This window comes from Pandoraea terrae, assembly GCF_902459695.1.
In the GTDB taxonomy this organism is placed as follows: domain Bacteria; phylum Pseudomonadota; class Gammaproteobacteria; order Burkholderiales; family Burkholderiaceae; genus Pandoraea; species Pandoraea terrae.
Map to the genome: position 1 here is coordinate 230,687 of NZ_CABPRZ010000004.1, position 57,671 is coordinate 288,357.

Genomic DNA, 57,671 nt, shown 5'->3' on the forward strand with positions numbered 1-57,671 from the left:
GCGGCCGAACGCTGCGCCTGATACCAGCGGCTGACCTGCATCAACACGAAGATCGCGACGAGCGCCGCCAGCGAGAACCACGCCACGCTGCCCCGGCCGTGCGGCACGATGATCAACGCCGCGAGCAACGGCCCGAGCGACGAGCCGACATTGCCGCCCACCTGGAAGAACGACTGCGCCATGCCGTGACGGCCGCCCGAAGCCATGCGGGCAACACGTGAGGACTCCGGATGGAATACCGACGAGCCCATGCCGACGAGCGCGGCGGCCACGAGCAGTACGCCGAAGTTTGGCGCCGTGGCGAGCAGCAGGAGACCGGCCAGCGTGAATCCCATGCCGACGGGAAGCGAATAAGGCTTCGGATGACGATCCGTATAGCGCCCGACCACCGGCTGCAGCAGGGATGCGGTGACCTGATACGTCAGCGTGATCAGACCGACCTGGGCAAAGCTCAGGCTGAACGACGCCTTGAGCAGCGGATAGATCGCGAGGATCAACGACTGGATCATGTCGTTGAGCAAATGTGAAAAACTGATGGCGCCCAGCACGCGGAACGCGGTGCCTTGCGACGCCGGCGTGGCAGGTGCCATGGGGGTGGCGGATTGACTCGGCATGAGAAATTAAGGAAATGCTTCTAAAGGAAAAATAATGCTATGCAAAATCGTTGGGATTCCGGCCAAATATCGGCAGAAATTGAATAATTGAAGTTTAGAGCATCCGCAAATCGCCGTTGCGCCAAGTTTTGTCGCAAACACGCCATCCCGGCCTCCTGCGCCGATCGCTTCCTGCTACGGCATCAGGGTTTCATCGTGCGGGTTTATCGGGCGTTGGTGCCTACTCGCGTTTCGTGTAGAGTCGATTGGCGGGTTGTGTTCGGACAATTACCGTACGCCCCATTTCCGTTGCAGCGATAATGATTCAACATTCAAGAGTCGTGCAGTGGCTGGTGACCGGGCTGGTGGTGGCGATCACGCTGGTCGCCGTCCTGGTCGTCGGCTGGATGCGCGTTTATCACCTGTCGCAGTTCGTGCTGCAGGATGCCGCACAGCGTCAGCGCGCGGCGCTCGAGCGCATTGTCGACCAGGCCCAGCAAACGCTGCAGGGCGCCACCGGCTGGGTTGGCCGTCCTTGTGGTGAAGTCAGCCCGTCCTTGCAGGCCATCGGCACGCTTGCCCCCTATTTCCGCAGCATCTACCTCGTCTCGCGCGGCCAATTGTATTGTTCGTCGGTCGTGCGCGAGCCACAGCAGATCGACACGGTGTTGCCGGCCGATATTGTGCCGATGCTCACCGGCGTGCGCACGCTGCTCGTGCCCGGCACGCCGATGGCGCACGACCAGGCGGCACTGGCGCTCTATGTCCCGACGTCGGCTACCGGCGGCGTGCTCGGTTTCGTCGACGGCATCTATCTGACGGAAACGCTGCGCGGCATCAAGAGCCGCGATCTGGCGTGGACTGCCATCACCGTCGGCAATCTCGCCCTGACGTCGGAGGCGCCGCAACTGCAGTCGGCCGCGAGCGCCACGCGCGGCGCGCAGATCGTGCTGTCGTCCGAGCGTTTTTCCGCCTCGCTCGCACCAAGCACCACCCTGCTGCGCCGCATCGCCTGGACTCAGGCGCCGGTCTTCCTGACCTTCGGCGCACTGATCGCGTCCCTGCTTGGATTACTCGTCTACCGTCATCTGGGGCCGGAACAATACACGCGCCGGCAGATTGCCGACGGCATCAGACGCGATGAGTTCAAGGTGTATTACCAGCCGGTGATGTCGCTCGCGGACGGTCGCTGCACCGGCGCCGAAGCGCTCGTGCGCTGGCACCATCCGGAACATGGCCTGATCCGTCCCGACGCCTTCATTCCCGTCGCGGAAAGCAACGGCCTGATCATCGACCTGACGCGCGCGCTGCTGCACCAGATTCGCAACGATGTCGCAACCGGCTCGCTGCCGCCGGGTTTTCGCCTGGGCATCAACCTGGCCGAGCGGCATCTGCGCGACACGACGATCGTCCAGGACATCCTGCGCATTTATGGGCCGTTGCGCGATACCTATCCGCTCGTGGCGGAAATTACCGAACGCTATGTGATTCGGGACACGAGCACCGCACGGCATGTGCTGAGCGAACTGCGCAGGCACGGCATCGACACGGCGCTGGACGACTTCGGCACGGAGAACAACTCGATCGGGTATCTGAAGCATTACGACTTCGACTACCTCAAGATCGACAAGGAATTCCTGCCGGTGACGGAGGACGACGCGCTCACGCGCAACATTCTCGACTCCATCATCGATCTCGGGATGCGGCTGGGGCTCATGATCGTGGCCGAGGGCGTGGAGAATGCGATGCAGGCAGAGTATCTGCGCTCACGCGGGGTACAGTACGCGCAGGGCTATCTGTTCTGCCGCCCCGTCGCCTTCGACGAGCTCGTGCATTTTGCGATCCAGCACGCCAACGCGGCGCTCGTCGCCGTGAAGACGGACGTCAAGCCGAAGCGCCGTGCGAGTTGATGTCCATGCGGCCGACGGCCGCACGCAACGAAGGACAGCCCCGTCAAAAAACGAGTTGTGGCGCGTTCGCGCGTGACGCCGGCCGGGACGCTTCCCTGGTGGAATCGCGAAGTTCCGCGCGCAGCAGCCAGAGCCGCCGCGCGACGAAAGCCCGAAATCGCATTTCCCCGGCCGAGAAGGAAATCTGCAACTGATACCGCTTGCCGTTGGGCAAAATGCGGACCAGCCGGTAATAGAGGGCCCCGTCGACCATTTCCTTGATATTCCTGACCCGCATCGTTTCACCCCGTGTTTGTATTGTTAGGTGAGTCGCCATTTCATATGGCCGCACCCCGGCTTGGCGACCATGTAGCGGCGAAAACGCCGTACAGCAGGCGGCCGGTGTTCGGGGAGCATGCGGCGCAAGTTCAATGTAGATGAGCAACGTCCCCCATTCGTCCCCCATGAACCTGAACGTGGGTGCAGCGCAACATCAGAGGCATTGCATCCTTCGCAGATTTGCCGCACGCTTGCCCACTCGCGCGGTTGTCCAACCCGCCAGCCGCGCCATGATTGACTTCCAGACCGCTGCGCCTCTGCCATGCCCACCGACTCTTGCGATTCACCCAAAGCATCCCCCTCGCCAGCGCTACAGCTGACCGGCGCATTACTGCTGCACAGCGGCGGCACACCCCTTGGCGGACACGCCCGCATTGCGCTGCTCGAACAGATAGAGGCCCATGGTTCGATCACAGCTGCCGCAAAAGCCGTCGGCATGAGCTACAAGGCGGCTTGGGACGCCATCGACGCCATGAACAATCTCGCGGGCGAGCCGCTGGTCGCGCGCAGCACCGGCGGACGGGGCGGCGGCGGAACCCGCCTCACCCCGCGCGGCGCGCGGCTGGTTCGCGCGTTTCGTGCCGTAGAGAGCGCGCAGCAGCAATTTCTCGCGCGGCTGGGAGAGGACATCGAGCAGTTCGACACGCAATGGCGACTCATCGGCCGCCTCGGCATGCAGACGAGCGCGCGCAATCAGCTTTACGGCACCGTCTCGGCCATTCGGGCAGGCGGCGTCAACGACGAGGTGACCCTCTCGCTCGCAGGCGGGCAGTCGATCGTGGCGACGCTCACCCATGAAAGCTGCGTCACGCTGGGCCTGTCGGTGGGCGCCGAGGCGTTTGCACTCATCAAGGCGTCCTGGGTCATGCTGGCGACCGAAGACGACGCAGCACACCTGTCAACGCGCAACCGGTTGGCGGGCACGATCGAGACGGTCACGCACGGCGAGGTCGACAGCGAAGTCACGCTGGCGCTGCCGGGCGGCGCGCGCCTCGCGTCGGTCGTGACGGAAGACAGCACCCGCCGGCTCGGCCTCGCACCAGGGCGTCCCGTCACGGCCTGTTTCAAGGCATCGAGTGTGATCGTTGGGGTGCTGGCCTGATGCCCGGCGTGGGTCGCGATTTTCGCTTGGAGAAGGTCCGGCTGCCCGGAATGCGTGATACGTTAGGGCAAATTCCGAAAAATCGTTTCCCTATTGATGAAACCGACGCCGCTTCAGCTCAATTTCGATACTCGCCGGGCGCTGATGTTCGCGCTGACCGCCGAGCGCCTGTCCGCCTACTACGAACACGGCCAATGGATGACCGACAAGCAGGGGGCGACGCTGGCGCAGCTGTGGCTGTCGCGCTCGAAGTTGCAACTCGGCCTCTCCGAGCGTCGCCAATTGTCGGAACTGAGCGACGAATTCGCGCGTACGCTGGCCGGCTCACTGTCGCGCGAGGCCGGCCTGTACACTGCCCATGAAATGACGGAATCGCTCGATCCCAACTATGCTTCCGCGCTCGCGCACGATCTGCTTGAGGAATGCACCCGCCGGCTGCACGAGGCGGGCGTGACAGAATAACCGTCACTCGCACTGCTGCTGCGCGAGGATTTCCGCGTCCCGTGCCCGTGCCCGCACAACGGCGGGGTGCGCGTTCACGCGTTCGATGTAGGCCTTGATGACCGGCAGCAGCGGCACCAGTTGAAAGCCGGTCGTCCAGTAGAGCGCGATGCCCCACAGAATATCAGCGGCGGTCATGCGCTCGCCCAGCAGATACGGACCTTTCTCCAACTGATCGGTCAGCGTTCTCAGCATGGTGTCGAAATCGCCGTAGGGCGACATCCCCGGCGGCGCAGGCGGATTCTGCTGCGCGCGATCGACGATGCCGGGTTCGAAGCACGACCCGTAGAACGCGATCCAGCGCAGATACGCGCCGCGCTGCGGATCGTCGAGCGCCGGTGTCAGGCCGGCTTCCGGATAGAGGTCTGCCAGATAGATGAAAACCGCGACCTGCTCCGTCACGAGCGTGCCGTTGTGGAGTACCGCCGGCACCTTGCCCATCGGATTGATGGCCAGATAGGGCGCCTGGCGTTGCTCGCCGCGTTTCATGTCGAGCACGTGCAGATCATAATCGGCATCGAGCGCTTCGAGCAGCGCGAGAGTGCCGACGGCGCGGGTTCGCGGCGAATAGCAGAGTGTGACGTGACGGCTGGCGGGCATGGCGGTTGTCTCCTGGAAGTCAGGCTGCGGTGGGCGGTTTCCGGCTAATTGCCGGTATGGGCCGAGCGTTCCTGCACGAGCACCCAGGGCGAGACCACCACGGCCCACAGTTCAGGGTTGCGCGCGACGAAATCGGCGGCGTGTTCGGCTTGCATGCGCTGCAGATGCCCGGCGGACAGCCAGGCGGTGACCTGCACCTTGTCGTCGTTCGCAACGGCTTCCGCGACGGAGACGAGATCGATACCGGGCGCTACGAAAAGCAGCACGCCGCGCGCGAAGAACGTTTCGAGTTCCTTCCACTCGATGCGGGCGGTTTCGCCAAGCAGACGTGCGTAGACGTCGCTGGGCTGGTCGGGGTTCGATGAATCCAAGGCAGCTCCTGAACGGCCGGGCGAATCTGGGGCTGGTTCGCCCAAGTGGCCCGAAACCGATGTCAAAACGAAAACTCCAATTGTAATGCGCCCGCCGGTCCGGACGGTGGTAGCATCGAACCCCGCCTGCCGTGGCAGGCCCGAAGCGGCCCGCGGCGGCCTGCGACAACGAATACCGTAATACCGAGGAACGACGTATGGTCCAGAAAAAAACCGATCCCCGACTTGAACAGTCCCTGACGCGCGGCGACCTCGCCATCCGCCAGGCCAATTCGGCCCGCGCCACCGCGCTGTTGCGCGCGCTCGGCCGCATGATCGTGGAGACCTCGGCGACGATCGGCGTCGAGGCGGCCGTCCTGATCCCTGACGGCGATCGTGTCTATGACCCGGAAAACGGTCTGTGGCCGCAACGCCTGTTACTGTCGTTCGACGGCCCGGTCGAGACGGCCGACCCCGACGAACTTCGCACGATCCAGCTGCTGTCCGACGTGGCGCGTGAGACGTTCCGCGTGCAATGGCAGCGTGCCGACGGCAAGATCGGCCGCCACGACGGACGTCCGCTCGAGATGGTCGCGTTCGTGACCGACGTCGAAATCCCGTGGCTCGACGACGACGCTTGATCCCGGGCTGAGAGGCGACCTCACCGGGGGCGGAATTACGGCTGCCGTCCGAATGGGTGCTGGCGGCGCGGCGTTGGGCCACGCGCGCCAGACCGGTTCAGGCTTGCTCAAGCCGGTGCTGCATCAATAACGAGCCGCTTCCCGCAAGCCGCAAGATAGCGCTGGATTGTCGCAATTGAAGGGGAATGCTTGCCGGAAGCCAACCCCCGTTCGATACGTGTGACGGCCGGCGCATGCGTACCCATTCTGGCCGCAACTTCGGCCTGGGATAGCCCCGCCTCGCGACGCGCACGCAGCAGCACGTCCAGCACCGCGAACTCCTCGCGCTCGAGCCGATCCAATTCCCGCTTTACGCCTGGGCGCTTGAGCGCCTTGGCGATCAATTCGTCATGAGTTAGCATTTTTTAACGTTCCTCATTCTTATCTCCGCCAGCCGCCGATGCCGAACAGGCGTCGTCTGAGTCTTCTTCACGGAGCCATGCAGCATCACAATGCGCCGACCGACCAGCGTGCAGTAAAACACTCTTGCAATGCCGTTGGTCGCCTTCAGCCGCAATTCAAAGAGTCCATCGCCAAACGCCTTGGTATGCGGTTCGGCCAGATTCGGACCGTCGATGGTCATACGGCGTGTGAGGCCTGCATAACGTGCCAACAGTGGTGCCGGCAAGGCGAGAATGTCGCGTTGAACGGCCTCGTTGTAGTACTCGATGGAAAACACGGCAACGCCCAATAATAACAAATTTGTTATTATTTTGCCGATGTTGGGGCAACGCGTGTTTGCGCAAAATCCGAAAAAATTGATGGAAAGCAAAGCGCATGCATATCTGCGCCCGTTCCGTCGTTCGCTGACCGGACGGAGGGCGGCCACTGACGGAGGCCACCCCTGCGAATCATTATTTCATTTCGCGCAATTGATGATTGAAAAACTTCGCGTTTATCTCCAGTGACCGCGTGAATACACTGAACCTGTCGACGATGAAAACACATCGCCAACATCCAAAAATCGACAGGAGAAATACCATGAAGCGCAATCTTATCGCCGCAGCCCTTGTTTCCGTTGCCTTTGCCGCCTCGGCCGGTAGTGCCTTCGCCAGCGATGCCTACCCCGAAGGTTCGCAATTCGCCTGGGTGCCGCAAACCAGCGCCGTGAGCCGCGCTGAAGTGCGAGCCGACCTCGCGAAGGCCGAACAAGCCGGCCTGCTGGCCCAAACCGACGCCGTCTATCCGAAGTCGGTCGAAGCGCCGGCCGCCACACCGGTTGCCGTACGTCTCGCCGCTGCGACTGCCGCCGGCGCAACCTACTTTGGCAGCTAATTGAGCGCCGCACGCGCTGCCGGGTCTTGACCCGACAGCGCCGTTTTTCTGCTTTCCCGAATTCGAATCACCGCTGCGAGCGGCTCCCCCGCTCCTGTCGCTGTGCGTCACAGCGACGCACGGGACCTTCCCGCCCCCACTTGAGGGCGGGCTTTTTCATCATGTCAAACGTCTCGTGATCGACGAGAAACGCACTGTGGATAAGTCTGTGCAGAACCGGGGGATAGGCGGTGGACAGGCCAGTGGATATCCACCGGGAAACCCGGTGGACAACCCTGTGAATTTCCGGTGGAAATCCTGTGATAAGCCAGTGGATGACCCGGTGGATATCCCGTGCATAGCCGGTGGACAGGCGGTGGATGACGGGTGGACAAGTCCCTCCGTTCAACGCAATTTGGCCACGTCCGCGGCCGTGAGCGGGTCGGTGTAATGATTGCCGAAGTGCGACCGTACGTAGTTGACCGCTTCCGCCACTTGTTCGTCCGACAGCCGTTCGGCGAACCCCGGCATGCCGTTACGGCCATGCAGCACCGTGTAGGCGGGGTACGCCGCACTCGCCAGCCGCGGGTTCGCCGCCAGCGCCGGATACATACCCGCGCCCTTGGCGCCCTGGCCCTGCGGCATGTGGCAGCCTTGGCAGATCGCGCCGTAGAGCGCCGCGCCATCCTTTTCGACAAAATGGCCGCCCTCCGACAACGGCGGAGGTGTGGTGTCGCTGGCTGCCGCCGGCAGTGCAAACTGTGCCGCAATCGTCGCCACGGCAAACTTGAACACAACCAAAGCCGGCGCACGTACGGCAAGCAACCGGATGCGGTTCATCAGTCGTTTCATGGCTTGTCCTCCGGGCTCAGGCGCGTGACGTGATGCGCGCGTGCATGCGCTGGATGGCGTCGAGCGACGACAGCACCGCACCCTCCTGCCACGCCGGAATGAACGACGCATGCTCGCCTGCCAGCGCGATGCGCCCATCGATCCGGCACAGGTTCTGGTAGTGGTCGCGGCGCGCCTGTTCGGTCCACAGTCCGAAGCAGCCGTTCGTGAACGGCACCCGATGCCAGCCGACCGACACGCCGGTCTCGAACGTCTCAAGATACTGCGGATGAATCGTCGCGCCTTGCCGTACCGCTTCCTGCACACGCGCCTGCGGCGTCATCGCCGTGAACTCGTAGGCGTTCGGCCCCCAGATATAGGCGCCGAGCAGCACCCCCTTGCCCGGATGGCCATAGCCGGTCGACGGATAGCTGATCTTCGCGATCGGCAGATCCGTGTACGTGATGCCGCCGTAGATCTGCTCATCCTGCTCCCAGAATCTGCGCTTGAATTGCAGCCCGACCTTGACCGACGCCTCATACGGCACGGCGTGGATCGCATCGAGCATCGGCTGGCTGACGGTCACGTCGATCTCGCTCAGAATCGACAACGGAATCGTGCACAGGCACCAATCAGCCTTCACAGTGTGCGGCACGCCGGTGGCGTCGTTGGCATCCACGTAGGTGACGGTCACGCCGCTGTTGTTCTGGTCGATCTTCGTCACCTTGGCATGGAACTGGACGAGATCCTTGACCTGCCGGTAAATGGCCTGTGCGATCTGGTCCATGCCGCCCACCGGCTGAAAAATGGCGGACTGGTACTCATACTCACTGCCATCGGCAAGATATTTCCAGAGCCCCGAGCGGAGCAGTTCGTCGCCCTTCAGGGGTTGCGACGGCACTGCCGCCGGCATCAGGCCGCCGCCGGGATCCACGTCATAACCGCGCCGATCGCTTGTCGCGCTCGATGCCGCGTAGCGGTACTCCTTGTCGAGCGCGCCCCATGCACGCAGCGATTCGAGCAGCTTGTCCTGATCCTCTTTCGTGACAGACGCGTCAAGCTGATGCGAATTGACGGCCTTGCCGAGCAATTCCGCGACATGGCCCTGATAATCGGACTGCACGTGCCGGTAGCGTTGCGGCTTGCCACCGTAGGCATGCTTGCTGTGCAGATAGGCGTTGTAATTGACCTGGACGAACGGTTCGAGCGGCACGTTGAACCGCCGCGCGTAATCGAGAATGCCGTAATGATGGTACGGAATGCGCCACGGCCCGGGATTGATATACAACCCTTTGTCGAATTCGCAGCGCTGTTTGAATCCGCCCAGTTCCGTGTACTCGTCACCGCCGCGGATCGTCCACGCCCGGCCGCCGGCGCGCTTGTTGTACTCGAGCACCTTGACGCGATATCCGGCGCGGCGCAGCTCGTAGGCTGCGACCAGGCCGGCCACGCCGGCACCGAGAACCAGGACCGTGGTGCCCTTGGGCGCACCTTGCAGTTGAATCGGTCCGGCGTACGTCGATTCGGCCGCAAAGCCGAGCGTCGACATGGCGTGATACATGGCCGCGCCACCGGCGGCCTTGCCCACCATCGACAGCAAGTCGCGGCGAGTCATTGAATCTTTCGGGGGGCCTTCTCTGCCACGCATTATCCGCACTCCAAACGAACTGGAACCACGATTTCGCAAGTTGCGTGCCAACGTTACCGAAATGGCGGACACGAGCCAATTCTGATTTTCATTTTTAATTCAATGACTTGCAATGCAAAAATTAGCGTGCGGTTTAGTACGCTAAATTAAGTGAAGGGCGGGGAGTCCCCATCGGCTTGCGTTTTTAATCCACCAACTCGTAAGCTGAGCTACGCCCGCCGCCATCCGATTTGCGGAGCACGCCCCGCCCGATCAAATCGACGATGTCACGCAACGCCGTATCGGGTGAGCATTTCGCGATGGCGGCCCATTTTTTGGACGTGAGCTTGCCGTCGAAACCATCGAGCAGGCGATTCATGACCTTGATCTGGCGTTCATTCATCGGCACCGTCGACCAACGTTGCCAGAAGCGTGTCTTCATCAAGACGGCATCGAGTGTGGCTTGCGCATCGGTCACCGCATTTGCCAGCGCCGCCAGGAACCACGTAAGCCATGCAGTCACGTCAAGCGTGCCTTTCTGCGTGCGCTCGAGAATGTCGTAATACGCCTTGCGTTCGCGCTGGATCTGCGCCGAAAGACTGTAAAAGCGCTGACGGGTCCCGTCTGCGCGCGCGAGCAACAGATCGCCGATCGCGCGCGCGATGCGTCCGTTGCCGTCGTCGAAGGGATGCACAGTCACGAACCACAGATGGGCCAATCCGGCTTTCACTAGCGGAAGATCGCCGGTGTCTTCGTTCAGCCATGCGACGAACCGCGTCATCTCATCATCGAGCCGCGCGGCGGGCGGTGCTTCGAAGTGGACGCGCTGACGTGTCAACGGGCCGGAGACAACCTGCGTTGCGCCCTTTGCGTCGTCGCGCCATTGCGCGACACGGATGCGCGCCATGCCGGAGTAGCCGTCCGGAAACAGCGCATTATGCCAAACGAAGAGGCGATCTCGCGTGACGGCCGAGTCGGCATTTACCGTGGCATCGAGCACCATGTCCACGACGCCCTCGACATGCCGGTCAACCGGCGCCAGCGCCCCGATATCGACACCCAGGCGCCGCGCAACAGACGAGCGAACCGATTGCGCGTTGAGATGCTCGCCTTCGATCTCGCTGGTTTTGATGACATCGTCGGTGATCGCGACGAGACTCGCCTTGTCGCGCAAAGCCATGCCAACATCGGCCAAGCGGCCGAGTAGCATGCCTTGTGCAAGGGAGACCGCCGCCAATGGCCCCGCTAGCGACGCCAAGTCATAGCGCCAATTCGGCCAGTCCGGCGACTCCCAGATATAAAGCCAATCTCCGCGTTCCATGCGGTGATTATGGGCTCTATTCTCCGCAAAGGCAATATTCTCCGCAGATTATACGGAGAATAAGGGGCTTAATCTCCGCATGACGGACAATCTCTCAAAGCCATCTGCGGAACGGCTCGATATCCGCGCCTGCCTCCACATACCAGGCCTTTCTCGCGCCGTCGTACTTGGCGCCCAGTGCTTTGACCTCCTGACGATCCTCGTACTTCGACTTCAAATACCGCCGTTCAAGCGAAAGCGCCCGCGGCAGATGCTGGTTGCGCTCAAGCGCGACATTGGCGCGCGGGGCGGTTCCCTCAATATCCAGTTTCCCGATAAACACGCTCTGTGCGCCGGACTCCGCCGGCGCGAGCAAAGTCAGTGAGGATTTCGCACGCGTCGCACCGACATAGAATAGATTTTCCTCTTCCCGCAACGGGCTCAGCACGTTCGGAAATTCATCCTTCTCCATGAACGGGATGATGACGTGCCCGTACTCCTTGCCCTTCGCATCCGCAACCGTATCGAGCAACAGCTTGCCGAATTGCCGGCCGCGCTTGGAGAATTGCTCGGCGTCCGTCAAACCGTCCCAGAATGCCTGAAGCGACGCGCCGCTCGCACGCGCAATGCCGATGATGCCCTGAATCGTCTTCTCGACCAGGCTCGCATCATAAGGATGCACATAGATCTGACGCGCCGTCACCGACAGATTGATTTGCCGGTCAATCTCTATCAACGCGTCTTCGGCCCGCAAATCCGGCAATCGCCTCTTCAGCGCCGCAATCAGCATGCCCAACCGCGTGCGCGGTGCGTCGGGGGCGCTGGCGCAAATATTGATCGCGTAAAAGTCCTTGTACAGGTGCGGATGCCTGGCCAACTCCTTGACCATTTCCGTCACATGCTCGCGCTCGCCGGCAATGCCGCCATACACGCACAGCGCGTCGACCACGCCTGCGCGTTCCGCTTCGGATGGAATCGCTTCGAAGGTGTCAAGGACAAACGCCAGGACGCCACGAATGAAGCGGATCTCGTCGCGCTGCAAATAGCCCTTGTCCGGCGGCGTCTGATATGAAATTCCCGCCAGCCGCAACGCATTTTCGATGGGAATCGATTGGTGCCAATCGCGCATGAGAATCGCGCAATCTTCACTCTGACGGTCCGACGTTTGCCATTCCCGGACTTCCTCGACAAGCTTCGCCGCGCAGTCCGACGGCGTTCCGTCATAGTGAACGATGTGGACGCCCGAATGCCGGGCAACCAACGACTCGATATCCTTCGCCTTGAACTGCGCCACCGCATAGGCAAGGTGCGGGCCGTGTCGAAACGTCGTCGTCAACGGATAGGTCTTGACGTCGGAGAACGCCGACGCGAAGCGCCGCCCGAGAAATTCCTCACTCGCGCCAAGCGTCGCGTGGATCACCTGATCTTTGTCCCCCACACCGACAAACTTGCAGCCCGGGCGCGAGATCAGATGGCGCACGATCTGGAAGGCGGCTTCATTGAAGTCGTGCAGTTCGTCGCAGCCCACAAAGCGGTACTTGTCGAACAATCGGGTGTCGATGTCGCCGTCGCGCAGGCCCCGCGCCAGATCGTAGGTGGCATCGAACGGTCCGCGAAACTCCGGGTCGTCGCGTTGCCCCAGACGAATGTGCTCGTAGGCCAACGCCGTCAGATACTGTTCCGCCGTAACGCGGTATTGCTCGTAGACACCCTCGAGAAATTCGGTGTCAATATCGTCATTCAGGCGCAATCGGGCTTTCAAATCCTGCAATGCGTCGAGCGTCTGTGCGATCGCGATGTGATGATCGTCATACCGCGCATCCGGATACAGGCGCCACCAGTGCGTGAGCGCGTATTCCATGGCATGTACGACGTATGGCTTCAGGTCGCGTGCATGCATGTATCGCGGGACTGGCGCGTCCTGTAGCGCTGATAGCGTCTTGTGAGCGAACGATTCGAACGTCTCGATCTGAATTTGATCTACCGCACTGCGGCGAATCCCGACGAACTCGAGACGCCTGCGCAGCACGTCACGTGCCGCCTCTGTGAACGAAAGGAGCAGGATTTCATCCGGCGGCACGTGATTGGCAATGGCCTCGCCGACGCGAATGGCCAGCGTCGTCGTCTTCCCGGACCCGGCGTTTGCCTCCACCAATACCGCGCGCTCGGTCGAGGTCTGAATATCGAGTTGTTCCTTGCTGCGCGCAATTCCTCGCGGAAGGAATCGGGATAATCCGGTGTCGTCCATCATGTGCCCTTGCAGTGTTCGCGACCGACAGGATACGGGAAAGCGCCACCGGATACTGCACCATTCGGGCGGCGATCGCGGTCGCGCACCCCCGCGAACGCCGCCGGCGCGTGCCCGTATTTTTCCGCTGGCTCGCCTAGAATACAGAACGTATACCGACGGCGAAACGCCGGAGTTCCGGGGGAGGGAGTGCAAACATGTCCATTACCAACGCGCTGTCGGGCACCAATATTGCAGAAATTGCCGACGGCATTTATCGCATCAACACCCCTGTCACGATCCCAGGCGCACCCGGCGGATTTTCGTTCAATCAGTACCTGATAGACGGCGACGAACCCCTGCTGTTCCATACGGGACCGCGCAAAATGTTCGCGCTGGTGCGCGAGGCGGTGGCGTGCGTGACCGCCCCGGAGCGGCTCAGGCATATCGCTTTTTCCCACGTCGAAGCCGACGAATGCGGATCGCTCAACGAATGGCTGGCGGCGGCGCCGCACGCAACCCCGTTATGCGGCAAGGTTGCAGCAATGGTGTCGATCGACGACCTTGCCGATCGTCCGCCGCACGCGCTCGCGGATGGGCAGGCAGTTTGGCTGGGCAAGCATACGGTCCGGTGGTTCGACGCCCCGCACCTGCCGCACGCCTGGGAATGCGGCTTCCTCATGGAAGAGCAAACACGCACCTTGCTTTGCGGCGACCTGTTTTCGCAGGAAGGCGCGAATCATCCGCCGCTTGTCACCTCAGACATCCTGGGCCCGAGCGAGGCATTCAGGCACCGCATGGATTATTTCTCGCACACCCCGAAAGCCGGCGCCATGCTGGAGCGGCTGGCCGCACTGCAGCCGACGACGCTGGCATGCATGCACGGCAGCGCCTGGAGCGGCGACGGCGCAGGGATGCTGCGGGCGCTCGGCCAGGCTTTGCAGCAATGAGGTTCGGGATTCAGCGATAACGCCGCACCGGCCCGGCTGCGCCGGACGGCATTGAGGAGAATCGGCCGCCGGCAGGATTCGCCGGCGGCCTGTACAGCCTAATCGCGACCTAATCGCGACCTAATCGCGACCTAAGCGCGACCTAAGCGCGACTTAACCGCGTTGTTGCGCCTTCAGCTTCAGACGGAACTTGTGCAGCAACGGCTCGGTGTAGCCGGACGGTTGCGTCAGGCCATCGAACACCAGCGCGCTGGCCGCCTGGAATGCGAGCGACCCGTCGAGGTTCGGCGCCATCGGGCGGTATTCCTTGTCGCCGGCATTCTGCTTGTCCACCACCGCAGCCATGCGCTCGAGCGTTTCGCGCACTTGCTGCTCGGTGATGACACCGTGACGCAGCCAGTTGGCCAGATGCTGGCTGGAGATGCGCAGCGTGGCGCGGTCTTCCATCAGGCCGATGTCGTTGATGTCGGGCACCTTCGAGCAGCCGACGCCTTGGTCGATCCAGCGCACCACGTAACCGAGAATCCCTTGCGCGTTGTTCTCGATTTCCTTGCGGATCTCCTCGGCGGACCACTCGGCCTTGGCCACGACCGGCACCGTCAACAGGTGGGTCAGCAGCGCGTCGCGTTCCTTTGCGTAATCGATCTTCTCGAGTTCCTGCTGCACGGCCTGCACATCCACCATGTGGTAATGCAGCGCATGCAGCGTGGCGGCGGTCGGCGACGGCACCCAGGCCGTGTTCGCACCCGCCTTCGGATGGGCGATCTTCTGCTCGAGCATCGCGTGCATCAGATCCGGCATTGCCCACATGCCCTTGCCGATCTGCGCGCGGCCACGCAGACCAGCGGCCAGGCCAACGAGCACATTGCTCTTCTCGTAGGCAGTAATCCAGGCCGACGACTTCATGTCGCCCTTGCGCATCATCGGGCCGGCTTCCATCGCGGTGTGCATTTCGTCGCCGGTACGGTCGAGGAAGCCCGTGTTGATGAACGCCACGCGCGCGCCGGCGGCGGCGATACAGGCGGAGAGGTTCACGCTGGTGCGGCGCTCCTCATCCATGATGCCCATCTTGATCGTGTGCTTCGACAGGTTGTACAGCGCTTCGACGCGTGCGAACAACTCATCGGCGAACGCCACTTCGACGGGGCCGTGCATCTTCGGCTTGACGATGTAGATCGAGCCCGTGCGCGAATTGAGCTTGTGCTTGAAGTCGTGCAGCGAACACAGGACGGTTACGACGCCGTCGAGAATGCCTTCCGGAATCTCGAAGCCGTCGCGGTCGGTGATGGCCGGGTTCGTCATCAGATGGCCGACGTTACGCACGAACAGGAGCGAGCGGCCATGCAGCGTGATCGTCTTGCCATTGGCGCCGGTGTAGTCGCGATCGGCGTTCAGACGGCGCGTGAAGGCCTTGCCGCCCTTCGACACTTCTTCCGTCAGCGTGCCTTGCATCAGGCCCAGCCAGTTGCGGTAGAGCTCGACCTTGTCATCGGCATCCACGGCGGCCACGGAATCTTCGCAATCGATGATCGTGGTCACGGCAGCTTCGACAACGACGTCCTTGATATGCGCCGCGTCGGTCTTGCCGATCGGGTGGTGGGCGTCGATCTGGATTTCGAAGTGCAGGCCGTTGTGCTTGAACAGCAGCGCGAGCGGCGCGGACGCTTCGCCCTGGAAGCCGATGAATTGCTCCGGCTTGGCGAGGGTGGTCTTGCCGCCCGGTGTCGCGACGACGACGTGGCCGTTCTCGACGGTGTAGCCGGTGGCGTCGGCGTGCGAGCCGGCGGCCAGCGGGGCGGCCTGGTCGAGGAACGCACGGGCGCGGGCGACCACGAGTGCGCCGCGGCGGGCGTTGTAGCCGGCGGTCTTCTCGGCGCCGTCCGTTTCGGGGATGGCGTCGGTGCCGTACAGCGCGTCGTACAGGCTGCCCCAGCGCGCATTGGCGGCATTCAGGGCGTAGCGCGCGTTCGACAGCGGCACCACGAGCTGCGGGCCGGCCTGTTCCGTGATTTCCGTGTCGACGTTGCTCGTCGTGGCCTTGACATGCGCGGGCACCGGCACGAGATAGCCGATTTTTTCGAGGAAGGCGCGAAACGCGGCCGGATCGGCGATCGGGCCCGGGTGGGCACGATGCCACGTGTCGAGTTCGGTCTGGAGGCGATTGCGCTCGGCCAACAGGGCGCGATTCTTCGGGGCGAGATCGTGGACGATCGCATCGAACCCTTTCCAGAACTGTTCAACGTCGACGCCGGTGCCGGGCAGGGCTTCTTTTTCGATGAAATCGATGAGGTTGGTCGCGACCGTCAGGCCATGACGCTTGGAGGTAGAGGTCATCACGCAGTACTCACAAAAGAAAACGGGGGATTCGCCGCTTTCCGTCGCCTGATTTGTAGGGGGCAGGTCGAACGGGTGGGGGCAGTCTTATATAAGACCTCAAGTGTAATCCTTCTCCGGCCACAAAAACACCCGGGATTCCGCGAGACCGGCCGATCCTGCAACTATAGGCGGGATAAGGAGTTTTTACTTTTTCGACATTGACGGACAAACGCCGGCGTGCATTGCGCGCCGACACCCATTCCATTGCCCGAAGTGCCGTTTCACCCTGTGAGAATGCGATGGGCGCGAAAGCGTGCGCGCGCCTGCCGACGATGCAGAACGGCACGCTGTACTATCATGGCTGGACGAGTTCTCTAGGCCGGTCGGCAGGTGACTGTGCCAAGGAGCAAACGCATGAACGGCGCGTGGGCGTGCGTCGTCTGCCGGTCATGCCGGCGGCGCGTACTGAGGGCGGCAATGGCGACGGTCGTCGGTGCGACGCTGGCTGCGTGCGCCGTGGGCCCGGATTACCATACGCCCGCGCCGCCTGCGGGGGAGCGCTTCACGCCCGAACCGTTGCCCGACCAGACCGTATCGACACCCGGCATGCCGGGCACCGCCGGCGCGTCACAGCAGTTTGTCGTGGCCCGCGACATTCCCGGCGAGTGGTGGTCGCTGTTTCACTGCGCGCCGCTCGACGCGCTGATCCGCGAAGCCCTGGCCAACAGCCCCAATCTCGCTGCCGCGCAGGCCGCCTTGCGGCAAGCCCGCGAAAACCTCAATGCCGAAGTCGGCTCGGCCCTCTATCCGGCGATCAACGCGCAAGTCGGCGCCACCCGCGAAAAAATCTCAGGGCTGGCGTTCGGCGCGACGAGCGGTAGCACGGAATTCAATCTCTACAACGCCTCGGTCAACGTCTCGTACTCGCTCGACCTGTTCGGCGGCGCCCGGCGTGAGCTGGAGGCCCTGCGCGCGCAAATCGACTATCAACAGTATCAGTGGCAGGCGGCCTATCTCGCGCTGACCGCCAATCTCGTCACTGCCAGCGTCAGGGAAGCCTCGCTGCGCGCGCAGATCGCTGCCACCGAGCAGATTGCCGCCGATCAGGCGCAGCAGCTGGAGCTGCTCACGCGTCAATTCGATTTGGGCGGTGTGAGCCAGACCGCGGTGCTGGCCCAGCGCACCACCTTGGCCCAGACTCGTGCCACCTTGCCGCCGCTACAACAGGCGCTCGACCAGACCCGCCATCAAATCGCCGTGCTGGCCGGCAAACCGCCCAGCGATACGTCATTGCCGCAGTTCCAGTTGTCCGATTTCTCGCTGCCCCAGACGCTGCCGGTCAGCCTGCCGAGCGCACTGGTGCGGCAACGCCCTGACATCCTGGCGGCCGACGCCTTGCTGCATCAGGCCAGCGCCAAAATCGGCGTAGCCGCGGCGGCAATGTATCCGCAACTGAACCTGACGGCCAGCTACGGCGCCCAGGCGCTGACGCCGGCGGGGCTGTTCCGTTCGGGCAGCACGGTCTGGAGTCTGGGCGCCGCGTTGCTGCAACCGATCTTTCGAGGCGGCCAGCTGAGCGCGCAGAAACGCGCGGCAGTGGCGGCTTACGATCAGGCGGGGGCGCAGTACCAGCAAACCGTGCTGCTGGCCTTCCAGAACGTGGCTGACAGCCTGCGCGCCCTCGATAACGACGCGCGCGCGCTGGCCGCGCAGGCCGAGGCCGCCGACGCGGCGCGCAATTCGCTGGCCTTGAGCGAGCAACAATACCGACTCGGTGGCGTGAGCTATCTGGCGCTGCTCGATGCCCAGCGCCAGTACCAGCAGACTGTCGTCGCCCTCGTACAGGCGCAGGCGGCCCGCTACGCCGATACGGCCGCGTTGTTCCAGGCCACCGGCGGTGGCTGGTGGAATGCGCCGCAACCGCCCGACGTCAAGCCCGCCTTCAAGACCCAGGCCAAGTCCGCAGCGCCTGCCGGGAGCGAACAATGAAGAAACGCATGACGATCATGCTGATCTGCGTCTGCGTACTGCTCGGCGCGCTGATCGGCATCAATCTGTTCAAGGCGGCGATGATCAAGAAGTTCATGACGGGCAATGCCGCGCCGCCGGCGACGGTGAGCGCGATTCAAATCGCCTTCCAGACCTGGCAGCCGCAGCTCGCGGCAGTCGGCAGCTTGCGTGCGGTGCGCGGCGTGGATGTCACCACCGAAATCGCCGGGCTGGTACGCGACGTTCGGTTCACCTCCGGCGGCACCGCGCGCGCCAATCAAGTGCTGGTGCAGCTCAACGCCGACGCGGATCTTGCCCAATTGCGCGTGCTGCAGGCGGCGGCCGAGCAGGCGCAGACCGTCTATACGCGCGACAAGGCCCAATACGAGATCAAGGTGATCGCCAAGGCGACGCTCGACGCCGATGCCGCCGACCTCAAGAGCAAGAACGCGCAGGTGGCGCAACAGGCCGCCATCCTCGACAAGAAGACCATTCGCGCGCCGTTCGCGGGAAAGCTCGGCATCACCACCGTCAATCCCGGCCAATACGTGAATCCGGGCGACGCGATCGTGACCTTGCAAACCATCGACCCGATCTACGCCGATTTCTATCTGCCCCAGCAGAACATCGGGCAGCTCGCCGTCGGGCAGGCGGTGACGGCCGAAAGCAACGCCTATCGCGGCCAGTCTTTCACCGGCAAGATCACGTCGATCAATCCCAAGGTGGATACCGCCACGCGCAACGTGCAGATCGAGGCCCTCATCGACAATCATGACGGCAAACTACTGCCGGGCATGTATGCCACGGTGAAGATCGACGTTGATGCGCCCCAGCGCCACCTGACGCTGCCGCAGACCGCCATCACCTACAACCCCTACGGCGCGACCGTCTTCGTGGTCAAGCCGGCGCCGGCGGCAGCCCCGGGTGCCGCCTCGGGCGCGCGCGCAAAGGCGATGCCGGTCGCCCAGCAAGTGTTCATCACGGTGGGCCAGACGCGCGGCGACCAGGTGTCGATCGAGAAAGGGCTGACGGCGGGCGATCAAGTGGTGACGAGCGGCCAGCTCAAGCTCAAGAACGGCACACCGGTGGTGATCAACAATCAGATTCAACCGGCGGATCTGCCAAATCCGTCTCCGCAGGAACAATGAGCGGCCCGCGATGAACTTCACGGACATCTTCATCAAGCGGCCGGTGCTGGCCACGGTGGTCAGCCTGCTGATCCTCGTGCTCGGCCTGCGTTCGCTGACCAGCCTGACGGTCCGTCAGTTTCCGCACACCGAGAACGCGGTGGTGACGATTGCCACCGCTTACTACGGCGCCGATGCCGCGACAATCGCAGGGTTCATTACCCAGCCGCTGGAAGCCGCGATTGCCCAGGCACAAGGCATCGACTATCTCTCATCGAGCAGCACCAGCGGCGTGTCGACCATCACCGCGACACTGCTGCTGAACTACGATGCCAACCGGGCGCTCACCGAAATCACCACGCAGATCAATTCGGTGCGCAACCAGCTGCCGCCGCAGGCACAGCAGCCGGTCATCAAGGTTCAGGTGGGCGAGACCACCGACACCATGTACATGGGCTTTTACAGCGATGTGCTGCCCGGCAACAGCGTGACGGATTACCTGTTGCGCGTGGTCAAACCCAAACTCGATTCCGTCGAAGGGGTACAGACCGCCGAAATCCTCGGCGGGCGCCAATTCGCGTTGCGCGCGTGGCTCGATCCGCAACGGCTGGCCGCGCACGGCGTGACCGCCGCCGACGTCTATAACGCCCTCGGCAACAACAACTACCTCGCGGCCCTTGGCACGACCAAGGGACAGGCGGTGAGTGTCGACATTACCGCCAACACCGACCTGCACAGCGTCGACGAATTCAAGCAACTGGTGGTCAAGTCGAAGGGGGGCTCGCTGGTGCGCCTGCAAGATGTCGCCAACGTGGTGCTGGGTGCCGATACCTACGATTTCACGGTGGCGTTCAGCGGCAATCGCTCGGTCTTCATCGGCATCAAGTCGGCGCCGAATGCCAACGTGCTCGACGTGGCCAAGCGCGTGCGCGACGTATTCCCCTCGGTGCAGTCGCAATTGCCGACCGGGCTGACCGGCATGATCGTGTACGACGCCACCGCGTTCGTGAACACGTCGATCAAAGAGGTGATCAAGACGTTGGTCGAGGCGTTGTTGATCGTGACGGTGGTGATCTTCCTGTTTCTCGGCAGCGCACGCGCGGTGATCATCCCCGTGATCGCCATGCCGCTGTCGCTGATCGGCACGTTCTTCGTGATGCTGTTGCTCGGCTATTCGATCAATCTGCTGACCTTGCTGGCGCTGGTGCTCGCGATCGGGCTGGTGGTCGACGACGCCATCATCGTCGTGGAGAACGTCGACCGGCATATGAAGGAAGAGGGAAAGCCTCCGCTCGAAGCGTCGTTGATGGCCGCACGCGAGCTGGGCGGCCCGATTCTGGCGATGACGGTCGTGCTGGTCGCGGTGTACGTGCCCATCGGTTTTCAGGGCGGGCTGACGGGCGCATTGTTCACCGAGTTCGCATTTACGCTGGCCGGCGCGGTGGCAGTCTCCGGCGTGGTTGCGCTGACGTTATCGCCGATGATGTGCTCGCAATTCTTCCGCGCGGAACAGGAGTCGGGGCGCTTCGTGCAGTTCATCGACCGTCAGTTCGACCGCGTGCACCACGGCTACCAGCGCTTGCTCCATAGCCTGCTCGACACGTGGATGGTGCTGGTGGTGATGGGCGCGCTTCTGCTGGCCGGCACGGTGTATCTGTTCATGACGTCGAAATCCGAACTGGCGCCGCAGGAGGATCAGGGCATTGTGCTGGCGCACCTGCAAGGGCCGCCGAACGCGACGATCCAGCAGATGCAGACGTATGCGGAGCAGGTGTTCGCGCTGTCGAAGGGTTTGCCGGAATATGAGCAGATGTTTCAGTTGACCGGCGTGCCGACGATCAATCAGGGTATCGGCGGCGTATTGCTCAAGCAGTGGGATCAACGCAGCCGTAGCGCGCTGCAACTGCAGCAGGTGCTGCAGCAGCGATGGAACACCATCGCCGGGGCCCAGGTGGCCGCGTTCCAGTTTCCGTCGCTGCCCGGTTCGCAAGGGCTGCCGGTGCAGTTCGTGATCAATACCACGGAGCCGTTTCAGAACCTGAACGAGGTGTCGCAAGCGATCTTGGCCAAGGCGCGCGACAGCGGCATGTTCTTCTTTGTGGACTCCGACCTCAAGCTGGACAAGCCGCAGAGCACGTTGATCGTCGATCGTGACAAGGTGGCTTCGCTCGGCCTGAACCAGTCGAACGTGGGCAGCACGCTCAGCGCCGCGCTCGGGGGCGGCTATGTCAACTACTTCTCGATCGCCGGGCGATCTTACAAAGTGATTCCGCAGGTGTTGCAGGTCGACCGTTTGAATCCATCGCAAATTCTCGACTACTACTTGAACACGCCGGATGGCCGTGTGATCCCGGCGTCGACGGTGGCGCATCTCGAATCCAGTGTGGTGCCGGAATCGATCAACCACTTCCAGCAACTCAATTCCGCCACGATTTCGGGCGTGCCGGTGCCTGGAGCATCTGCTGGCGAGGTGTTGAGCGCATTGCGCGAAATGACCCATCAAATCGCGCCGACGGGATATTCAATCGATTACTCGGGGCAGTCACGGCAGTTCGCGAAAGAGTCTGGCGGGTTCGTCATCACGTTGATGTTTGCGACCATCATTGTGTTTCTGGTATTGGCGGCGCAGTTCGAGAGCTTTCGCGATCCGGTGGTGATTCTGGTGTCGGTGCCGATGGCGCTGTTCGGCGCGCTGATATTTATCAACCTCGGACTTTCCACGCTCAACATTTATACCCAGGTCGGTCTGGTGACGCTGATGGGGCTGGTCAGCAAGCACGGGATTCTCATCGTGCAGTTTGCCAATCAACTGCAGCTTGCCGGGCAGAACAAGCGCGAGGCGCTGGAACATGCGGCTGCCGTGCGGTTGCGGCCGATCCTGATGACCACGGCGGCGATGGTGCTCGGCGTCGCGCCGCTGGTGTTCGCCTCCGGCGCCGGCGCTGCGGGGCGGCACGCGATGGGATTGGTCATCTTCACCGGGCTCTCGATCGGTACGCTGTTCACGTTGTTCGTGGTGCCCGCGATGTATATGTTCCTGGCAGCGGATCATCATCGGGATGCAACGCGGTAAATCTATGTGGCGCAATGCAAACGCCACATGCCTCGCCGCTATTTCACAAGCACCGGCTTCAACGCCATGCCCGTGTGACTGGCTGGCATGGTGATCAGCGTCTCAGGCGATGTTGCCGCGACAATCGTGCCCCCGCCCTTGCCGCCTTCCGGCCCAAGATCGACGACCCAATCCGCTTCGGCGATCACGTCGAGGTTGTGCTCGATCACGATGACCGTGTGCCCGCCGTCCACCAAACGATGCAACACGCGAATCAGCTTGGCGACGTCCGCCATGTGCAGACCGACCGTCGGCTCGTCGAGCACATAGAGCGTATGCGGCACCTTCTGGCCACGGCGCGTAATGTCGTCGCGCACCTTGGTCAGCTCCGTCACCAGCTTGATACGCTGTGCCTCGCCACCGGACAGCGTCGGTGACGGTTGGCCCAGCGTCAGATAGCCCAGTCCGACGTCCTTCATCAGTTGCAGCGGATGCGCGATGCTCGGCATCGTCCCGAAGAACTCGACCGCTTCGTCGACTTCCATCGTCAGCACGTCGCCAATGCTCTTGCCGCGCCATGTCACCGCCAATGTCTCGGCGTTGAAGCGCTGGCCATGGCAGACGTCGCACAACACTTTGACGTCCGCCAGGAAGCTCATGCCGATGGTGCGTACGCCTTGGCCCTCGCACGCGGGGCAGCGGCCTTCGCCGGTATTGAACGAGAAGCGCGATGCCGAGTAGCCGCGTGCACGGGCTTCGAGCGTGTCCGCGAACAACCGGCGGATTGTGTCCCAGAAACCGATATACGTCGCCGGGCACGAACGCGGCGTCTTGCCGATCGGCGTTTGATCAACTTCAAGCACGCGATCGATGACTTCCCAGCCGGAGACAGATTCGCAGCCTTGCCACGCATGTATGACGGGATTGCGTGGCGCCTGCTCGGTGGCGCTGCTGCCGCGCGGCTTGCCGTCGGCTTTGACGACATGGCGCACGGTGCCCTTGCGCGCGCGACGCTCTGCCGGAGACGACAGCGTGGAGCGGCCGACCGCGTCGAGCAAATTCGTCATCAGCACGTCGCGGGCCAGCGTCGACTTGCCGGAGCCACTGACGCCAGTGATGGCCGTCAGCCGCGACAGCGGCATCGAGGCGGTCACGCGCTGCAGGTTATGTAGCGTCGCGCCGTGCACCGTCAGCCATTCGGCCGGCATGGCTTGCGCAGATGCACCGTTCGCACCGTCCGTAGCTTTCGCGCGCTTCGCACCGCTCGACGCTTTCTTGGCACCAGTGCCGTTGACCTCATGACCGTCCGGCGCGACAACTTCACGCCTTGGCTGGAGCGGATGTTGAAGCGGGTTCGCCAGGAACTGGCCGGTCAGCGATTCGGGGTGTGCGGCCAGATCGCCCACTACGCCTTGCGCCACCAGCGTACCCCCTCGCTTGCCGGCCCCGGGGCCGATATCGATGATGTGATCGGCGCGACGGATCGTATCCTCGTCGTGCTCGACCACCACCAGCGTATTGCCTTGATCGCCAAGCTTGCGCAACGCACCGAGCAAAATCCCGTTGTCGCGCGGATGCAGACCGATCGTCGGCTCATCGAGCACGTAGCACACGCCCTGCAAGTTGCTGCCGAGTTGCGCGGCCAAACGGATGCGCTGTGCTTCACCACCGGACAAGCTCGGCGCGGAACGCTCGAGCGTGAGATAACCGAGCCCCACTTCCTCCAGGAATTCCAGGCGGCCACGGATTTCGCTGATCAGGTCGCGCGCAATCTCGGCATCGCGGCCGGTGAGTTGCAAACCTTCGATCCATTGGCGGACATCGCCAACGGTCCATCGCGCGACGCCGGCGATGGAATTGTCATCGAACGTGACAGCGCGCGCGACGGGATTAAGCCGTGCGCCATCGCAATCGGGACACGGTTGGTCGCCGACGCCCTCCGGTTCCTGCTCATCGGATGGAATCGTATGTTCTCGGCCACGGTTGTCTTGCGTGAGCACCGTGTCGTCGTAGGCTTCACGCTGCTCTCTCGTCAACGCCAAGCCTGTGCCAACGCACGTCGTGCACCAGCCGTGTTTGCTGTTGAATGAGAACATGCGCGGATCGAGATCGGGGTAGCTCGTGCCGCACACCGGGCACGCGCGCTTGACCGAAAACACCTCGATCTTGCCCACGCCGTGACCCGGTTGCTCGTTATCCATCGCTTCGCCGAGACCGTCGAGCGGTGCAAGCAAGTGCATCACGCCCTTGCCGTGTTCGAGTGCGGCGGCGAGCAATGCACGCAGTTCGGCTTCATTATCTGGCGAGACGACGATATCGCCCACCGGTAATTCGATCGTGTGCTCGCGGAAGCGGTCGAGCTTCGGCCATGGATCGACCGGCAGGAATACGCCATCGACGCGCAGATGCGTATGACCGCGCGCTTTTGCCCACTTGGCGAGATCGGTGTAAATCCCCTTACGGCCCACGACCAGCGGCGCCAGCAAACCGACGTGCTGTCCCTTGTGGTCCCGCAGCAATTGCGCGGCGATCGAGTCCGCGCTTTGCGACGTCACCGGTGCGCCGTCGTGAATGCAGTGCTGAATACCGAGCTTCACATACAGCAATCGCAGGAAATGCCAAATCTCGGTGGTGGTCGCGACTGTACTTTTACGGCCGCCGCGCGAGAGTCGTTGTTCGATAGCCACTGTCGGCGGAATACCGTACACGGCATCCACTTCCGGGCGCCCCGCCGGCTGCACGATCGAGCGCGCATAGGCGTTGAGCGATTCCAGATAGCGACGCTGACCTTCGTTAAACAGAATGTCGAACGCGAGCGTCGATTTGCCGGACCCGGAGACACCGGTAATCACGCTGAACTTGCCGCGCGGAATATCGACATCGAGCGACTTGAGATTGTGCTCGCGTGCATTGACGATACGAATCGAGTTGTCGCCTTGCTGCGCGCGCCGTGCGCGGGCAGCCTGCAACGCCTTTTGCAACGGCACGCCGTGATCCGCTTCCCTGACCTGCGTGATCGGCCCACCAAACGTGCCCTCATACTCGGCCAACGCTTGTCCGGTAAACGATCCCGGGCAGGCGATCACTTGCTCGATGGTGCCTGCGCACAGCACTTCACCGCCACCCTCGCCGCCTTCCGGGCCGAGATCGATCAGCCAATCCGCCGCACGGATGACATCCAGATTGTGTTCGATGACGAGCAACGAATTCCCGCGGTCCAGCAGCTTGCCGAACGCACGCATCAGCTTCGCGATGTCGTCGAAGTGCAAGCCGGTCGTCGGCTCATCGAAGATGAACAAGCGGCCGCGTTGCGCCACCGGCTGCTTGCTGGCGGACGCACTCTGCGCCGTCTCCGCAAGATGTCCGGCCAGTTTCAAACGCTGCGCCTCGCCGCCGGACAATGTCGGCACCGGCTGACCCAGCTTCACATACTCAAGCCCGACATCGACAATCGGCTGCAGCGTACGCACCACTTCGCGATCCTTCGCGAACAACGCGACCGCTTCGGTCACGGTCAGCTCCAGCACATCCGCCACGCTCAATTCGCGCAGCGGTTCGCCGGGCATGGCGCGACTGATCTTCACATCGAGGATTTCGGCGCGGTACCGGCGGCCGTCGCAATCCGGGCAACGCAGATAGACGTCGCTCAGGAACTGCATCTCGACATGCTCGAAACCGGAGCCGCCGCAAGTCGGGCAGCGCCCATTGCCGGCGTTGAAGCTGAACATGCTCGCGTTGTAGTCGCGTTGCTGTGCGAGTGGCGCCTGCGCGAACAGCTTGCGGATCTCGTCGAACGCGCCAACGTAACTTGACGGGTTCGAGCGCGCCGTCTTGCCGATTGGCGACTGGTCGACGAACACGACGGCGCTCAATTGCTCTGCGCCGCTCAGGCTGTCATGCGCGCCGGGCGCTTCGGTCGGATTCCCGAAATGACGCGCGAGCGCCGGATGCAAGACATCCTGCACCAGCGTTGATTTACCGGAGCCCGATACACCCGTCACGCTGACCAGACGTTGCAGCGGGAATTCAACGGTAACGTTCTGCAGATTATGCTCGCGCACGCCTTCCAGCACGAGGCGCGGCGTCTGCGCATCAACCGGACGGCGCCGCCAGGTCGCGATACCCGCGACATGCTTGCGGCCGCCGAGGTAGCTGCCGGTCAACGTATCGGCGCTGCGTACTTCGTCGGGGGTACCGTCGAACACAATCTGCCCGCCGCGTTCCCCGGGGCCTGGGCCCATGTCGATCAGTCGATCGGCGGCGAGCATGACTGCGGGATCGTGCTCCACGACCACCAGCGTATTGCCGGCGTCGCGCAGCCTGTGCATCGCCGCAACGATGCGGTTCATGTCGCGCGGATGCAGGCCGATGCTCGGCTCGTCGAGCACGAACAGGGTGTTCACGAGCGAAGTGCCCAGCGCGGTCGTCAGGTTGATCCGCTGCACTTCGCCGCCGGACAGCGTGCGGCTTTGGCGATCGAGCGTGAGGTAACCGAGTCCTACATCGCACAGATACTTGAGCCGCGTGCGTACTTCGTCCTGCAACAGCTTGAGCGCATCGTCGAGCAGGCTGCTTGGGAACGTCAGCTCATCGAAGAAGCGGCGGATGCGCGTGATCGGCATCAGCATCAGGTCGTGCACGGTAAGACCGGGCAACGCCTCCAATTGCTCGCGCGTCCAATCGACACCGCGCGGCATGAAGCGCTGTTCCGGCGGCAGCACCGCATCGGCGCCTTCCTTCGTGCCGAGACGCCACAGCAGGCCTTCCGTCTTGAGACGAGCGCCGCCGCAGGCGTCGCACGGCGTATAGCTGCGGTATTTCGACAGCAGCACGCGGATGTGCATCTTGTACGCCTTCGTCTCCAGGTAGCCGAAGAACCGGCGGATGCCGTACCACTGCTTGGTCCATTCGCCGCCCCAATCGGGCGTGCCTTCGATGACCCATTCGCGCTGCGCCGGCGTCAACTTCGACCACGGCGTATCGCGCGGGATGCCGGCCTTGCCCGCGTATTCGAGCAGGTCATCCTGAATCTCTTTCCATGCGGGCGTCTGGATCGTCTTGATCGCGCCGCCGCGCAGCGTCTTGCGTTCGTCCGGGATCACCAGACCGAGATCGACGCCGATCACGCGGCCGAAACCGCGGCACGTTTCACACGCGCCATACGCCGAGTTGAACGAGAACAGCGCCGGCTGCGGCTCGGCGTAATGCAGATCGCTGTCGGGGCAATGCAGGTCCTGCGAGAAGCGCCAGATGTCCGGCTCGCCTTCTTCCGCCAGGACGTAAACGTTCACGCGCCCGCGCCCGCGCTTGAGCGACGACTCGATCGCCTCCATCGCACGCGCCTTTTCGGTGCCTTGCAGACGGAACCGGTCGGCAACGACATCGAGCACCTTGCGCGTGCCGGTTTCCGAAGGGAGTTCGCGTTCGGCTTGTACGCGTGTGTAACCGCTGGCGGACAGCCATTGCTGCACTTCGTCCGGCGTGACGGTGCCGGGAAGCTCTACCGGGAAGGTGACGACGAGCCGCGGATCTCCGGCGGCGGCGGACCGGTCCATCAGTTCCGCATAGATCGTCTCCGGCGTGTCGTGACGCACCGGAAGCGCGGTCTTGCGGTCGAACAACGCGGCGGCGCGCGCGTACAGCAGCTTCAGATGGTCGTTCAGTTCCGTCATCGTGCCGACGGTCGAACGCGAGCTGCGCACCGGGTTGGTCTGATCAATGGCAATCGCCGGGGGCACACCCTCGACATGATCGACCTGCGGACGGTCCATGCGGTCGAGGAACTGCCGGGCGTAGGCGCTGAATGTCTCGACATAACGCCGCTGGCCCTCCGCGAACAGCGTATCGAACACCAGGCTGGATTTTCCTGAGCCGGACGGGCCGGTCACGACCGTCATTTCACCGGTTTGCAGGTCGAGGTCGAGATTCTTGAGATTGTGCTGACGCGCGCCGCGAATGCGGATGGCGTTGTTGGGATGGGACGAGTTATCCAATTGTTTAACCAATCAGGTTGCTCTTGCAGCGGTAGGTAGGGAGTCGAGCAGCCTTGGTGCGATTTGGCGCTCAGGCAATCAAATACTGTATCAGACCAGTCCGACGGTGGTCCGTCAGATGCGTTGATACGCGCATTGTACTGTATATTCGTACAGTACACTTGGAGTCTGACAATGCGCAAAGCGGGCATTGGCGCAAGACAATTGCCCTCGGAAATCCGCTCGCGAAACCGCCCATTCAACCCTACATCGATCCACACACGAAATTCGATGAAGCTATACTGTGCAATGGTTTACCGCAGATTTTCCCCAACCAGATAACCCTACATCGTTCCAACCAGATACCCCTACAGGGACGGGTGGATGAGAGTCTTTTGGAGATGGGCCTTCACACTGGGCATATCCGATGACTGACGTCACATCCATCCAACCCCTCTTTCCTGAAGATCGTGTGCTCGACGGCCCGCTCGAGAAAGCGACCGAACTGACAGGAAAGGCGCGAAAGTTGCTCACCGAAAGCAAGGGGCCGGTGGCCACCGCCCTAGTCCCGTTGCTACGAAGCATGAACTCGTACTACACCAACAAGATTGAGGGTCAAAATACGACTCCGGCCAAAATCGAACAGGCGTTGAAGCGAGAGTACTCGGCAGACACAGAAGAATATAAGAAACAATTGATGGCAACCGCCCACATCCTGGCCGAAGAGCGGTTGGAGACGGAGTGGCGAGACGTCACGACCAGCGAGATGTTCGACCCGGCGAAGGTGCGAACCATCCACAGACTATTCTTTGAAGCGCTGCCGGACGCGTTTCGACTTACGACCGACGATGAACTCATTCGTCCAGGCGAATTCAGGGAGAAGGACCTCAGCGTTGGCAGACACATGGCCCCGCCGGTCGACCTGATACCGCCCGTCCTGGAAGAATGGAGTAAACGCTACAAGCGCATCAAAGGCTTTGAGCATCAATTGATTGCGACGGCTTGCTCGCACCATCGGCTGGCTTGGCTCCACCCCTTCATCGACGGCAACGGTCGCGTCTGTCGCCTGCACTCGCACCTGACCCTTCATGCTTCTGGACTAACAGACGGTCTTTGGTCACCGCTCAGAGGATTTGCCCGCACGCACGAAGAGTATTACGTTCGCCTGTCGGCGGCCGACCAAAGGCGGCGCAACGACCTGGACGGCAGAGGCAACCTGTCTCAAGACGAACTCGTCAAGTTCATCCACTATTTCCTGGACTGCTGTCTGGATCAGGTGAACTTCATGCTGAAGATGATGGCATTTGGCGACTTTCGTACTCGCCTTCGCGACCTGCTCAGTTACCTCGACGCGCATCCATGGCACATCGGGTCTGAAAAATCGGTTATCAAACCAGAAAAGTCGGCGCTAGCGTTGGAGTTCATCGCCCAGACGCGACCGCTATCCCGAGCCGAGTTCGGTCAGATTCTCGGGGAAAGCGACGCCACAACGCGGCGCATCACGCGAAGCCTGCTGGACTTCGGGATTCTCCACTCCGACTCGCATCGGGACGACCTTTCCTTCGAACTCCCTTTAAAAAGCTTGAGATTTCTATTCCCGAAACTGTGGCCAGAAGTGGACTCCGAGCAATGAGGCAGCCATGCGAAGCGTCGGCGCTTTACGCGTGTTCAGCGATTCACGGATGGGGGAATCCCGCAACTAAACTCTGCGGGTTTGCATCGCTCCGACGCAATTGCTCGATGGAGCGCACCAACCGGAATGCGTTTGCCGGGGAACGAAGCAGGTAAAGGGTTTCCTTTAGGCTATCGTAATGCGCTTGCGACATAATGACGGCATTGGGCGCACCAGGGCGAGTGATCAGCGTAACGTCCGCGTCATCGACTGTTTGATCAATGACTGCCTTGAGATTTTTCTGAGCATCAGCGAGACGAATGGTGCGCACGATTGAGGTCCAGTTACCCTTTAACCTCGACCAGTATCGCAGGTATTTTCAGACACGCTCTGTTAATCAAGCGTCACGGCGACGGGCCCGATGCCGTCAATCGTTGCTGTCGCCATTCCCATTCCACCGGGGAAATACATGCCCGTGTACGAACCCGTCGTAACAGGCATTTCCGGCGTAAGCGCGATTCGGTGAAACTGCGTGCAATGGTTCACGATCCACGTCAGGAGCGTGCGCGGATCGCCGGCGGGGTGCGTCGGTGCGGCTTCGAGTACATCCTTTCCATCGAATTCCAGACGCATGATCGGCGTAACGAACGGGAAATCCTCGCGATACGGAACGTAATCACCCACCACGAGCGCGCCATGGTTGTACAAATCCGCAAGCTGCGCACGCCGATCGATGTCAGGCCATTGCGCAAACCGGCTCGCGACAATCTCAATCGTCGGCGCCATTTCGGCAATGCTCGAAAGCACCTCATCATCCGTATACGCCGCATCGCGCGGCTCGAACGCCCGGCCGAAGCGAAACGCGATTTCAAGCTCCAACCCCAACGGCGGGAAGTGATTGGCACGCAACTGTACGCCCGACGGATGAATGCCTTCGCTCGGCAGAACCCCGCCTTGCACGTCCTCCGTATTCCCTACACGCCCGACCTTCCAACCGCCGATCGCGACATTGGAGAACCGGCAGATTTCTCGCTGCACGACGTATGCCGCCATATCGTTGACCGGGACCAGGCCATCGGCAAGCGTATCGATGCGCGTAATTGCGCTGCGCGCGTGCGCGAGTTTTCTGCTGAGCATGTCGGTTTCGCTCACGTTCATTCAAACCACCATTCGGGAAATGTGCAGACAAGGCCGTCGCGTTGATGCTGCGACGGCCTTCGGATGTCGCTCAGTCGAGGAGCTTGCCGAGCGCGGGCGGCAGACCGGCGTACGGCTTGCGCGGCGGACGTTGGCAACTTCCGGCGCGTGCGCTGCCAGGCTGCAATGCAATCAGCGATTCACAATGACGGACCGCGCTGGATACGCCATCCACCACCGGCACCGGGATCCGGTCACGCAAACTGCGCGCCAACCCCGCCAACGGAGCGCCGGCGACGATGATCACGTCAGCGCCATCCTGCTCCACCGCCAGCTGACTCAGTTCAATCAGACGATCAGCATGGTCTTCCTGCACCGTGCCGATATCGCGCAACGGCGACGTCAAGCAACGAATGCTCGCGAGCCGCGACGACAAACCGTTCGCATCGATGCACTCGCGATACCACGTGGTGATCCGGTGCGAGATCGCGATGACCGAGAATCGTGCGCCCAGCAGACATGCGCTGGCGAGCGCCGCCTCCGTCATCCCGACGACCGGGACGTCAAACAATTCCTTCAGCCCACCGAGCCCGGGGTCACCAAACGCGGCGACAACCAGTCCGTCGAAATTGCCTTGATGTTCAGCTGCGGCGCACGCCGTCGCATAGCCGCCCATCAACGCTTCGAAGCGCGTTTCAATATACGCCACGCCAAACTGCGCAGTCGCGAACGTAAGTTCCGTTGACGGCGACGCCGCACGTCGCGCTTCAGCCTCGATCAACGCCGTGACGCTGGTCGAAATATTGGGATTGACGACGAGAAGTCGCATAAAAATCTCCTTATCCGATCGTCAAACCAATGACGGCGCGCCGGCAGGCAGGAAGCGTCCGCGGCCCGGTTCCGGGTCGAGGTAGCGCCCATGCGACACCAGCAACTCGCCGCGCGAGAGGCAATGCACCGGCCAGCCCGTCACTTCGATACCTTCATACGGCGTGTAATCGACCGCGTGGTGAAGCGCGTCGTTGTTGATCTTCACGCGCGCCTCGGGATTCCACAGCACGATATCCGCGTCCGCACCAATGGCGATCGTGCCCTTGCGCGGATACAGACCGTACAGCTGCGCCGGACGATACGACGTCAACTCGACGAACTGATGCAACGACAGCTTGCCGCGACGCACACCGTCGAACAGCAACGGCATACGCGTCTCAATACCCGGAATCCCGTTCGGAATATGGTCAAACGACTGCGCCTTGCCGCCAAGCTTCTTGCCTTCCGGGTCGTCGTAATTGAACGGGGCATGATCCGACGAGAAGACGGAGAACACGCCCTGCTTCAGCGCGCGCCACACGGCATCCTGGTTATCCGCATCACGCGGCGGCGGGCTGCACACGCATTTCGCGCCCTCGTAGCCGTCGTCGCCCGGACGGCCGAGATCGTCAGCCGTCAGATACAGATACTGCGGACACGTTTCCGCAAGGATCGGCAAACCGCGACCCTGCGCCCAACGAATCTGGCTGATCGCTTCCTTGCCCGAGACGTGCACGATCAGGATCGGCACATCGACCAGCTCGGAAAACGTAATCGCGCGGTGCGTGGCTTCGCGCTCGACCGCCGCCGGGCGTGCCAACCCGTGAAACTTCGGCGCAATGCGGCCCTGCCCCACCAACTTGTCCGTCAGCCAGGCGATGCAGTCGGAATTCTCCGCGTGCACCATCACCAGCGCCTGATGCTCACGCGCAACCGACAACACTTCAAGAATCTCGCGATCGGACAGCTTGAGATCGTCGTACGTCATGTAGATCTTGAAGGACGTATAGCCTTCGCTGATCAGCTGCGGCAACTCTTCCGCGAGCACTTTCGGCGTCGGGTCCGCCACGATCAAATGGAACCCGTAATCCACAACCGCCTTGCCCTCGGCCCGACGGTGATAATCCGACACCGCATCGCGCAACGAGCCGCCCTTGACCTGTGCCGCGAACGGGATCACGGTCGTCGTGCCACCGCAAACCGCCGCACGCGTACCCGTGTAGAAGTCGTCGGCCATGCGCATGCCGTCCGGCATCGGCTGGTCGAGGTGAACATGCCCGTCGACCCCGCCCGGCAACGCCAGCAAGCCGGTCGCATCAATCTCACGCGGCGCGGCAGGCAGGTTGCGGCCGAGCGCGACGATCACGCCGTCTTTCACGCCGATATCGCTGTGGAATCGGTCCGACGCGGTCGCCACGTCGGCGTTGCGGATCACCAGATCGAACGGTGCTTCACGAGAGTCAAGGGCGCTCATCGCATTACTCCACTTCGGTAAACAAACGACCCCAGCCGGTCAACTCGCGGGTGTCGACCCCAGCCAGGCGCAACGAACTCCACAGCACCGTCGAGATCGTGTCGTACACGGGAATGCCGGTCTCGGCTTCCAACGCGGCCACCAGCGGCGCGGCGTGGAGGTTGGTACAGAACGTGGTGATCGCCTGCGGACGGCTCTCCGCCACCTCATGCACCAGACGGCGCAACGTGTCGGCATTCACTTCCGAGAAATCGAAGTTCACCTTCAGGTCGAGATGGCGCTCTGCCGTGCAACGCACACCGTTACGTGCGTAGTTGGCGATGATGCGTTGTTGAACGTCGTCCAGATACGGCGTCACCAGCCCGAGTTCGCTCACGCCCGTGCGCTTGAGAATATCGTTCAGCGCGAGCACCGACGTCGTTGCCGGAATACCCGTCGCTTCGGTGATTTGCTTGCACAGCGCTTCGTCGCTTTCGAAGCCAAGCCAGCCGGCGGACGTGCCGTTCCAGGCGATGACATCGACGTTCGCATCGGCGAGCAGACGTGCCGCGTTGAGGATGTTTTCCAGATCGAACTGACCGAGCGCGCCGGCGCCCAGCGAGATTTCCGTCACGCGAAAGCGCGAGAAGTGAGCGCTAACGCCGGGCAGGCTGCTGACCATCGCGCTGGTAATCGGTTCGAGCGCGGTATTCGAGGACGGCGTCAGCATGCCGAGCAGAATGCGGGATTTGTTTGTCATGATCCAAGCAATAGCAAAGGCCGGCGGCAGTGCATGCCCGCCGGCCGGAGAGAATACGAACTCAGACAGGCAGCTTCTTTTCGTAGTCGATCATCGTCGAGCAGACGAACAGACCCACGCCAGCCGCTGCGAAGAACATCAGCGCGAGGAAGTACGAACCGGTCGTCTGGACGATGAAGCCGACGATAAGCGGAACGCTGATGCCGCCGATATTGCCGCCCAGATTCATCACGCCGCCGAGGAAACCGATCTTGTTGCGGGTGCCCAGGATCGACGGAATGCACCAGTACAGACCGCACCAACGCAGGAAGAACAGCGTCGACGAGAGCAAGGCGACCACAGCAACGTCATTCGCAACATAAGCCACCGAGAAAATCGACACCGTGGCGATCACTGCCGCGATACCGAACAGGGTGCGCATGACCGTGTTGGGCGAACCGCCGGCGGCTTTCCACTTGTCGCCGATCCAGCCGCCGATCAATTCACCGATGAAGCCGCAGAAGAAGATGATGAAGCTCGCGCCGCCCATTTGCTTGATGTCGAAGCCGTGCACCTTGTTCAGGTAGTTGGGCATCCACGTCAGCAGGCCGTAGAACACGGTGTTGAAGCACATCCAGCCGAGCGCCATGCACCAGACCGAGCGGTACTTGAAGAAATCGAGCGAGCGGCCCGACAGATTGGCCGGTTCGGCGCGGTGTTCGCTGGCTTGCGCAGCTTCGATGTAGGCCGCTTCTTCCTCATTCACGCCTGCATGTTCACGCGGCGAATTGCGGACGTAACGCCAGGCGACGTAACCCGCGATGACGGTGCCGACACCGGCCACGACGAAGGCGAGGCGCCACGAACCGAGGGCGGTAATCAGCCAGGTGATGATGATGGCCCCGAGTGCTGCGCCCAGCGGCGCGCCGCCGTCGAGCAGCGTGGCGCCACGGCCGCGTTCGTTCTGGGTCATCCAGATCGCGTTCAGCTTGCCGCCGGCCGGATAGATCGGGGCTTCTGCAGCGCCGAGACCGAAGCGGGTGAGCAGCAACATCGTGGAGGTCGTGCAGAGCGCCGCCGCTGCCTGGAAGAAGCCCCAGAACACGGTGGCCAGCGCGATCACGATACGCGGCTTGTACTTGTCTGCGAGCATGCCGCCAGGAATCTGCATCATGGCGTATGTCCAGAAGAAGCCACTCAGGATCAAGCCCTGCATGGCCGGCGAGAGATCGAATTCCTTTGAGATCAGCGGCATGGCCACCGACAGTGATGCCCGATCGATATAGTTAATCGCGATCAGGAACAACATCATCATAAAAATCTTCCACCGTACCGTGCTCTTCGCAACGGTCGCCGTAGCGGCACTACTGCCTGTCGACTGCATGGCGTATCTCCTAATAAGTGTCTTATGTACCGATGTCGCGCAACTTGGAATGGAGTATAGGATACGTAATCTGTAATTACAATACCGGTAAATTGTTGATTTTATTAGAATCGTGCTAGGGATTTCCCTATGTGGTAGGATATTTATGCCCCTGATAATGAAGCGAGACACCGTGGCTCAGACACTGCCGAACTCCCTCCGGCTCCGTACCCTAGGCATGTCTGCCGAGATCGCCGCACGCCTGCGCGTGATGATCGAGGAAGGCGAGCTGGCCCCCGGCGACCGCATCGACGAGAAGTCGCTGTGCGAGTTGTTCGATGTTTCCAAGACGCCGCTGAGGGAGGCGCTCAAGACGCTGGTGTCTGAAGGCATTGTGCTCCACCGGCAGTACATCGGGTATCGGGTTGCGCCGCTTGACCTGGAAGAGCTAAGGGCGACGTTTGAGACCCTGCATGGGTTGGAACGGCTCGCCGGGGAGTTGGCGGCTTCGCGGTTGTCAGCGGGGGTGTTGGCTGCGTTGGAGAGGAAGCATGTTCAGATGCTTGAGGCGCATGCGCATGGGAAGCGCACGGAGTATTTCCGTACGAATCAGGAAATTCACCAGATGATTATTGACGGTGCCGGGAATCCGGTGCTGTCTGCCGTTTATGCGACGTTGATGAGTAAGGTGCATCGGGCTCGCGGTGCGGCAAATGCGGATTCGACGCGCTGGGAGGAGTCGCATCGGGAACATGACGAGATCATGGATGCGCTGCGCGAGGAAGGACGCCCGCGGCTTGCGGAGGTGCTTAAGCTGCACTCGGAGAATACGGCGTCGGAAGTGCTGTCGGTGGTCGCTGCGGCGATTCGCCAGGGCGAACGGCGCGGGGTGCGTGCCTGAGGGTCGGGGGGCCAGGTTGGGGGGCCAAAAAGCCCGGATGCCGTCATTACACCCGGTAAAGGGCCACTACTGTTAGTGGATGCTACGCGGCGACGTGCCGCGGGCCGTAGAAAACGTTCTTCCGCTGGTCGAAGATTTGCGCCGAAAGCTCATGCGCATGGGTCGCGAGTTCTTCGAGTTGCTCGAAGAAGGCGTGAACGTATTCATCGTCCAGCGAATCGATTCCACCCTGGCCACCGGCCATCGCCAACGCGGCGATCTTGCCTGTCACTTTGCGCAGTTCAACTGCGCGCTCATCTTGCTCCCTGTGGCACTGGGCAATGGCTTCGTCGATCGTGGGAATTGGACGTTCAACTTCCGACATAGGTACCTCCTAGACAACAAAGTGGGTTTGCGCCCGCTCAGCGCTGTCGTGGGAGTTACCGTTCCATTGACGAACGGGTGGGCGGGCACCAAGCCGGGGTGAGATACCGTGCACCTATACCGGATGAAGCGGCTGACCCGAAGGTCACCCGACTGGCGCCCGCCCATTGAAGCGACGTGACATATCGTTGCACTACGGACCGCGCGCAATGCGCGGCCGTGTGCCCGGTACAGATGCAATCGAGATCTCACTCCCGAATCGCGATTGGGTCGCGATGGAAAAAGCTTACGCCTCGCAAACGCCCTGTACAAGCCGATTTGCTCGCAATTCTAGCGTTTTGAGCCACTTTCGGAATCGTCCGAGAAAATCTTTGGGACGACACGCTGATTTCTGCGAAGGGCTACTCGAGATTCACTGTTCTCCGCCCCGATGCGCCCACTAGAATGGAGCGCCCCTTCCCCGCTGGAATGCCCCGCCGTCTCACTAGGCCAGCAGCACGAGTGAGACAAGCGCAACGATGACCAAAATCACCGCTATCTGGCCCTAGGTGAAATGTCGAGCCTCTTGCGGTACTGGGGCTGGCACCGGCCCCCGACTTCACCGATTCAGGCGAGGGCGGCACCGCGCGAAGCTGGCTCGGCCGCCTCGCGCGCGCGCCGGTACCCCTAGGCTCCCGATTCCCCCGCTGATGATGCCGCGCCCATCCTCGGTACTGATTTTGGGCTAGCCTCAAACTCCTGCCTTACCATTGTCGCTGCGACGTAACCGCAGGGGGATTTGGCGGACGCTTAATGAGGTTTTGAAATTTCGGAGCTCCAAAACGTTCCAATCTGTTCGAAACGTGCCAATCTGTCGTCGTCGCCAGCCATTTACCGGGTTCGGCTAACGCTCGAGTGATTGACTGACGGCAACCACACCAGGCTAAACTAACTTCAGCGCGACGCGTAACGTGTGCAAAGAGAGAGACCGGGCACCCAGACACATTCACGCAAATATTGTGTCGTACTGTGTCGAATAAGTTTTTAAGAGGACTCAAAGGTTCATGAATACGTTAGAAGTAGTGCCGGACCCCGTTTCTTTGATGGAATCGATGCGGGCTGTGGGCTACTCCGCTGATTCCGCAATTGCTGATCTGGTAGACAACAGTATTTCCGCGGGCGCAGAACGGATCGATATCGAATACGATGCTTCCGACGATCCATTCGTCGCCATTCTGGACGACGGCGTGGGGATGATGCCAGACGAGCTGACCGATGCCATGCGTCATGGCAGCCGGAATCCGACGGACGAACGCGATCCGAGTGATTTGGGCAGATTCGGCCTAGGGCTTAAAACAGCTTCTCTCTCGCAATGCCGAAGCCTCACCGTCATCAGCAAGGTGCACAAAACCATAAGCGCCAGACGCTGGGACTTGGACATTGTTCAACATTACGGCCGGTGGCTCGTGGTCGTTCCAGAAGACGCAGAGCTTAAGAAGCTGCCAATGTTTCGCTGTCTGATGGAGCTGGATTCAGGAACGCTGGTCATCTGGCAGTCACTGGACAAGTTAACTGCCGGTGCGCTCGATCCGCAGCAGGAAATGACGATCAAGCTGTCGTTGCTGCGTGAACACCTGGCTCTGGTCTTTCACCGCTTCACTCAAAACGAAGCCGGATTCAATCCCATCCGGATTTCAGTGAATGGCTTGCGTCTACCGCCTCGCGACCCGTTCCTCAAGAGCAACATGTTCCGTCAGCCTCTCGAAGGACAGACAATCAGACATGAACGGGGAGACGTTCACGTCACGCCCTACATTCTTCCACCCGTCAGAAATCTGACCGCAGACGAGATCGAATTGTCCGGTGGCAACGAAGGTCTTCGCGGCACGCAGGGGTTTTATGTCTACCGCAATCGGCGGCTTGTGATCTGGGGAACCTGGTTCAAGCTTGTCCCCAAGGAAGAGTTCTTCAAGTTGACCCGCGTGCAGGTCGATATCCCCAATTCCTTCGATGATCTTTGGGCGCTTGATATCAAGAAATCGGTCGCTTACCCGCCTGACATCATCAGAACGCGTCTCAGGGAGCTCATCCCTCACTTTGCGAACACGAGCAAGAGAACGCTGACCTATCCCGGTCGTAAGCGCGACACAAAGGACTTTGTCCCTCTCTGGACGAGAGTTGAACCGTGCCACGGCGCTTTCCGCTACGGAGTCAACGTAGACCATCCGGCCATAGAGGCGCTTTCGTCGAAGCTCGATATGGATGACCAGAAGTCTTTGTTCGCCTTGCTCGGTCTTTTCGGCGACGCCTTGCCAATGGAAGCAATTTACGCGGACATGTGCGCCGATCATCGCAAAAGCGACAGTGCGCAGCTGATTGCGACGCTGATCGACCACGCGACCAATCTGCTCGACATTACCGGGCTGGACGTCGAGCAGATTTTGACGATTGACCCGCTCGTCCGTTACCCGCAATACCACGAAAAACTTCGAGAGGAGCTCAAGAAATGAACAGCGATCCGTACTTGATCGCAGTAGGCATCATTGGCAAGAGGGAACTCACCGACGCGCTGCTTAATGACGTGATAAGCATGCTCCCGAAAATCATTCCCGACATCGAAGCAGAGGTGCTGGACAAGATCCGCAAGCAACTGGAAGCGACGATCGGCGTCAGCATGGTGACGGGCCAAGGGATAATCGACGAGAAGCAAGAACCATGGCTCGAGGACGCCAAGTCGTCCATCCAGTGGACCTACTGGAATGCTTACACGAATGAGCTGAAGTCGACCGGCTTCAGCCAGAATGTCGTCCGGGTTCTCGACGAGGATACCGACAACATCCTTGACGCTTGCGGTAATGCGAACACCTCATCTGCGTGGCGAATGCAAGGTCTCGTGATGGGCGACGTCCAGTCCGGCAAGACCGCGAGCTACTGCGGCCTGATCAACAAGGCCGCCGACGTTGGCTACAAGTTCATCGTGCTTCTTACCGGGATGATCGAGGACCTTCGTTCCCAGTCTCAGGAGCGCATGGACTCTGGGTTCGTCGGCCGCGACAGCCGAAAAATTCTCTCGAACGACCGCGAGAAGAAGGCAATCGGTTCTGGACGATTTCGGACCGTCTTTCCTAATGTGCTCACTTCGGTCGATTCCGACTTCCTGACTGCAAACGAAAAGTTCATGCGGGGTATCCCGCTCGAGAACATCAACGCGCCGGTCTTGCTTGTCATGAAGAAGAACAAGTCGCCGCTAGAAAACCTGATTGGATTTCTCGAATCTCAGATAAAGGGCCGCGGACCACTTAACCTGCCCCTGCTCCTCATCGACGACGAAGCAGACAACGCGTCCGTGAATTCGAAAAAGGATGAGGACCCCACCACCATCAACAAGCTCATACGGGAGGTTCTCAAGCGCTTTACCAAGTCCACGTATGTGGCGTACACGGCAACGCCGTTCGCCAATGTATTCATCAACCCGGATGGCGGAGATCTCTTCCCGTCAGATTTCGTCTATTCCCTGAACACGCCGAGCAACTACATCGGTGCGGGCAGCATCTTCTCTGACGCGGGCAATCACCAGTATCAGAAGCAGGATATTCTGGATGCCGTCCCTGCCTTCCCGTACGCGCACAAGAAGGAGTGGCAGGTACCGGCATTGCCGCCGAGCCTCGAGGAGGCGCTGCAAACATTCCTCATCTCATGTGCGATTCGCGACCTACGAGGCGAGCCACTCAGGCATCGATCGATGTTGATCAACGTGACGCGGTTCACGGACGTTCAGGATCGGATCGCGATCCTTGTCAAGGACTACATTTATGTCCTCACCGAGGAAATCAAGCAATATCTGGCAGCAGACACGGCGTGGCACAAACACGCGCGCCTGATGCAGTTGCACGAAACTTGGGAAGCGCAGTACGCCGATTGTGACCACTCATGGGACGAGATCAGGAAGTCGCTTTACGACTCGGTAGCATCGCTCAAGGTTCTCACCGTCAATCAGAAGAGCGAAGCCGGTGATCGGCTGAACTTCGGCGCATACAAAAATGCTGAAAAGGGCCGACGCGTCATCGCGATTGGTGGCCTTACCCTGTCCCGCGGTCTGACGCTGGAGGGATTGTGCGTCAGCTATTTCTACCGCAATTCGAAAGCCTACGACACGCTTCTTCAAATGGGTCGATGGTTCGGATACCGGCCGGGTTATGACGATCTCTGCAGAGTCTGGATGGACCCGAACGTGCAGGACTGGTTTGGCCACGTTGCCGACGTCATTTCCGAACTGAAGCTCGACATCCGACGTATGCACGCCAACCGATACAAGCCGATTGACTTCGGCATACGGGTAAGGTCACATCCCGATTCGCTCATCGTGACCGCGCTGAACAAGATGCGAAACACGAAGAATGTCGAAGTCGACGTCTCGTACAGTACAGCCGGCGCGGAGACCGCGTTTCTTCCAGGAGACGAGCAAGTCAACCGGAAGAACCTGAAGCATGCAATCGAGTTCGTAGGCGGCCTCGGTCACGCCGAGCGGATCGGCAGCAGGTGCGTCTGGAAAAGGAAAACAGCCGCGGAAGTGGCAAATTTTCTCAACGGTCTCAACATATCGCTGATGAACATGCCGTTCACGACCGATATTACAGGGCGCGACCGGCCGATTATCTCGTTTATCAGAAACAATCAGATCGCTGCACTGAAGGAATGGGACGTCTGCCTGTCTCAAGGTTCGGGCGAAGAGATACCGGAATTCTCAGTAGTGGACTCCGATGGCAACCACCGGTGCGTTCGGCCACGCAAGCGGCAGTTTGAAAAGGTTCCTGTTGGCTCGGACTATCTAAAGCTGAACAAGCAGCGCGTGGGCGACATCACTGATGAGATGGTTGACCTTAGCAAGCCGAAGATTGAAATCGCGAAGCAGGAATGGGCGGAAGAGGTTGAGCGTGATCCGGGGAAGGGCAAAACCGTACCCGGTTTCATGTACCGGCGATACCGGGATCGGCCGCTATTGACCATACACATCATCGAGCCGAGCGATCCTGAGGAACCGAGCGAAGCCGCCAATGCGGCGCAAGTCCGTGAATCGGACGAAGCCGTCGATTCGGGCAAAGCTGCTGATGCAAAGAAGAGCCGCGCGGCGAAGAAGGACCGCGTCATGAAGAGCAGCGACATCAAGCCGAGGCTGCTCGTCGCTGTCGGCCTCTCCTTCCCGAAGTACGAAGATCGTGACGAGGCTTCGCGTGTTCCCTATCGATTGAACAAGGTCGCCTTGCGCAACATGGGACTGATTGACGCCGAGGACGGGGACGATGATGGCGACGATTGAAGATTTGTGGCGGACGGCGATCGTTGAAGTCAGTCGCAAGCCCATCGAGCCAAACGGATTCCGCCTCACGCGCATCCATCCGGAATCACGTTTTGACATCTATGTTGGCGTCGATGAGTCGGCGTTCGTCTTGCTCGCAATCGGGATTCACGCGACGCCGCCTAGCATCGCCACTGATTCGGCGTCGCTCGACTACTTCCGGCAGCAGCGTCTAGACGGTTCCTGGCTCATGGTGTTGCGGCTCCGCAAGAGGGGGCTGGAAGCGGTGTTCGGTAGATTGTGTCAGGACCTTCTGGACGCAGCCGAGAGTGTTCCCGACGAGAACACACTGGTCTCGCTGTTCAAAGAGCGTCTCAACCTGTGGAAGAAGCTGTTTCAGGATGGCGGAGACGGGTTCCTTCGACCGCACGAGATCAAGGGCTTGATCGCAGAACTGCTCGTGCTTGAGACACTGGTCCACGGCGGAATGAGGGACGTGAACGAAACGGTCACAGGCTGGACAGGGCCGTTGGCGACCGACCAGGACTTCATGTTTTCGGACTGCGCACTCGAAGTCAAGGCGATCGGGCCCGGCGCGGAGAATGTATCGATCTCGTCGCTCGAACAGCTGGATTGCCGAGTGCCGATGCATCTTATCGTCGTTACTCTTCGGCAGGCAGCCTCGTCCGAACCGGCTGCCATAGGACTGAACAATATGGTCGCGCGAATCGAAGGCTCGATCGCAGGAAACGCGGATGCCTTGAAAACCTTCAGGGAGCGCTTGCTCGAAGCGAGTTACTTCGAGCACGAGTATTATGATTCGATTCTGTTTGAACCGTTATCGATGCTGCGTTACCGGATCGCCGATGCGTTTCCGAAGCTTACCCGCGAGATGGTCCCGCTTGGGGTCTCAAGCGCGACCTATGCCATCAGCATTTGCTCAATCTCTGATTTCGAAGACGGTTCGCCAGCATGAGAGACATCAAGGAATTCCTCGGGGAGCTCAAACAGATCGTTGTCCGCAGAGCCAAGGCAACAAGTTCGGTCGATACGATCGCTTTCGTTTCCGAAATCGCAGAGCGACTAGAAGAAGATCCGGTATTTGGGGAATTCGTTCCTGTTGAATATCTCGGAACGGGCAGCCGTGCCCGACAGCTCAAGGTACACGGCTTTACCGAACTCGATGAAGTCGATGGCACCATTGGTCTAGTCGTAGGCAAGTGGCTGGACGACGATGAGCCTGTCACGCTCACGACTGCCGAGGTCAACAGATTGTCGAGCTGGCTGGAAAATTTCCTGCGCGAAGCTATCGAGCTTCGGCTGAACGAGCGCATCGCTGAAGCCAACGCGGCCTATGAATTGGCTTGCCAGCTCATAGACTATCAGAGCAAGATAAGTCGGATTCGCCTGCACATATTCTCCAACCAGACGCTTAGCACATCGTTCAAGGACGAAAAATTTGGGGAAATCGCGGGCATTCCCCTTGAAAGGCATATCTGGGATCTGCGCCGGCTCAAGGCGATTTATGAGTCTTCCCGCGAACGGGAGGCCGTGGAAATCGAGTTGACCAGCTTTGGCTCAGAAGGAATTCCCTGCATTGAAGCGGCGCGCACGGAAGAGCTGAGGTCGTTTCTTTGCGTCTTGGATGGGACGTTGCTCGCAAACCTGTTCGAGCGATACGGCAGCCGTCTTCTGGAAGGCAACGTTCGCTCGTTTCTCGGGATGAAGGGCGGCGTGAATAAGGGCATTCGGGCGACTATTCAAGATTCACCGGCCCTGTTCTTTGCATACAACAACGGAATCGCTGCAACCGCGACAGATGTGACGATCCAGCAGGTCGACGGCAGACCGGTCCTCACGCATCTGGTCGACTTTCAGATCGTCAACGGCGGCCAGACCACAGCGAGCATTTTGAGCGCAAGGAAGAAGGATCGACTGTCACTGAGCGGCGTGACCGTCCAAATGAAGCTGACCGAGGTCAACCGCGAAGGCGCTCATGAATTGATTCCGAGGATTGCCCAGTTCGCCAATACCCAGAACAAGGTTGCAGTAGCGGACTTCTTCGCCAATCATCCATTCCATCGGAAGATCGAGGAAATCTCCCGCAGACTTCAGGTCCCGGCGAAAGCGGGCGCTCGGATTCAAAGCAAGTGGTTCTATGAGCGATCGAGAGGCCAGTTTCAGAATGAACGGTTGTATTTGACGAAAGCGAAGAAGGACGCGTTCGATCTCGAGTATCCGCCCGAGCAGGTGATCAACAAGACGGACCTTGCCAAGTACGACAGCACATGGGGGGAAAAGCCGCAATGGGTCAGCCTCGGGGCGCAGAAGAATTTCACGAAGTTCGCGGACCAGTTTTCGAGCAAGACCGCCAACGCCAGCGAGAGCGAGCATTGGGGCTCCATCAGCCCGAGCTATGGAGATGCGTACTACAAGCGGATAGTAGCCATTGCCATCCTGTGGAAACAGGCGGAGCTCGTCGTCTCCTCCGGGCGCGGAGACTGGTACAAAGGGGACTACCGGCCTCAAATCGTTGCATACTCGCTGTCGCTGTTGTTCCATTTGCTTCGACAAAAGGGGAACGAGTTCGACCTCGGAAGCGTATGGACAAAACAAGGCGTCGACTCGACAATAGAGAATTGCATTCGCGCACTGGCCATCGTCGTTCAGGATATCCTGCTCAATCCTCCTTCAGGCATAACCAATGTCGGCGAATGGTCAAAGAAAGAAGCCTGCTGGGAAACGGTGAAGCAATCCGCCGCATGGAATGTTGAGTCCATCGGTCGCTGGTCCATCGACAAGGACGACTTCAGGCAGGAGAAAGCCGCTGCGAGATCCCAAGGCGCGCAAGACGACGGAATCGCCGTTCAGAAAGCGGTTTTCGACTTGACGATAACGGGATACTGGAAAGCGCTACTCGCTTGGCCGAAATGCGCACAACTGCTCGATCTCCCTGACCGCCAGCTACTGACCAAAGCCAGCACTGTCCAAGGCTTCACGCGAATCAATATTGAAAAGAACTGGCGGAAGCTTCTCGAGATTAAACAGTTATGTACCGACGAGGGCTTTAGGAACGTATGAGCTATCTGTCGACTCGGCGAGCCCCACAAGATGGATTTGCCGGTCGCTTACCGGTGCCCACCCTATTTCCCGCTTTTCACCATCGCGGCCGGTCTCCCCTCTGAGCGAGGCAAATTGTAAGTGCCTCTAGCTTCGGACACAGGGGCTCCGCCCCCGTTGGGGTCATAGAATTTTTCGCACAAGCTCAGCGATCCTGTGAGCAAAAAGTGGAGGAACGGCATTTCCAACTTGGTGATACTGTTGAGTACGATTGCCTTGGAAAAAATAGTTGTCGGGGAACGTCTGAAGACGTGCGGCTTCGCGAACGGTCAAGCTTCTACATTGCGTCGGGTCCGGATGAATGAAGTAGTGACCATCCTTCGATATGTGACTGGTAATTGTCGTAGACGACGTCGTCGCGAGCTGAACACGAAATCTGTCCGAAAACTTGCCAGTCTCCCAGTTTGCATGATCTGGTCTGAGCTTTTCCAACAGGTCGAACTCTTCGTGCCCCTTCGGGGAGCGCTCGTTCACCGCCGCAAATGTGGACGCGTACGCATAGCGCATCAAATCAGATTTCATGTGTCCGCGCGCTTCGTGGTTCAACCAAACATGTAGGCGACGGTCCTCAAGCCACTCACGCAAAGGCAGTTTGACGTCACTGGCTTCGCGGGTCTTTGGCACCCGTACATCTCCAAACCCCAATGCGCTCGACACTACTTGCGAGTGACGTTGCAACGCATCGGCAATACTCGTCATATTCCGCGCCTTGGCTGCAGTTGCTAGCTCCTTGAATTGGGATCTAACGATTTGCGCCCATTCCGAGGCCTCGTCAGATTGCTTACTGAGCCGACTTCTAAGTGGAGGCAGCGCGCCAATGGCGTCGACAACAGTGGGTGCAGGCTCAAAGTCTGGTCGCAAGAAGCGCACCTTTCGTTGATCCAAGTCCTCGCGAACTCCGAGCAAAATTACACGATGCCGCGCTTGGGGGATGCCGTAGTCCTCTGCCCGGACGATGAACTTTCGGGCATCGATAGCGGACGGGTCGGTGTGTCGATCGAACGCAACGTCATGTGACAGCGAGTAGATTCTGTAGCCACTGCTAGAGGCGCGCTTCCCGAGAATTGCGGCATCGGGATCCGCTAGATCTCGCAAAATGGAATGGAATACTCGCTCGCCACCCACGGAAGACGAGAGTATTCCTTTGACATTCTCCATAACGAAGACCGAGGGGCGATATTTCTGAATGATCCGCAAGTACTCCTTGTACAGAAAATGGCGGTGGTCATCCTCGGGCTTGTAATCGACTTTCCCTTTGTTGCGAGCTCTTCCAACGAGTGAGTAGGCTTGGCACGGAGGTCCGCCAATCAGTATCCAAGCGGAGTCAGGGCCGATGCCGTGCCCCCGAATTGCCGCGTCAAGTTTGGCATTGTCGGTGGGGTTCCCCAAGGTTAACTGAAGCGCCTCCTCATCGGCCGCCTTCCAAGCGGCCGCGGTCTTCGCATTTTCCTCGATAGGGGCGCCGTAATTGCAATAGTCGTAATATGGCTGGAGCGCCTTCGCTCCCGAACGCTTCAATTCCCGGTAAAACGCTCGCAAGCGCAGCGTCTGATGTGCGAAGGGATCCATCTCCGCTGACACGATGATCCGAAAGGGATCGTTCTTGAGCGACGAGAATCCCTCGCCGAGCCCACCCGGACCGGCAAACAAGTCAACAATCGGTATGGAGTTTTTTTGGTTCATGCTAATCGAACTAAGCCGGCAATACGGCCATGTTTTGTCCGGCAACGTCAGGTCGCCAGGATACCAGGAATAATGGATATCGTCGACGCAAACACCCGATCGCAAATGATGTCGGGAATTCGGGCCAAGGATACGAAGCCGGAGATGATTGTCCGGCGGTTCCTGCATTCCAACGGGTTTCGCTATCGACTGCACGACCGAAAGTTACCCGGAACCCCGGACTTGGTCCTGCCAAAATATCGAGCAGTGATCTTCGTCCACGGATGCTTCTGGCACCATCACCCGGACTGCGACAAGGCCTATATTCCCGCGTCAGATACTGAAAAGTGGATGCACAAGTTTCAGACGAACAGAACTAGGGATGAGAGAAACGTCACCCTGCTCACACAAATGGGCTGGCACGTAATTGTAGTCTGGGAATGCGAGTTGAGCGCGCGTCGAGCCGCGTCGCAGTTGAATGGACTGAAGGACTCCCTGCATCACCTGCAGGTGACGGATCGCTAGCAACTTATGCGGGAAACGACTTCGAGAGCTTTCGGCGCCGGGGTTGCCCCTGACCCTACACCCGAATTGATCATGCCGGCCCATAGAGACTATAACTTAGGACAGGCTGGCATCGCTTGGCAACCGTTTCGTCAGGTGAACGGATTTTTTGTCGACCCAAAAGCAAATAGCAATGGGCGGCACTCAGTGGCAACTCGCTAGTCGGGCAAACTTGCTAACCGGGCCGAACAAGGCCATAGTCGAGACCTCTCGCAGGTCTCTAATTCAGGAAAATGGTAATTTTATCAATAAGTTATGTGTCAGCTGCTGTTCCCGTTGCCAGAATCGCAAATTGACGATGATGATTGTCTCGAAGTCACCTCCGGGGAGCGCTCAATAGCAGTCGTTTTCCGTCGTGCAACCGCCGGGGCGGAGGTGGCCGTCGGCCGGTTGCGATCGGCACAGACCGTCCATTTACTGCGTATTTCGGCGAACGTGACCGCCGATTTCGGGAACGTGACCGATTCGGCGGGTTTGGCGTTGCGCGGTATCGATTGTAGGGTTTCGATTCAGTTTTGGTCGAGTTCGGTCTCCAGGATGTTGGGTTTGGGAGACGCCTTTCTGAGCGATTCGCCGGTGAGCGTGATCCGGTGATTGCGCTGCATGAGACGGTCAAGCATTGCATCGGCGATGGTCTCGTCGCCAATCCAGCCATGCCAGTGCTCGATCGGCAACTGGCTGGTCACGATCGTGGCCTTGCCCGCGGAGCGGTCGTCAATCATCTCGAGCAGATCGTTGCGAACCATCGCATCTAGGGGAGCCATTCCCCAATCGTCCAGTAGCAGGACGTCGACGCGAGCGATCTGCAGCAACCATTTGGTGAAGCCGCCGTTGCCGTGCAGCACGCGCAACTCCTCGCCGAGTCGCGGCACGCGCAAGTACAACGCGGAGTGCCCGCGCCGGCAGGCGTACTGCGCCAGGGCGCAGGCGAGCCATGATTTGCCCGCGCCGGTTGGGCCGCTGATGAGCAAGCTGTAGCCAGCTTCGACCCAGTCACCGAGAGCCAGGCTCGTGAGCGAGCGCGGGTCCACGCCTCGACCAGAGCGGGTGTCGAGGTCCTCGATGGCGGCCTGCGGATACTTGAGGCGCGCCTGCTTGAGCAGTCGGGTCCGGCGCCGATCATCACGCCAGTTGGCTTCCCTGTCGACCAGCAGGGACAGGCGTTCCTCGAAGCTCAGGCCGGCCGCGCCGGGCTACGTCAATTGTTCTTCCAGGCCGTCAGCGAAGCCTTCCAGCTTCAGCGCGCGCAGCTGCGTCAGTGTTTGTTGCATCATCATGGCGGGTCTTCTTTATTGGTAGTAGCTGGGGCCGCGTACATGCGCGTGGCTCGGACTGATCCAGTCGGCAGGCGTTGCCGCCGCAGCACGGTCACGGTTGTTGATCAGGATGTCGCGCACATGGCGGTAACGGTGCACGCCCAGTTCCAGCGCCAGCGCACAGGCCGCTTCGAGACGTTCGCGACCATAGCGACGGGAGAGCGAGAGCAATCCGAGGCACGCCCGATAGCCGTGTTCCGGGTGGCGTTGCTCCTGCAGCAGTCGTGTGACGAGCGCGCGGGTTGCCGCGCCGATCTGCTGCCCCCAGTGAATCAGCCGCTGTGGCGTCCATTCGAGATGGGCGCGGTATGCCGCGGGCATGTGCTCGACGACCGTGGCGTAGCCGCCCGCGCGGTCATTGCGGGCATGGCTGGCAACGCGGCGGCCCCGATGCAACAGTTCGACAGCGCCCGCCGTGATGCGCGCATCGAGCTTAAGGCCGACCAGCGCGTGCGGCACGCTGTAACGGTGTTTGTTGATCTCGACGTGATAGTCGATGTGAGCCGTCACCGTCTTGAAGCGCGCGAGTTCATAGGGTTGAATGGGCAGCGGCTGCAGTGCCGGCGCGTCCAGCTGGGCGAATGCGCTGGCGCGGCATCCCGGCAACTTCTGGAACGGGCGCTCGTTCAGGTTCTTCAGCAGCGGCCGGATCGCGTCATCGACCGACTGCACCGACGCAAACCGGTGATGGCGCAGCCGCGCCATGATCCAGCGCTCGACCACCTGGACCGCAACTTCTACCTTCGGTTTGTCCTGTGGGCGATACACCCGTGCAGGCAGGAATGAGGTGCCGTAATGACGCGCGAAGTCCAGCACGGTGTCGCCTGCGCGAGGTTCGTAACGGTCGGGATCGGCGATCATCGCGCGCGGGTTGTCCGGCACGATCAGCTGCGGTACGCCGCCATAGAAGGTCAGCGCGCGTGCAATGCCGCCCAGCCAGTCCTCCATCGTTTCGGCCGGCGTCGCGCACGCGAACGTATAGCTCGATGCGCCCATGGCGGCCACGAAGATGTGCGCGCGGCGTCCGGTGGTCAGCGGCAACGTGGGGCCGGCAAAGCCGACAAACAGCTTCTCGCCGGCGCGGTGGATCTGACGCATCGAGCGCTTCAGACGTTTCGTGAACGCCTTGTAGTGCTCGCAGAACTGCGTATAGCGGTAGGTCTGCCGGTCCGCAAACTCGGCCTGGTATTCCTCCCACAGCAACGTGAGCGTCACGCCCTTGCGGCGCAGCTCCTGATGGATGCGCCCGTAGTCGGGCTGGGCGTACGCTGCTGGCCCCGTGGGCTTGCCGAGTAGCCGTCGCTCGAGCTCGCCTTCGTCCACGTCGCAGGCGCTCGCCCAGTCCAGCCCGGCGGCGCCGGCCAGTCCGACGTACTTCGTGACCACGCCCTTGGAAATGCCCAGCGACGCGGCGATCCGATCGTGCGAGAAACCGCCGTCGAATTTAAGTTGTAAAACGTCCTTGATCATCCGCATGTTCATCCGGTGCGCGGGCATGCTGTCTCCGGCAAAAGCCGGCAAGCATAGCCCGCGTGGTTGATGAACATGCGCAACGCCAATCCTGCCTTCCGGTCCGCTCGGTCACGTTGCCGAATTGACCGGTCACGTTGCCGAAATCGTCGGTCACCATCCCGAAACGGCCGGTCACGTTCGTCCGAAATACGCAGCCTCGTCGTAATGCGAGCCATATTCTTGGGCGAATGCCGGCAGAAAGTTGGGCTGTGTGGACGGGAACACCCTTGCGATAAGCTGCCTGACATGGTATAAAGGCAGCGATTCCGCATCAGCCAGGCTATTTCTGTGCTAATCCGGAAGGATCGCCAACTGGCGCGGCGCGGCTTAGCGGTTCCTCCACGGTGGCCCTAACATCCTCGTCGCTTCCACTTGTTTACAAGTCTTCGGACTTGTTATACAGGCTAGTTGTTCGCGTGCGTGATACTTTCTCCGAAAAGAGGGCGCCTTTGTGTGCCCTTTTTTCATTTCAATTTGGCTCATGGCTAACCCTTGGCTGGAAATATTACAAGAAGCGCTCGCTAGCGAAATCGAGAGGACGAAGACCGCCGTTCCGGGCGCCAAGCTTCGAGCCGCCGTCGCCAAGATCGCTTCGTCCCGCGGACTCGAGTTTCCGCCGCCCGGCGTAAAGCGGTTTTCAGCGTTCGTTGAATCGTTCCCCTCCCAAGTCCTGCTCCACAGGCAGCCGGGAAGCGACATTCTTGTGGCGCCGGTCGATCGCCCCGACCTCATCACGGTTTCCAGCTCGCACGCGCCGGCGCCGAATTCCCGCATACGCGAAGACTTGTTCAAGGCGCTGACGAAGCTCCCCATGGCAGAAACGGGGAAGCCGCATTACGTTCCGAGCAACAACTCTGTGCTCTGGGTTAAGGCCGGCGAGCCAGTGCCCGCTGAAGCAATTGCGCTGCCAGAGTCATCGCTTGAAAACGAACTGGCTGTGAGAAAGCGATTCGCCGAAGAGGTCGATGCGGCAGAGACGGCAAAAGAAGCCCTGCTCGGGGCCCTCGCCCAAAACTCGCCCCTCCAAGGTTTCAGCCAAGCGATTCACAATTTCGGTCTGATCAAGCATTGGCACACGTTCCGACTAGGCGCGCTAAATTCGTCGCTGCGGACCTGGGCCACTGACAAAGCCATCCCCTGGCAACCCGACTGGGTTCAACTCTCGGAGCCGCGCTCGCTCCCATTGACCGTTCCGTCTGCCCCGGTTAGCGTTGAAGGCAAGTCGGGCTTGGCCGAGATTGCCGCACAGCTCACGCAGGAAGATCTGGCGAGAATTCACATCCCTCTCGACATTGTTCTTCGACTGTTGGCCAAAGGCTAGGAGGGCCGCCAATGGGCGTGTTCATTCTGGCTGGGTACCAGCAAAGCCTGTCTGCGCACATCAAAAAAGCGCTGAAACAGGGCCAAGACCAGTTCAACAGCTGGTCTTGGGAGCTTTTTCCCAGCGAAAAACGCAGCGAGTCGACCATCCTTGCGAAACAGGTGGACGGCTTGTGCCGACGGGCGGAATCGCACGGGGGCGCACACATCTTTGCCGTGTCTTCAGATCGGCAACGGCAGCAAATCGAGGACCAAATTCGCAGGCATTTCCGCTTTCGGTGGCTTGACTCCAAGGTCGTCGGCGAGACGGGACGAGGCGAATTCGCTCCACTTATCGAGGCACTATCCACCGCGACGACGGAAGAGACCTTCTGGGCTGACCATGTCAAACCCGGCGACTCCGCCTCCCCGCTTGTCCTTCCAGAAATATTTCTGGCAAAACGTGAGTTAGTCGACATTTGGCGCCTATCTGAAAGCTACAACAATCAAGGGCACCTGTCGGCGGCGGCTGATCTCATCCAACGTTTCGTCCGCGAACATCGTCGCAGGATTGACAACTATAGGAACACTCCGTGGCTCGACGACAACTCTTGGATTTGGGATGACGATGGGCCGCGACACGGCACCCCGGATTTTCCCGGCGATTGGCGATATTCATATCGCTTACCCGACGGCTTCCATTTCGACGTCACTCCTCACGGGAAGACAAAAACCTCCTTCGTTGACGCAGCCGGCCGCCGCCATCCGCTGCCGCAAAAGGGCTATCTAAACGTGACCGCGCACGGACAAATTCGCGGCGCTTAGGAGTTCTCCAGCCCAATGCCGGAGAGCGCCTCCCAACGAGCCGCGAAGTAAAGACGTCAGGGCGCGAGCAACAATTTCTGCTTATTTGTACGGCATATACTCGCGAGAATGCCCGGCACAGCGCCATCGTGCGGCTAACCCAGAAATCCGGTCCGTCCCACAGTGGAAAAGCTCACGCCGGCGTTCGTGAGATCGCGTGACTACATCCGCACACACAGCGCCGAAGAGATCGCCGCACAGATGCCGGTCGACTATTACGCCGGCAACAAGGCGCTTTACATCAAAGCACTGGCGGCGTCCCGTCAAATGTTTACCGCCGACGGCAAGATGCCCGCCGATGGCCCGGAAACCGTTTTGAAGGTGTTGGCGACATTCGATCCGGCAATCAAGCGACGACCGCTTGATTTGTCGCGAACCTATACCAACGATTTCGTGACTTCCGTGAAGCGGCAGCAGGCTTCCGTCTCATCGCCTGAAGGCATGCGTTAGTCGATGTACGTTTCGTTTGTTGCGTTTTTCGTTTGTTTCGAATAGAAATGGCTGCTCCCTAGCAGTTCCAGCCTTGGAGTAAGCCATGACCCATATCGCGATGTCCGAAATGACCTTGCCTGTCGAGCGCGAGGTGCAAGCGGCCGTCCAAGGTCAGCGGGCCTTGGCGGCCTATCTTGCGACCAAGTTTGGGACACAGAGCATCCAGATCTTCGATGACAAGAACCAAGCCCACCAAGTGGAGCTTCCAACATCTGCACTGCGCCTGTTGGTCGACATCCTCGCCGAGCTAGCTGACGGCAACGCGGTCAAGGTGGTTCCGGTTCATGCGGAGCTAACCACTCAAGAGGCCGCTGATCTTCTCAATGTTTCACGTCCGCATCTGGTCAAGCTGCTGGAAGCCAATGCATCGCCTTATCACAAGACCGGCAAGCATCGGCGCGTGCGATTCGCTGACTTGATGCGCTTCAAAGCAGAACGTGATCACACAAGTGAACAGGCAATGGAGGCGCTGGCCCAGCAAGCCCAAGAGCTTGGAATGGGCTACGAATGAGGAGCTCTCCGTTCACCGCAATCTACGACGCCTGCGTGCTCTATCCCGCGCCTCTATGGGACTTCCTTATGTGGCTAGGCCTGTCGGGGCGGTTCAGGGCGCGATGGGTAGTAACGGGGGCATTCGCCCCCGCCGTACTGGCGCCCGTATTGCCGCCCCATCAGCGATTCGGACGCCTCACCCGGCTCGCTGCGGCGGATGCGCCGCAAGCCATGCGGCCTCCTCGTCGGCATACAGGTGCGAGCGCGTGAGAAAGCGCAGGCCGGTCGGCCGTTCGAGCGAAAACATGCCGCCGGTGCCGGGAACCACGTCGATGATCAGGTGCGTGTGCTCCCAGTAGGCGAATTGCGCGTCGCTCATGTAGAACGGCATGCCGCCGATTTCGCCGAGCCACACGTCCGACGCCCCAACGATGAACTCGCCGCGCAAATAGCACATCGGCGCGCTGCCGTCGCAGCAGCCGCCGGACTGGTGAAACATGACGTCGCCGTGTTGCTCCCGCAAGCGCGCGATCAAGGCGAGCGCCGCAGGCGTCGCGCTCACGCGTGCGACTGAAGATTCGGCCATCGCAACTCCTTTCCAGTGCCAATGCCACGCGAAAGATACGCGATGCGGCCAAGCTGCCAGCCGCATCGCGCTTTCACCCTCGGGTCAGAAGAAGCCCAACGGTTTCTGGCTATAGCTCACCAGCAGATTCTTCGTTTGCTGATAGTGATCGAGCATCATCTTGTGATTCTCGCGCCCGATGCCCGACTGCTTGTAGCCGCCGAAGGCCGCATGAGCCGGATAGGCGTGATAGCAGTTGGTCCACACGCGGCCCGCCTGGATCTCGCGGCCGACGCGATAGGCGCGTGCGCCGTCGCGCGTCCACAGGCCTGCGCCGAGCCCATAGAGCGTATCGTTGGCGATCTCGAGCGCCTCTTCCTCGGTCTTGAAGGTCGTTACCGAAACCACCGGCCCGAAAATCTCTTCCTGGAAAATGCGCATCTTGTTGTGCCCGACGAACACGGTCGGCTTGATGTAGTACCCATCCCGCAATTCGCCGTCGAGCTCGTTGCGCTCGCCACCGATCAGGCACTGCGCACCCTCCTGCCGGCCGAGGTCGATGTAGGAGAGGATTTTTTCAAGCTGCTCGCGCGAAGCCTGCGCGCCGATCATGGTGCCGCGATCGAGCGGATGTCCCTGGCGAATCGCCGCAACACGCGCGAGGGCGCGCTCCATGAAACGCTCGTAGATCGATTCCTGGATGAGCACGCGCGAAGGGCATGTGCACACTTCGCCCTGGTTGAGCGCGAACATCGCGAAGCCTTCGAGCGCTTTGTCGAAGTAACCGTCATCGCGATCGAGCACGTCGGCGAAGAAAATGTTGGGGCTCTTGCCGCCAAGCTCGAGCGTTACAGGAATGATGTTCTGGCTGGCATATTGCATGATCAGCCGGCCGGTCGTGGTTTCGCCGGTGAAGGCGATCTTGGCGATGCGCGAGCTCGTCGCGAGCGGCTTGCCGGCCTCCAGGCCAAAGCCGTTGACGACGTTGAGCACGCCCGGCGGCAGCAGGTCGCCGATCAGTTCGAGCAGCACCAGAATCGATGCCGGCGTCTGCTCGGCCGGCTTGAGCACCACGCAATTGCCGGCCGCCAGCGCCGGCGCCAGCTTCCAGGCCGCCATCAGTATCGGGAAGTTCCACGGAATGATCTGCCCGACCACGCCGAGCGGCTCGTGAAAATGGTAGGCCACCGTATCGTGGTCGATCTCGCTGACGCCGCCCTCCTGAGCGCGCACGCAACCGGCGAAGTAGCGGAAGTGATCGATCGCGAGCGGAATGTCGGCCGCCATGGTTTCGCGCAACGGCTTGCCGTTGTCGATCGATTCGGCCACCGCCAGCCGCATCAGGTTCGCCTCCATGCGCTCGGCGATGCGGATAAGCACATTCGCGCGCTCAGTCGACGAGGTGCGCGCCCAGCCCGCCTTGGCCCGGTGGGCCGCGTCGAGCGCGAGGTTGATGTCCGCCTCGTTCGAACGCGGGACCGCGCAGAAGGGCGCGCCGGTGATCGGTGACAGGTTGTCGAAATAGTCCCCGGCAACCGGCTTGACCCAGGCGCCGTCGATGAAGTTGCCATATTCCCTCCGATAGGGAAAGTCGATATCGAGGAACTGCATTTCCGCGTGATTCATGGTGTCTCCCAAGACATGGATGCTTGCATGGCGATGAGGATCGCGACTCTCGCGTATCCAGCCGATGCCGGGGCCCGGCATCGAACGCCCACACCGCTACGCAAATTGCATGCCACGGTTGCCGAGCGCGGGGAATGTCGGGAAACGGCGGGGCGCTTCGGCGTTTGGCGCCATGAAAGCGCCGCCGGCGTGCCTGGCGCGGCAGGCCGGCTGTCCCCGTGTGGAACAGGTGTGACATTTCGGCACAACGGCGCGGTACAGCCGCGCCATGCGCCGATAGCATCACGTTAACCATGAGACCGCGAAGCCAGTAAGGTTATCGTCAGCATCTGCAGCGATGCTACATACGGCGCGGCGCCTTCCCCCGTCCGTCGTTCTTTAAAAAAACAAGAGGTCTTCGACCCACCAGGATCCTGGAGAGACTGGCATGTCCCAAACTGTCACATCTTGCTCGATGGATGGAGCAAATCTTGCTTCCTCCGGCGTGTTGCCCCCTTCGAGCGAGATGCTCATGATCGACAAGTCACACGAGCGTTCCCTGTCCTTCGGTCTGTCCGAGACCATGAAACCGGACTACGATCTGCTCGGCCAGCCGGAGCTTCGACGACAGATCGAGCAGAGCCGGGTACTGTGCAACCACGCCGTGCCGGTGATCGAGGCGCTGTACGAACAGATCGTCAATACGCAAAGCATGGTCGTGCTGACCGACGCGCGAGGGCTGATACTCAAGTCGCTCGGCGACGATGACTTTCTCGGCCGCGCGGAGAAGGTCGCATTGCGCCCGGGTGCGAACTGGAGCGAGCGCTATCAGGGCACCAACGCGATCGGCGCGGCCATCGCCGAGCTGGGGCCCGTCACGGTCCATGGCGACCAGCATTTCCTGCGCGCCAATCACTTCCTGACCTGCTCGAGCGTGCCGATCCTCGATCCGCACGGCAGGCTGGCCGGTGTGCTCGATGTGACCGGAGACCATCGCAGCTATCATCGCCACACCATGGCGCTGGTGCGCATGTCGGCGCAGATGATCGAGAATCACCTGTTCGCCAACGCCTTCCCGGATGCCCTGCTGCTGCACTTCCACGGCCGCCCCGAGTTTCTCGGCACGCTGATGGAAGGGATCGCGGCGTTCTCGCGCGACGGTCGCTTCCTGTCGGCCAACCGGAGCGCCCAGTTCCAGCTCGGCCTGAGCGCCGCCGGACTGGCCGCGCATACCTTCTCGTCACTGTTCGGCATGACGCCCTCTGCCGTGTTCGACCATTACCGCACGGCCCAGCCGGGGCTGCTGTCGCTATGCCTGAACAACGGCGTGCGGGTGTACGGCAAGGCGGAGTTCTCGCACAGCGGCCTGTCCGTGCCGGCGTCGGTCGTGCGCGAGCCGGCGGCGTCCCCGGCCGCGACGCCCTCGCGTGAGGACGGCACCAACGCCGCCGCGATGCGCGCGCGCCTGTCCTGCCTGCGTTACCTGGATACCGGCGATCCGCAGATTGCGGCGGTCGTTGAGAAACTGCGCAAGGTGATCGGCAAGGACATCTCGATCATGATCACCGGCGAGACGGGTACCGGCAAGGAACTGCTCGCCCGCGCAATCCACAATGACTCGGCGCGCGCCCAAGGGCCGTTCGTGGCGCTGAATTGCGCCTCGATACCGGAAACCCTGATCGAGTCCGAATTGTTCGGCTACGAGGACGGTGCGTTCTCGGGCGCCCGCAAGAAGGGCAGTGCCGGCATGGTGCTGCAAGCCAACGGTGGCACGCTGTTCCTCGACGAGATCGGCGACATGCCGTATTCGCTGCAGGCGCGCCTGCTG

General features: G+C 60.9%; 44 protein-coding genes and 3 pseudogenes (2 of these 47 running past the window's edge). 23 read left to right on the forward strand and 24 right to left on the reverse strand.

Annotated features, from left to right (window positions below):
- Window positions 1–590, reverse strand: partial view of an MFS transporter gene (locus PTE30175_RS06550; RefSeq protein ID WP_275938950.1) — the 5' end (the start) only. Its footprint begins 616 nt before the window's first position; only the first 590 of its 1,206 coding nucleotides appear in the window; it begins with the start codon at window positions 588–590; its stop codon lies off the left edge, out of view.
- 323 nt (window positions 591–913) lie between these two features.
- Here PTE30175_RS06550 and PTE30175_RS06555 point away from each other — a divergent pair, with 323 nt between their 5' ends.
- Entirely contained in the window at window positions 914–2,503 is a 1,590-nt protein-coding gene (locus PTE30175_RS06555; RefSeq protein ID WP_150696252.1) for an EAL domain-containing protein, read from the forward strand.
- 43 nt (window positions 2,504–2,546) lie between these two features.
- On the opposite strand, the gene PTE30175_RS06560 is transcribed toward PTE30175_RS06555, so the two are convergent.
- Window positions 2,547–2,780 carry a hypothetical protein gene (locus PTE30175_RS06560; protein ID WP_150696253.1) on the reverse strand — a complete coding sequence of 78 codons (234 nt, stop codon included), beginning with the start codon at window positions 2,778–2,780 and terminating at the stop codon, window positions 2,547–2,549.
- A 303-nt stretch (window positions 2,781–3,083) separates the two neighbouring features.
- On the opposite strand from PTE30175_RS06560, the gene PTE30175_RS06565 reads away from it, so the two are divergent.
- Both PTE30175_RS06565 and PTE30175_RS06570 read left to right on the forward strand, forming a co-directional pair.
- Window positions 3,084–3,923 carry a TOBE domain-containing protein gene (locus PTE30175_RS06565; RefSeq protein ID WP_150696254.1) on the forward strand — a complete coding sequence of 280 codons (840 nt, stop codon included), beginning with the start codon at window positions 3,084–3,086 and terminating at the stop codon, window positions 3,921–3,923.
- Window positions 3,924–4,019: 96 nt separating this feature from the next.
- Entirely contained in the window at window positions 4,020–4,385 is a 366-nt protein-coding gene (locus PTE30175_RS06570; protein WP_150696255.1) for a hypothetical protein, read from the forward strand.
- Between the two features lie 3 nt (window positions 4,386–4,388).
- Here the strand turns inward: PTE30175_RS06570 and PTE30175_RS06575 are convergent, their stop codons facing one another.
- Window positions 4,389–5,024: a glutathione S-transferase family protein gene (locus PTE30175_RS06575; RefSeq protein ID WP_150696256.1), complete on the reverse strand. Its 636-nt coding sequence runs from the start codon at window positions 5,022–5,024 to the stop codon at window positions 4,389–4,391.
- 44 nt (window positions 5,025–5,068) lie between these two features.
- Window positions 5,069–5,395, reverse strand: a complete 327-nt coding sequence (locus tag PTE30175_RS06580; RefSeq protein ID WP_150696257.1) for a DUF2288 domain-containing protein — start codon at window positions 5,393–5,395, stop codon at window positions 5,069–5,071.
- 197 nt (window positions 5,396–5,592) lie between these two features.
- Between PTE30175_RS06580 and PTE30175_RS06585 the strand changes: the two genes are divergently transcribed.
- Window positions 5,593–6,015, forward strand: a complete 423-nt coding sequence (locus PTE30175_RS06585) for a hypothetical protein (RefSeq protein WP_150696360.1) — start codon at window positions 5,593–5,595, stop codon at window positions 6,013–6,015.
- A gap of 107 nt (window positions 6,016–6,122) precedes the next feature.
- Here PTE30175_RS06585 and PTE30175_RS06590 read toward each other — a convergent pair whose 3' ends face one another.
- Window positions 6,123–6,416: a helix-turn-helix domain-containing protein gene (locus PTE30175_RS06590; protein WP_150696258.1), complete on the reverse strand. Its 294-nt coding sequence runs from the start codon at window positions 6,414–6,416 to the stop codon at window positions 6,123–6,125.
- Window positions 6,410–6,733, reverse strand: a complete 324-nt coding sequence (locus PTE30175_RS06595; protein WP_150696259.1) for a type II toxin-antitoxin system RelE/ParE family toxin — start codon at window positions 6,731–6,733, stop codon at window positions 6,410–6,412. The genes PTE30175_RS06590 and PTE30175_RS06595 overlap by 7 nt, the downstream gene beginning before the upstream one ends.
- Between PTE30175_RS06595 and PTE30175_RS06600 the strand changes: the two genes are divergently transcribed.
- On the forward strand, window positions 6,723–6,962 hold the full coding sequence (locus tag PTE30175_RS06600) for a hypothetical protein (protein WP_150696260.1): 240 nt from the start codon (window positions 6,723–6,725) through the stop codon (window positions 6,960–6,962). The genes PTE30175_RS06595 and PTE30175_RS06600 overlap by 11 nt on opposite strands.
- 73 nt (window positions 6,963–7,035) lie before the next feature.
- Entirely contained in the window at window positions 7,036–7,329 is a 294-nt protein-coding gene (locus tag PTE30175_RS06605) for a DUF4148 domain-containing protein (RefSeq protein WP_150696261.1), read from the forward strand.
- A 384-nt stretch (window positions 7,330–7,713) separates the two neighbouring features.
- On the opposite strand, the gene PTE30175_RS06610 is transcribed toward PTE30175_RS06605, so the two are convergent.
- The 4 genes from PTE30175_RS06610 to PTE30175_RS06625 all read right to left on the reverse strand — a co-directional run bounded on the left by PTE30175_RS06610 (window position 7,714) and on the right by PTE30175_RS06625 (window position 13,317).
- Window positions 7,714–8,160: a c-type cytochrome gene (locus tag PTE30175_RS06610; RefSeq protein WP_150696262.1), complete on the reverse strand. Its 447-nt coding sequence runs from the start codon at window positions 8,158–8,160 to the stop codon at window positions 7,714–7,716.
- A 16-nt stretch (window positions 8,161–8,176) separates the two neighbouring features.
- Window positions 8,177–9,754, reverse strand: coding sequence for a flavin monoamine oxidase family protein (locus tag PTE30175_RS06615; RefSeq protein WP_224788626.1), 1,578 nt, complete (start codon window positions 9,752–9,754; stop codon window positions 8,177–8,179).
- Between the two features lie 217 nt (window positions 9,755–9,971).
- Window positions 9,972–11,087, reverse strand: a complete 1,116-nt coding sequence (locus tag PTE30175_RS06620; RefSeq protein ID WP_150696263.1) for a Fic family protein — start codon at window positions 11,085–11,087, stop codon at window positions 9,972–9,974.
- A 94-nt stretch (window positions 11,088–11,181) separates the two neighbouring features.
- A complete protein-coding gene (locus PTE30175_RS06625; protein WP_150696264.1) occupies window positions 11,182–13,317 on the reverse strand; it encodes an ATP-dependent helicase in 2,136 nt (711 codons plus the stop codon).
- Between the two features lie 194 nt (window positions 13,318–13,511).
- Here PTE30175_RS06625 and PTE30175_RS06630 point away from each other — a divergent pair, with 194 nt between their 5' ends.
- Complete coding sequence (locus PTE30175_RS06630; protein WP_150696265.1) at window positions 13,512–14,243, forward strand: oxygen-binding di-iron domain-containing protein; 732 nt, start codon at window positions 13,512–13,514, stop codon at window positions 14,241–14,243.
- A gap of 153 nt (window positions 14,244–14,396) precedes the next feature.
- Here PTE30175_RS06630 and PTE30175_RS06635 read toward each other — a convergent pair whose 3' ends face one another.
- Complete coding sequence (locus PTE30175_RS06635) at window positions 14,397–16,577, reverse strand: malate synthase G (RefSeq protein ID WP_150696266.1); 2,181 nt, start codon at window positions 16,575–16,577, stop codon at window positions 14,397–14,399.
- A gap of 459 nt (window positions 16,578–17,036) precedes the next feature.
- Between PTE30175_RS06635 and PTE30175_RS06640 the strand changes: the two genes are divergently transcribed.
- Genes PTE30175_RS06640 through PTE30175_RS06650 form a run of 3 tightly spaced genes read left to right on the forward strand, consistent with a single transcriptional unit; the run spans window position 17,037 to window position 22,748 of the window.
- Entirely contained in the window at window positions 17,037–18,548 is a 1,512-nt protein-coding gene (locus tag PTE30175_RS06640; RefSeq protein WP_150696267.1) for an efflux transporter outer membrane subunit, read from the forward strand.
- Entirely contained in the window at window positions 18,545–19,696 is a 1,152-nt protein-coding gene (locus PTE30175_RS06645; protein ID WP_150696268.1) for an efflux RND transporter periplasmic adaptor subunit, read from the forward strand. The genes PTE30175_RS06640 and PTE30175_RS06645 overlap by 4 nt, the downstream gene beginning before the upstream one ends.
- Window positions 19,697–19,706: 10 nt before the next feature.
- Window positions 19,707–22,748 (forward strand): efflux RND transporter permease subunit, encoded by a 3,042-nt coding sequence (locus PTE30175_RS06650; protein WP_150696269.1) that lies wholly within the window; start codon window positions 19,707–19,709, stop codon window positions 22,746–22,748.
- Window positions 22,749–22,786: 38 nt separating this feature from the next.
- Here the strand turns inward: PTE30175_RS06650 and uvrA are convergent, their stop codons facing one another.
- Window positions 22,787–28,720, reverse strand: coding sequence for an excinuclease ABC subunit UvrA (gene uvrA / locus PTE30175_RS06655; RefSeq protein ID WP_191628874.1), 5,934 nt, complete (start codon window positions 28,718–28,720; stop codon window positions 22,787–22,789).
- Between the two features lie 406 nt (window positions 28,721–29,126).
- On the opposite strand from uvrA, the gene PTE30175_RS06660 reads away from it, so the two are divergent.
- The gene (locus tag PTE30175_RS06660; protein WP_150696270.1) at window positions 29,127–30,332 is read left to right on the forward strand and encodes a Fic family protein; all 1,206 of its coding nucleotides are present in this window, start codon (window positions 29,127–29,129) and stop codon (window positions 30,330–30,332) included.
- 43 nt (window positions 30,333–30,375) lie between these two features.
- On the opposite strand, the gene PTE30175_RS06665 is transcribed toward PTE30175_RS06660, so the two are convergent.
- The 6 genes from PTE30175_RS06665 to PTE30175_RS06690 all read right to left on the reverse strand — a co-directional run bounded on the left by PTE30175_RS06665 (window position 30,376) and on the right by PTE30175_RS06690 (window position 35,834).
- On the reverse strand, window positions 30,376–30,642 hold the full coding sequence (locus PTE30175_RS06665; protein WP_150696271.1) for a type II toxin-antitoxin system Phd/YefM family antitoxin: 267 nt from the start codon (window positions 30,640–30,642) through the stop codon (window positions 30,376–30,378).
- A gap of 62 nt (window positions 30,643–30,704) precedes the next feature.
- The gene (locus PTE30175_RS06670; RefSeq protein WP_224788627.1) at window positions 30,705–31,469 is read right to left on the reverse strand and encodes a 2-keto-4-pentenoate hydratase; all 765 of its coding nucleotides are present in this window, start codon (window positions 31,467–31,469) and stop codon (window positions 30,705–30,707) included.
- Window positions 31,470–31,539: 70 nt separating this feature from the next.
- Complete coding sequence (locus PTE30175_RS06675; RefSeq protein WP_150696272.1) at window positions 31,540–32,277, reverse strand: aspartate/glutamate racemase family protein; 738 nt, start codon at window positions 32,275–32,277, stop codon at window positions 31,540–31,542.
- A gap of 21 nt (window positions 32,278–32,298) precedes the next feature.
- On the reverse strand, window positions 32,299–33,732 hold the full coding sequence (gene hydA / locus PTE30175_RS06680; RefSeq protein ID WP_150696273.1) for a dihydropyrimidinase: 1,434 nt from the start codon (window positions 33,730–33,732) through the stop codon (window positions 32,299–32,301).
- A 4-nt stretch (window positions 33,733–33,736) separates the two neighbouring features.
- Window positions 33,737–34,471 (reverse strand): maleate cis-trans isomerase family protein, encoded by a 735-nt coding sequence (locus tag PTE30175_RS06685; protein WP_150696274.1) that lies wholly within the window; start codon window positions 34,469–34,471, stop codon window positions 33,737–33,739.
- 61 nt (window positions 34,472–34,532) lie between these two features.
- Window positions 34,533–35,834 (reverse strand): MFS transporter, encoded by a 1,302-nt coding sequence (locus PTE30175_RS06690; protein WP_150696275.1) that lies wholly within the window; start codon window positions 35,832–35,834, stop codon window positions 34,533–34,535.
- Window positions 35,835–36,051: 217 nt separating this feature from the next.
- Here PTE30175_RS06690 and PTE30175_RS06695 point away from each other — a divergent pair, with 217 nt between their 5' ends.
- Window positions 36,052–36,714: a GntR family transcriptional regulator gene (locus tag PTE30175_RS06695; protein ID WP_420819610.1), complete on the forward strand. Its 663-nt coding sequence runs from the start codon at window positions 36,052–36,054 to the stop codon at window positions 36,712–36,714.
- An 82-nt stretch (window positions 36,715–36,796) separates the two neighbouring features.
- Here PTE30175_RS06695 and PTE30175_RS06700 read toward each other — a convergent pair whose 3' ends face one another.
- Entirely contained in the window at window positions 36,797–37,078 is a 282-nt protein-coding gene (locus PTE30175_RS06700; RefSeq protein ID WP_150696277.1) for a hypothetical protein, read from the reverse strand.
- A gap of 1,042 nt (window positions 37,079–38,120) precedes the next feature.
- Here PTE30175_RS06700 and PTE30175_RS06705 point away from each other — a divergent pair.
- From PTE30175_RS06705 to PTE30175_RS06720, 4 genes are read left to right on the forward strand one after another with little or no spacing between them, the layout of a single operon-like run.
- Window positions 38,121–39,566, forward strand: a complete 1,446-nt coding sequence (locus tag PTE30175_RS06705; RefSeq protein ID WP_150696278.1) for an ATP-binding protein — start codon at window positions 38,121–38,123, stop codon at window positions 39,564–39,566.
- Window positions 39,563–42,373, forward strand: coding sequence for a Z1 domain-containing protein (locus PTE30175_RS06710; RefSeq protein WP_150696279.1), 2,811 nt, complete (start codon window positions 39,563–39,565; stop codon window positions 42,371–42,373). Before PTE30175_RS06705 ends, PTE30175_RS06710 begins: the two co-directional genes overlap by 4 nt.
- Window positions 42,357–43,328 (forward strand): PD-(D/E)XK motif protein, encoded by a 972-nt coding sequence (locus PTE30175_RS06715; RefSeq protein WP_150696280.1) that lies wholly within the window; start codon window positions 42,357–42,359, stop codon window positions 43,326–43,328. The genes PTE30175_RS06710 and PTE30175_RS06715 overlap by 17 nt, the downstream gene beginning before the upstream one ends.
- Entirely contained in the window at window positions 43,325–45,433 is a 2,109-nt protein-coding gene (locus PTE30175_RS06720) for an AIPR family protein (protein ID WP_150696281.1), read from the forward strand. The genes PTE30175_RS06715 and PTE30175_RS06720 overlap by 4 nt, the downstream gene beginning before the upstream one ends.
- A 162-nt stretch (window positions 45,434–45,595) precedes the next feature.
- Here the strand turns inward: PTE30175_RS06720 and PTE30175_RS06725 are convergent, their stop codons facing one another.
- Window positions 45,596–47,155, reverse strand: a complete 1,560-nt coding sequence (locus PTE30175_RS06725; RefSeq protein ID WP_150696282.1) for a DNA cytosine methyltransferase — start codon at window positions 47,153–47,155, stop codon at window positions 45,596–45,598.
- Between the two features lie 72 nt (window positions 47,156–47,227).
- On the opposite strand from PTE30175_RS06725, the gene PTE30175_RS06730 reads away from it, so the two are divergent.
- Entirely contained in the window at window positions 47,228–47,659 is a 432-nt protein-coding gene (locus tag PTE30175_RS06730; RefSeq protein WP_150696283.1) for a very short patch repair endonuclease, read from the forward strand.
- Between the two features lie 548 nt (window positions 47,660–48,207).
- Here the strand turns inward: PTE30175_RS06730 and istB are convergent.
- Together istB and istA are read right to left on the reverse strand one after the other, a co-directional pair.
- Window positions 48,208–48,975, reverse strand: a pseudogene (gene istB, locus PTE30175_RS06740) (IS21-like element helper ATPase IstB).
- 12 nt (window positions 48,976–48,987) lie between these two features.
- On the reverse strand, window positions 48,988–50,511 hold the full coding sequence (istA, locus tag PTE30175_RS06745; RefSeq protein WP_150696285.1) for an IS21 family transposase: 1,524 nt from the start codon (window positions 50,509–50,511) through the stop codon (window positions 48,988–48,990).
- A 496-nt stretch (window positions 50,512–51,007) separates the two neighbouring features.
- Between istA and PTE30175_RS06750 the strand changes: the two genes are divergently transcribed.
- From PTE30175_RS06750 to PTE30175_RS06770, 5 genes and pseudogenes are all read left to right on the forward strand, one after another.
- Window positions 51,008–51,847, forward strand: a complete 840-nt coding sequence (locus tag PTE30175_RS06750) for a hypothetical protein (RefSeq protein ID WP_150696286.1) — start codon at window positions 51,008–51,010, stop codon at window positions 51,845–51,847.
- A gap of 11 nt (window positions 51,848–51,858) precedes the next feature.
- Complete coding sequence (locus PTE30175_RS06755; protein ID WP_150696287.1) at window positions 51,859–52,650, forward strand: hypothetical protein; 792 nt, start codon at window positions 51,859–51,861, stop codon at window positions 52,648–52,650.
- A 168-nt stretch (window positions 52,651–52,818) separates the two neighbouring features.
- A pseudogene (locus PTE30175_RS06760) lies at window positions 52,819–53,139 on the forward strand (hypothetical protein); the annotation flags it as partial.
- Between the two features lie 85 nt (window positions 53,140–53,224).
- The gene (locus PTE30175_RS06765) at window positions 53,225–53,692 is read left to right on the forward strand and encodes a helix-turn-helix domain-containing protein (protein WP_150696289.1); all 468 of its coding nucleotides are present in this window, start codon (window positions 53,225–53,227) and stop codon (window positions 53,690–53,692) included.
- Window positions 53,689–53,799, forward strand: a pseudogene (locus tag PTE30175_RS06770) (PIN domain-containing protein); the annotation flags it as partial. The gene PTE30175_RS06765 and the pseudogene PTE30175_RS06770, both read left to right, overlap by 4 nt.
- Before the next feature lie 70 nt (window positions 53,800–53,869).
- Here PTE30175_RS06770 and PTE30175_RS06775 read toward each other — a convergent pair.
- Entirely contained in the window at window positions 53,870–54,259 is a 390-nt protein-coding gene (locus PTE30175_RS06775; RefSeq protein WP_150696290.1) for a DUF779 domain-containing protein, read from the reverse strand.
- 84 nt (window positions 54,260–54,343) lie between these two features.
- Window positions 54,344–55,864, reverse strand: coding sequence for an aldehyde dehydrogenase (adh, locus tag PTE30175_RS06780; protein ID WP_150696291.1), 1,521 nt, complete (start codon window positions 55,862–55,864; stop codon window positions 54,344–54,346).
- Window positions 55,865–56,291: 427 nt separating this feature from the next.
- Here adh and PTE30175_RS06785 point away from each other — a divergent pair, with 427 nt between their 5' ends.
- A protein-coding gene (locus PTE30175_RS06785) for a sigma-54-dependent Fis family transcriptional regulator (protein WP_420819611.1) crosses the window boundary here: on the forward strand, window positions 56,292–57,671 show its 5' portion. It continues 636 nt past the right edge of the window; 1,380 of the gene's 2,016 nt are visible here — the first part of the coding sequence; it begins with the start codon at window positions 56,292–56,294; its stop codon lies beyond the right edge, outside the window.

Excerpts from the sequence above, each read along its gene's own strand:
- PTE30175_RS06660 (WP_150696270.1), top strand. The coding sequence starts at position 29,127 with ATGACTGACGTCACATCCATCCAACCCCTCTTTCCTGAAGATCGTGTG.
- PTE30175_RS06615 (WP_224788626.1), bottom strand. The coding sequence starts at position 9,754 with ATGACTCGCCGCGACTTGCTGTCGATGGTGGGCAAGGCCGCCGGTGGC.
- PTE30175_RS06640 (WP_150696267.1), top strand. The coding sequence starts at position 17,037 with ATGGCGACGGTCGTCGGTGCGACGCTGGCTGCGTGCGCCGTGGGCCCG.
- PTE30175_RS06570 (WP_150696255.1), top strand. The coding sequence starts at position 4,020 with ATGAAACCGACGCCGCTTCAGCTCAATTTCGATACTCGCCGGGCGCTG.
- PTE30175_RS06565 (WP_150696254.1), top strand. The coding sequence starts at position 3,084 with ATGCCCACCGACTCTTGCGATTCACCCAAAGCATCCCCCTCGCCAGCG.
- PTE30175_RS06645 (WP_150696268.1), top strand. The coding sequence starts at position 18,545 with ATGAAGAAACGCATGACGATCATGCTGATCTGCGTCTGCGTACTGCTC.
- PTE30175_RS06690 (WP_150696275.1), bottom strand. The coding sequence starts at position 35,834 with ATGCAGTCGACAGGCAGTAGTGCCGCTACGGCGACCGTTGCGAAGAGC.
- PTE30175_RS06695 (WP_420819610.1), top strand. The coding sequence starts at position 36,052 with ATGTCTGCCGAGATCGCCGCACGCCTGCGCGTGATGATCGAGGAAGGC.
- PTE30175_RS06650 (WP_150696269.1), top strand. The coding sequence starts at position 19,707 with ATGAACTTCACGGACATCTTCATCAAGCGGCCGGTGCTGGCCACGGTG.
- PTE30175_RS06635 (WP_150696266.1), bottom strand. The coding sequence starts at position 16,577 with ATGACCTCTACCTCCAAGCGTCATGGCCTGACGGTCGCGACCAACCTC.
- PTE30175_RS06730 (WP_150696283.1), top strand. The coding sequence starts at position 47,228 with ATGGATATCGTCGACGCAAACACCCGATCGCAAATGATGTCGGGAATT.
- adh (WP_150696291.1), bottom strand. The coding sequence starts at position 55,864 with ATGAATCACGCGGAAATGCAGTTCCTCGATATCGACTTTCCCTATCGG.
- PTE30175_RS06625 (WP_150696264.1), bottom strand. The coding sequence starts at position 13,317 with ATGATGGACGACACCGGATTATCCCGATTCCTTCCGCGAGGAATTGCG.
- PTE30175_RS06560 (WP_150696253.1), bottom strand. The coding sequence starts at position 2,780 with ATGCGGGTCAGGAATATCAAGGAAATGGTCGACGGGGCCCTCTATTAC.
- PTE30175_RS06725 (WP_150696282.1), bottom strand. The coding sequence starts at position 47,155 with ATGAACCAAAAAAACTCCATACCGATTGTTGACTTGTTTGCCGGTCCG.
- PTE30175_RS06590 (WP_150696258.1), bottom strand. The coding sequence starts at position 6,416 with ATGCTAACTCATGACGAATTGATCGCCAAGGCGCTCAAGCGCCCAGGC.
- PTE30175_RS06750 (WP_150696286.1), top strand. The coding sequence starts at position 51,008 with ATGGCTAACCCTTGGCTGGAAATATTACAAGAAGCGCTCGCTAGCGAA.
- PTE30175_RS06720 (WP_150696281.1), top strand. The coding sequence starts at position 43,325 with ATGAGAGACATCAAGGAATTCCTCGGGGAGCTCAAACAGATCGTTGTC.
- PTE30175_RS06685 (WP_150696274.1), bottom strand. The coding sequence starts at position 34,471 with ATGACAAACAAATCCCGCATTCTGCTCGGCATGCTGACGCCGTCCTCG.
- PTE30175_RS06670 (WP_224788627.1), bottom strand. The coding sequence starts at position 31,469 with ATGAACGTGAGCGAAACCGACATGCTCAGCAGAAAACTCGCGCACGCG.
- PTE30175_RS06710 (WP_150696279.1), top strand. The coding sequence starts at position 39,563 with ATGAACAGCGATCCGTACTTGATCGCAGTAGGCATCATTGGCAAGAGG.
- PTE30175_RS06585 (WP_150696360.1), top strand. The coding sequence starts at position 5,593 with ATGGTCCAGAAAAAAACCGATCCCCGACTTGAACAGTCCCTGACGCGC.
- PTE30175_RS06620 (WP_150696263.1), bottom strand. The coding sequence starts at position 11,087 with ATGGAACGCGGAGATTGGCTTTATATCTGGGAGTCGCCGGACTGGCCG.
- PTE30175_RS06575 (WP_150696256.1), bottom strand. The coding sequence starts at position 5,024 with ATGCCCGCCAGCCGTCACGTCACACTCTGCTATTCGCCGCGAACCCGC.
- PTE30175_RS06765 (WP_150696289.1), top strand. The coding sequence starts at position 53,225 with ATGACCCATATCGCGATGTCCGAAATGACCTTGCCTGTCGAGCGCGAG.
- PTE30175_RS06700 (WP_150696277.1), bottom strand. The coding sequence starts at position 37,078 with ATGTCGGAAGTTGAACGTCCAATTCCCACGATCGACGAAGCCATTGCC.
- PTE30175_RS06715 (WP_150696280.1), top strand. The coding sequence starts at position 42,357 with ATGATGGCGACGATTGAAGATTTGTGGCGGACGGCGATCGTTGAAGTC.
- PTE30175_RS06555 (WP_150696252.1), top strand. The coding sequence starts at position 914 with ATGATTCAACATTCAAGAGTCGTGCAGTGGCTGGTGACCGGGCTGGTG.
- hydA (WP_150696273.1), bottom strand. The coding sequence starts at position 33,732 with ATGAGCGCCCTTGACTCTCGTGAAGCACCGTTCGATCTGGTGATCCGC.
- PTE30175_RS06610 (WP_150696262.1), bottom strand. The coding sequence starts at position 8,160 with ATGAAACGACTGATGAACCGCATCCGGTTGCTTGCCGTACGTGCGCCG.
- PTE30175_RS06705 (WP_150696278.1), top strand. The coding sequence starts at position 38,121 with ATGAATACGTTAGAAGTAGTGCCGGACCCCGTTTCTTTGATGGAATCG.
- istA (WP_150696285.1), bottom strand. The coding sequence starts at position 50,511 with ATGCCCGCGCACCGGATGAACATGCGGATGATCAAGGACGTTTTACAA.
- PTE30175_RS06605 (WP_150696261.1), top strand. The coding sequence starts at position 7,036 with ATGAAGCGCAATCTTATCGCCGCAGCCCTTGTTTCCGTTGCCTTTGCC.
- PTE30175_RS06675 (WP_150696272.1), bottom strand. The coding sequence starts at position 32,277 with ATGCGACTTCTCGTCGTCAATCCCAATATTTCGACCAGCGTCACGGCG.
- PTE30175_RS06630 (WP_150696265.1), top strand. The coding sequence starts at position 13,512 with ATGTCCATTACCAACGCGCTGTCGGGCACCAATATTGCAGAAATTGCC.
- PTE30175_RS06755 (WP_150696287.1), top strand. The coding sequence starts at position 51,859 with ATGGGCGTGTTCATTCTGGCTGGGTACCAGCAAAGCCTGTCTGCGCAC.
- PTE30175_RS06775 (WP_150696290.1), bottom strand. The coding sequence starts at position 54,259 with ATGGCCGAATCTTCAGTCGCACGCGTGAGCGCGACGCCTGCGGCGCTC.
- PTE30175_RS06600 (WP_150696260.1), top strand. The coding sequence starts at position 6,723 with ATGGAAAACACGGCAACGCCCAATAATAACAAATTTGTTATTATTTTG.